This is a genomic window from Pantoea sp. CFCC18179, from assembly GCF_059412405.1.
Map to the genome: position 1 here is coordinate 689,040 of NZ_JBNBPM010000001.1, position 57,671 is coordinate 746,710.

Below are 57,671 nucleotides of genomic sequence, written 5' to 3' on the forward strand. Positions count from 1 at the left end.
AATCGATCGGATTCTCGGTGGTCAGCTTGCTGTAGACGCGCTCATCGGTATGACCAAATTTCACCGCATTGTAGCCGCCGTTATTCTCCGCCATCTTCTGCTTGACGATATCCGCACCAATAGTCGCCGCCAGATGGTTGGCCTGGCCGGTTAAATCGGCGCTGGCATGGTAATCCACGCCATCTTTTTTGAAGTCGTTATTACGCAGATACGCCCACAGCACCGTCACCATACCAAGTTCATGCGCACGCTCAAACGCAGCGGAAATCTCTTCAATCTGACGACGTGATTGCTCAGAGCCGAAATAGATGGTCGCGCCCACCGCTACCGCACCCATGTTGAACGCCTGCTCGACGCTGGCGTACAGCGTTTGGTCATATTGGGTTGGATAGCTCAGCGTTTCGTTATGATTCAGTTTGACCATAAACGGAATGCGGTGCGCATAGCGACGCGCTACCGATGCCAGCACGCCATAAGTGGATGCTACGCAGTTACAACCGGCTTCAATCGCCAGTTCAACAATGTTTTTGGGATCAAAATAGGCCGGATTGGCAGCAAACGACGCGCCCGCCGAGTGTTCAACGCCCTGATCGACCGGCAGAATTGACAAATAACCGGTGCCCGCTAAGCGGCCGGTGTTGTACAGCGTTTGCATGTTGCGTAATACGGTAGGAGAACGATTGTTGTCGATCATCACGCGATCAACATAATCCGAGCCTGGTAAATAAAGGCTATCCGCTGGAATGGTCATGCAGCGATGTTGAAGAAGAGTGTCCGCTTCTTTGCCCAATAACTGTACGATGTCCGTCATGTTCGCTCCTGAAAAGTGGCTGGATTGGAACCGGCACCTGCCGATTCGCCCCCAACAGCCTGGACCGAAATGCGCCACGCTGGCAAATTGCTGACTCCATTTTTCAGACGGATTCGCAGTATAAAAGCGGCAATCTGGCGTTACGCCCTACCACCATTGATGGAAATGGTGCACCGGCCCAATGCCCTTACCAACCTCCAGCGAATCAGCATGCAGCAGCGCCTGTTGCAGCCACGCTTTGGCTGCCGCCACCGTTTCTGCCCAATCGTTATGGCGTGGACGCAGCGCCGCCAACGCCGCCGATAGCGAACAACCGGTGCCGTGGGTATGACGCGTGTTAACGCGCGGCGCGGTAAAGCGCAGACGGCTGACGCGGGTGATCAACCAATCCGGGCTCTCGGCATCGCTAAGATGGCCGCCCTTCATCAGCACCGCTTCACAGCCCAAATCGAGCAGCGCATCGCCCTGCTGCAACATGGTTTTCTCATCTTCTGCCATGGCGCGGCCTAGCAAGGCCGCGGCTTCCGGCAGATTGGGGGTGATCAGCGAAACCTGCGGCAGCAGTATTTCCCGCACGCTGGCCACCGCATCTGGCGACAGCAATGCATCGCCGCTTTTGGCAATCATCACCGTATCCAGCACCACAAATGGCAAGCTGGCGCGTTTCAGCCGTTCAGCCACCAGCTCGACAATTGCGGTTTCCGACAGCATGCCAATTTTGGCGGCATCAATGCGCACATCATCCAGCACCGAATCAAGCTGCGCGCCAACGAAATCAGGTTCGATGCGATAAACCGACTGCACGCCACAGGTATTTTGCGCCACTAGCGCGGTGATCACGCTGGTGCCATACGCGCCGAGCGCGGAGAAAGCTTTGAGGTCAGCTTGAATACCTGCACCACCGCTGGGATCGGTGCCGGCAATGGTCAGCGCATTGATGCGTTTTGCAGAAGGTGCGCGTGGCGCGGTGGAGAGAAAGTGCGAATTCATATAGCTCCCAACCGGCGATCAAGAAGGCGAATGCGGTCAGGCATCTGACTTCCCTACGCTGGCATTATCCAGATCAGGTCAGCGGGTGTATCTCAGCCCTGTGTTAGAGGGGCACCCCGAGTCAAAACAACGTTGGGAGCATAGGCAAGACAGTATTCGAAAGCAAGCAGCTACGATTCAGTCGTGGAGATGTCTCACAAATTTACATGTTACTCATTCGTGTAACTTATTGATTAAAGTCCTTAAAAGCGATCATTTTTGCGTACTGAGTCATAGTTTGTAATAAATCCCATTGATAATTCGCGTCGCGAAAAATAGCATCCCAACCAATTTGTTTCACGATGAAACAGTTTTGGAAAATTAATTATTAATGGAAGCATCACGGAGGATTTATTATGCGCAGGATCCCACGCGCGCCGCTGTCCACTGCGGTTATCACCGCGTTGATTGCCGGCTCATTTATTCCCAACCACTCCGCTCAAGCCACTGGATTTGTTGACGATTCTTCACTCTCTGGCAATCTGTTTTATTGGCAACGTCAGCGCGATCGCAAAGAGATGGATCCGCAAAAAGGCAGTTACGGCCAATACGATGCCAATCTGCACCACGCCTCTGCCAATGCCAATCTTGATTTCTCATCCGGTTACGCTGCTGATGTAATTGGCTTTGATCTGGCAGCCTATGGTGCGCTGGAACTCAGTGACAGCGGTCCGGCTGCACCGAATGAAATCGGCTTCAGTAACGCCCGCACCCGTTGGGATGAGGACTGGAGCGGAGATAAGGGTGGTTTAAGTATTTATAAAGCGGCACTCAAAGCCAAATGGCAGGATAGCTGGTTGCGTGCGGGCTATTTACAACCAAGCGGACAAACGATTTTAGCCTCGCACTGGAGCTTCTTACCGGGCACCTATCGCGGCGTGGAAGCTGGTTCCGCTTTTGATTTTGCCGATGCGGGCGCCCTGTCGTTCTCATGGATGTGGGCCGATGAATACAAAGCGCCGTGGTATCGCGACATGTATAACTTCCGCAAAGCCGATGGCCTCACCGATATTCCGTGGCTGCAATCCTTTGGTGCCAAATACGATTTCAAAAACACGCTGGTGATCGAAGGTGCGTACGGTCAGGCGGCGAATTATATGGATCAATATTTCGCCAAAGCCGCCTATCAGCTGCCGCTGGCGGGTTCACCACTGCGTACCAGTTACCAGTTCTACGGCGCTAAAGATCGTGACAACAGCGGCGTCGGCCAAGTGAACGACGTTTATGACGGCCTCGCCTGGTTACAAGCACTGACATTCGGCTACACCGCGGGCGCGTTTGATTTTCGCCTTGAGGGCACGTGGGTTAAAGCGGAAGGCAATCAAGGCTTCTTCCTGCAACGCATGACGCCTTCTTATGCCGGTTCGAACGGGCGCATGGATGTGTGGTGGGATTCGCGCTCTGACTGGAACGCCAACGGCGAGAAAGCCGTGTTTGCGGGTGTGATGGTCGATCTTGGGCATTGGCAACTGCCGGGCTGGCAAGTGGGTACTTCCTACGCTTACGGCTGGGATGCCAAGCCCTCCACCAACCCGATTTATGACCAAAGCCAACGCCTGAAAGAATCAGCGTGGAACTTAGACCTGGTTTATACGATCCAGGATGGTCGCGCTAAAAACACCCAATTCAAACTGCATTACACCCGCTACAACAATCATAGCGATCTGCCCAGCTACAGCGGCGGCTACGGCAATATTTTCCAGGACGAGAAAGACATCAAATTTATGGTCATCGCGCCATTCACCCTTTTCTGACCCTTATCTGGCAGGAGCCAGAGAATTTCATCCGTGGACAAGGATAACATCATGAAAAAATTGAAATTAAGTTTACTGGCACTTAGCGTAACGGCCCTTGTTGCCTGCCATTCCGGCGTGAAAACCAATCAACAGGTTGTGGACCAGATCAGCCAGTTTGGCGTGCAATATCAGGTTACGGATAATCAGGCTGCCGATCACGGCATCAACTGCGCGGCGCTGGGGGCGGATTGGGCCTCCTGTAATGGCGCGACCATCACCTTGACCAATAACGGTCCGGCGCTGACCAGTAAAAACTGGGCGATCTACATGAGCAACGTGCACGAAACGCTGCGTGTTGATAACGATCAGTTCAAAATGACGCATATCGTCGGCGACTTAACCCGGCTAGAACCGACCGAAAAATTCAAAGGTTTTGATGCGGGTGAATCGGTAGTGATTCCGATCGTCAACGAGTACTGGCAGTTGTTTATTACTGATGTGATGCCGCGTTGGTACGTTACTGCCGACAACGCTTTGCCAAAAATCATCGCCAGCACCGATACCGAAAATCTCAACCAATTCGTCAAGCCGTTCGGCAACCAATGGAAGCGCATCGCCGACGATAAAAACGTACTGATGCAGCCGCAAAGCCGCTTTGCGAAGAATGCCGATGTGCATCAGTTGCCAAAAAGCGCATTGCGCGGCCAAATCACGCCAACGCCACAAACAGTGAAAATCCACGCTGCTGATGTTGATTTGAGTCGCGGTGTGGCATTGCATCTTGATGCGCTATCCGCCGATCAAGCCGATGCCGTCAAACAACGTTTCTCACTGCTCAACATCACGCAACAATCTGCCGGTTATAGTGTCAAAACCCACCTTTCGACCGCACAATTCCATGGCGAAAATGCCGTCTCCGGCGCCTATGAATTGCGTATTACTCCGCGCGGAGCCGAGATCATTGGTTACGATCAGGCTGGCGTCTATTACGGTTTGATGTCGCTACTTTCATTGGTGCCTGCTGAAGGCAAACCGATTATCGCCACGCTGGAAGCCAAAGATGCACCGCGCTTTGCCTATCGCGGCGCATTCCTCGACGTGGCGCGTAATTTCCATACCAAACCCGCGGTATTGCGCATGCTTGATCAAATGGCGGCGTGGAAGATGAATAAGTTCCACTTCCATTTAACGGATGACGAAGCCTGGCGTATCGAAATTCCCGGCTTGCCGGAACTGACCGATGTGGGCAGCAAGCGTTGTCACGACCTCACCGAACAGCAATGTTTACTGCCGCAATTAGGTTCGGGTCCGTTCAGTGATAATAATGGCAGCGGCCACTTCAGCCGTGCTGACTATATTGAAATCGTTAAGTACGCCAAAGCACGCAATATCGAAGTGATTCCGGAGATCGACATGCCCGCTCATGCGCGAGCTGCGGTGATTTCAATGGAAGCGCGTTATCAAAAGCTGATGAAAGCGGGACAGAGCCAACAGGCCAGCGAATTCCGTTTAGTTGATCCCACCGATACCTCCAACACCCGTTCAGTGCAGCTGTATGACCGCACCAGCTACCTCAATCCGTGCCTCGATTCCTCGAAACGTTTTGTCGACAAGGTGATTGGCGAAGTGCAAGCCATGCACCGTGAAGCGGGTCAACCGTTAACCACCTGGCACTTTGGCGGTGATGAAGCGAAAAACATCCGCCTTGGTCCGGGCTACACCGATATCAAAAAGCCTGAGGCTGGAAAAGGCATTTTGGACCAAAGCAAAGAAGATAAGCCTTGGGCAAAATCCCAGGTCTGTCAGGCAGTGGTGAAATCCGGCAAAGTTGAAGATCTTGAGCATCTGCCAAGCCATTTCGCCTTAGAAGTCAGCAAGATGGTTAAAGCACACGGCATTCCTGTGATGCAAGCCTGGCAAGATGGATTGAAAGATGCCGCCAACGCTCACGCCTTCGCCACCTCGCGCGTGCGGGTTAACTTCTGGGACACGCTGTATTGGGGCGGCTTTGACACCGCCAGCGACTGGACGCAAAAAGATTACCAGGTGGTGATCTCGAATCCTGATTACGTCTACATGGATTTCCCGTATGAAGTGAATCCGCAGGAACGCGGTTATTACTGGGGCACGCGTTTCAGTGATGAGCGCAAGATGTTTGGTTTCGCGCCAGATAACTTGCCACAGAATGCTGAAACCTCGGTGGATCGTGATGGTATGACCTTTGAGGCTACTTCAAACAAACCGTGGTCAGGCGCATATGGCATTTCTGTACAGTTATGGAGCGAAACCACCCGCACCGATCAGCAAATGGATTACATGGTGTTCCCACGTCTGCTTTCAGTGGCCGAGCGCGGCTGGCATCGCGCGGATTGGGAGCTGGATTATCAACAGGGCCGAACTTTCGAAGGTGGCAAAACCCACTTCGTGGACCAGCAGCAGCGTAATCAGGATTGGCAGCGTTTCGCCAACCTGTTAGGCCAACGTGAACTGGCGAAAATGGATAAAGCCGGCATCCAGTATCGCCTGCCATTACCGGGCGCGAAGGTGCAAAACGGTACGCTGGAGATGAACATCGCGCTACCAGGCTTACCACTGCAATACAGTCTGGATAAGGGTAAAAACTGGCAAAATTATGATGCTCAGACCCAACCACGCGTGACTGCCAGCGATGAAGTGATGGTGCGCAGCGTAAGCCCAGACGGCAAACGTACCAGTCGCGCAGAAGCGCTGTAAAACTCAATCCCGCGCGGGAATGCGCGGATCTTTCTGACAAGGATGTCGATGAAAATCGCGGTATTTTCGTTTTATATAGTGGCGCTGGGTGCCGGATTGAGCGGCGCCTTGTTCACTCCCACACTCAGCCTGTTTCTTGCCAGCGAGCTCAATGTCGCCGCATGGAAAATCGGCGCGTTTTATAGCGTTAACGCGCTTAGCAGTATTGGGGTTAGCGTGGCGATCGCGCGCTATTCCGATCGTCTGCCTCAACGTCGTCCACTGCTGTTGTGCTGCTTAGCTGCGCTGGCTCTCAACGCGCTGCTGTTTATCTTCTGCCGCGACTATCTGCTGCTGATTACCCTGGGATCACTGCTCAGCGCCTGCGGCAGCGCCGCCGTGCCGCAACTGTTTGCCTTGGCCCGCCAAGCGCGCAGTGACAATGGATTCAGCGCTATCTTGCGCGCACAATTTTCTCTGGCGTGGATTTTTGGTCCGCCGCTGGCATTCTGGTTAATCCACTCGTTCGGCTTCGCCTGGCTTTATAGCGGGATGCTGATGCTATTAGTTGGCGTCACTTTGCTGGCGCTGCGCTTACCGAACGGTGAAAAGCTGATTAGCACGGCTGCTAGCCTTCCAGCCGAACCACAGCCGCCAGGCCGCAACCTAATCTTTTTGATGCTCGCTACTTTGCTGGTTTGGAGTTGCAGTTCACTCTATTTAATTGGATTTCCGTTGCATTTAGAGCAGCAATCCTCGCTTTCCAGTGATTGGACCGGAGTACTTTACGGCCTCGCCGCCGCGCTGGAGATCCCCATCATGCTGCTCAGCGCTAAAATGCTGACGCGCTGGGGCAAGCGCACGCAGATCCAATTCGCCATGCTGTGCGGCATCATTTTTTATGCGGGAATATTTTTCAGCCAGAATTTTATCACGCTGATGTTGCTACAAATTTTCAATGCCACTTTTATCGCCATCATCGCCACCGTTGGATTGTTCTGGTTTCAAGACTTACTGCAAAAGCAGCAGGGAATGGCGGCAACGCTATATACCAATGCAGTATCCATCGGCGTGCTGATCGCTGGCGTATTACAGGGAATTCTCACCGCAGTATCACCGCTGGCGATTTGGCCCGCGGCCTGTGGGCTGTTGGTGATCTCATTACTACTGATAACAAAGGTCGACAATGTCTAAAAAACCTCATTCGTCGCGCATCGCTGCGCGCATCAAAACACATGGAGTGTACGTAAATGAACGTCTTAATCACTGGCGGCGCCGGTTATATTGGTTCGCACATTGCCCTTAGCCTGCTACAACAAAATCATCATGTAATAGTGCTGGATAATTTGTGCAACAGTTCGCCGCTCGCGTTACAGCGCGTGGAAGCATTAAGCGGCAGAAGCTGGCTTTTCATCAAGGTGACATCCGTCGCCGCGCCGACCTCAATCGCGTATTCAATAGCGAATCTATTGATGCCGTGATCCATATGGCTGGATTTAAATCAGTCAACGAATCACTGCTAAAACCGGTGAAGTATTATCAAAATAATATTGCTGGCACGCTAACGCTGCTGGAAACCATGAAGCAGCATCAGGTCAATAAGCTGATCTTCAGTTCGTCCGCCACGGTATACGGCATTCCGGTGAAAATACCGCTGTGCGAAGAGTGCGATGCGGGTAACACCACTAATCCGTACGGTGCATCGAAATATATGGTGGAGAAGATCCTGCGAGAAGTGGTGGATGCGCAACCAGAATTAGCCATCACCGCCTTACGCTATTTCAATCCGGCTGGCGCACATGCTTCTGGTCAAATAGGCGAACATCCAGCCGGCATTCCCAACAACTTATTGCCCTACCTTTTTCAGGTGGCTAACGGCTTGCGTAAGGCATTACCCGTGTTTGGCAATGACTATGAGACGCCAGACGGCACCGGCGTGCGCGACTATATTCACGTGATGGATCTCGCCGCAGGTCATATTCAAGCGCTCAATCATCTGCAAGCCGGTTACCATCATTACAATCTCGGCACCGGCCAAGGCTACTCGGTGCTGGAAATCGTGCACATGTTTGAACAGGTGAGCGGCAAACGCGTGCCGCTAGATATGCGTCCACGCCGTCCCGGCAATGTCGCTATTTGTCTATCTGATCCCGGCTCAGCCAGAAAGGAGCTGAACTGGCAAGCCACTCATGGACTCAAAGAGATGCTGCGCGATGCGTGGCGCTGGCACGTGCAAAATCCTCAGGGTTATGAAACGCAGAAAGCAGGGAGTGAAGTGTAATGAAACTGAACCGTGAACGCTTTTTGCTCCAGTTCGAACAGCAACTTGCTGCGTTAAAACAGCGATTTACCACTCCTACCACGGCGCGCTGGAAGCATGAACTTCGCCAATTCAAATTGTGGTGCCAGCAATTTCAGCCTGATGAAATCAACGTTGCCGATTTCTCATCCATGTTTGCGGTGCCGACCAGTCGCTTAAGCGGCAAAGAATGCACGCTGCATCGCGTATGGCTTGGCGGTCCACCGCCAGCGAACGTGGTACAAACCATCGCCCAATGGCAGCGCGCTATCGAAGCCAGCCAAAGTGAATTTCAGCAAACATTGTGGGTGTGGGATGCGCAGCAACTGGCGGGCGATGTGCGCTTTGTCGCTCAGCAAGCCGATGATGAACAGCAACTTGGTATCCTGTTTCTAACGGATGCGTTGGTTAACGTGAACAGTTTGCGCGCGTTAATGCAAGAGTTCGATCCTGCTTTAACGCAGATGTTGCAGCAACTGCATGACAAACGTTATTACGCCACGCTTTCCGACTTTTTCCGCCTGGCAATATTAACCCAACTTGGCGGCGTCTATATGGATGCGGATACTCTTCCCGCGCAGCCCGCAACGCTGTTTCTATGTCAGCCAGAGCTGCCGAATTATCGCGGCGCACAACAGCAAATCAACTGGCTGAATTTGTTTACCGATGAAACTGGCATGATCATCTGCCACCAGCAAAATCCCGCATTGCTAAAGATGCAGCAGCAACTCAGCGATATTTATCGTCACTGGCCGCAACCGCTAATCGATAAAACGCCCGAAAGCGAACGGGCGATTTTCGAGCCGTTTTATCAGCTATGGTGCGAACAATTAAGTGTTAGCCAACTGAGTCACCAGGATTTCAGTCGTGAGTACGCAATCTGCGGTTTTGACGTACCACAACAGCGCATCAGCGGCATTAAAGGCATGCGCTTGCAGGAAGATATTTTAAGCGGTGAACAGCGCGCACTAAGTGATGAAGAACGTTTGCATTATCAGCACACGGTAACGCAACTTAATCAGCGTGGCTGGCAATTAGCAAATCCATTATCACTTGCCGACTTTGCGCCACTCTTTATTGAATACGATATTTTACAGATAGCTTACGCGCCGCAATTGCGCGCTGAGATTCCTTATTATCACTATTACGGCGTGCTATCTCAGGATAAACAACTCGATAAAGTTAACGCGTTATTTAGTGATTTCCTCATTGCTAATAACCAACAGACGCTTGATGCGGGTCATTTTTGGCAGCCAATTTTCGCTACGATTGAAAAAACATTGTGGTTTAAACCGGGAACCTTAGCCAATTGTGCCGAACTACGCTGTATGGCGCAATTGATTCTCCGCACCAGTTATCTGGAATATTGCTCGGTTAATAACCTTCACTCGCTGGATATTATAAGCTTACAGCAGCAACAAAATATTCAACCATTTCTGACCCAAATATCCATGCTGTATAACACAACGGGAAAAATGGTTGGTTTCATCAATGCTGCACCGATGAAAGATTACGATTCAATTAAGGTCGGCTATAGCTATCGATCAGAAGTAAAACCGCTGGATGATGCTTACGACAGCTTTGTTGCATATCACAGCCGGCCAGACGATTACTTTATTTGCAGTGTAGCGCTGCATGCCGAAGAACAAGGTAAAGGCTATTTCAATCAAGTTTTGTCGCGGATGACTCAACAAGCCAAACAGCAAAAAATGCGTCGCATCACGCTTTGCGTCTGGCAATCCAGCCCGGCTGTTTTGATCTATAGCAAGAAAGGCTTTGAGGTTATCGCCACAATGGAACAGGAAGTAAGCTGTTTCAATGATAAATTGCTATTTATGGCATTAATGCTTTAACCGGTTTATGTCAAACAAAAGGCGCGCTAAGCGTTAATAGCGCGCCGATATTCTTAGAGTTGAAATAATTGAACACCGCTAATACCGATTCATAGGTAAACTATGGCTTCCTGTTGATTAAAATCAAATTATGACAGTAATAAAATCGGCCTAATAAGCCTCCGGCTCCACAGCGTAACGCTTTAAGTTGTCACTTACCTGTTTTAGAACCGGGAATCACAATGAAATTATTCAGCTTTACTCCTCATATGCACCGCTGGAAAAACATTACCATTACACGATGCGGCGCAATTTCACCCTCTGGCCGCAACTATTATTCCACGCATGTCAGCGCCCAATGTAAAAGCTGCGATATTCAGATCAATAAAGTGTATTACCGCGATATTAGTGATGCGGAAGCCCGCCGCTGGCTGGGATAACATCCTCGCAGCATGATTATTTAAACATCATTTATATCTAAGCGAAAGATATCGCTATCGCGATGTAATCCGAGCTTACGCATCGCCGCTCTTTTTTGCGAACTAATGGTTTTAACGCTGCGTGATAATCGCAATGCCGTTTTCGATACGCTGAGTCCTGCATGCAAATATTCCATCACTATTTTTTCTTTAGCAGATAATCGGGTGCCAATTTTGTCTTTTTCCCCATCAGCTGAAATGCCTTTTTCATCATAGCGATGATTGAGCCAAATGTGGCGTAAGCCAGTAATGACATTTTCAGGAGACAGCGACTTGCAAAAGTAAGATTTTACCAACGGTTGCAGTGCATCGCTTTGCATTTGATGATGACGACAATCCCCCATCGTCACAATTGCCATTTTAGGATAATGTCGATGGAGTTTATCAATCACTGCTTTAACATCTAAGTCCCCATTGGGAAGTGAACAGTCAATTATAGCAATGTTTGCAGGCGCTAAACTGAGAGACAAGAATAACTCACTGCTATTTTTACAACAATCGGTCACTCTAAAATCGGATTCATCATTAATAATTCTTTTGAGGCCAATCAAATACAGCGGATGATCATCGAGGATGACAATATTATTCTCGCTCATTTTATTTTCGTCCATTCAAAATAATAACCTGCTAGCAACAAGAGGAATTCTTTATAAACCCATGATTCCACCAAGTCATTATGCGATTATTAATTAAAATCAAACACCAGAGCACTCTCAATCCATAATCACTTAAGTAAAAAAAACCACACTAAAGAGTGTGGCGAGAGATAAAAGACACTTCTCTCAGTAAGGACGACAGCCCCCTGTCGACATCAGATATTTGACACTTTTATTATAACTAATGAATCCTATTTAAAATTAAAAAAATTCATAACGCATTAAATACTTACGGGAACAAATTAATGAGCTTTCAACAAACTTATTTTCATGATGATAGTGGCATCTCAAGGGATTAAACCCGCCACGCTTTTTTCAGCGAAAGCTAATCCTGGCGGCAGAACCACTTCCATTTCGCAGCCTACTGGTAGCGTTTTAATCACAGCAGCTAGTGATGGTAGCAACGTTTCAATGCTACCTTTTGAACCTTATTTTCTTTGCCACTTTGGTCGAATAAAGTGCCATTGGGTAATGAACCCGTCATCAGTATCTCTAGTGTGCTCTCATCATGGATTGCTGGACAAATCAGCCGGGCCGGTCTAGCGACTAAACCAGTGCTTTTCCCCGCAATTAGGGCATCGGCACCCAGTGAGTGCTCCGTACTAACACTATTTTCTAATTAATCTCATCTACCGTTACGCGGATAAATACCGTGCTGGTACGATTACTATTGATGCGCTTTGCCAATGTTATTTTATCGCTATCAATATACTCCTGCATTGCACCCACATTTATGGCGGGTGCAGCCATGAGCGTGGGTGCATAACATCTCAACAGTGAAGTTAGCAATTTCTTTTTTCTTTTAACGCTTTCAATCATCTTTTAATGGGACATTTCTACTACTTAATTCACCCTCCTTAGACCGGAACAATTCATTCATTATGCATAATGAATGAATTGTTCTAAATCCTAAATGCCATCAGCACCAAAATCTTATTATTTATTAGTCATCAAAGCATATTAAATAATAGAAAAGCCATCTAAAATGTAATCGAGAGTACTCTTAAAAATATTTAGATGCGTTATTTTTTTATCTTCACCTCGAACCACAGAGTTGCCGATGGGGGAATGAGATTTTCAACACCTTCATCACCAAATGCTTTTTCTGGCGGTATGATGACTTCAACCTGACTTCCTTTTTTCAACTGACTGAGTACATCCGCTAACGCCGGCAAAATGTTATCGAGCTGAACTTGCTGGGTAACATTATCCAACCCACTTGAATCAAAGACAGAACCGTCCGCTAACTTACCGGTAATAAGAATGTCAACGGTGCTCTTGTTATCAATTTTTTCGCCTTTACCCTGCTTTGTCACAACGTAATAAATGCCGTCTAACGATTGGACGCCTTTACGCTGTTTTGTTTTGGCAATCAGTTGTTCACCAAGTTTTTTCTGCTTTTGCTGTACATCATTATTTTGCTGCTGTTGTACTTGCAACTTATCGTTGAGCGTCACGCCCAGCTCATCAACAAGTTTTCGGATATCTTGAGGATCTAATGAAATACGTTGTTCAAAAGCATCTTTGATCCCCGCCAATACCATAGGACGATCAGGTTTGACTCCCAGGTTTTGCTGTTTCTGCAAGCTCTGCACAATATTATTGGCGAACGCCACGCCATTAGCATAAGAAAGCTTCTGTTCGTGATTTTCGGGTACCACTCGCTGCTGCTGTTGCTTCTTATGATCATCAAACTGCTTTTGCAGTTCTGACTTTTGCTGCTCGGCGGCACTCAAGGTCGTTTGCAGTTGAGTGATATTTTCTTGATGTTGTTTTAACTCGGCCAATCGTTGCACGTCGGTTTGTTGATATTGATCTTGCAACAATTGCTTTTCTGTGCGAGCAGCCTCTAACTGGTTACTCTGCGCAATCACCACTTCTTCAGCTTCTTTTAGCTTCTTGGCAAGGGAGGATTGATTCAGCTCGTGGGTATCCAGCATCAACTGATGTGCTGCCAATTGAGTACGCAAGTCACTTAGTTCTTCTTGCGCACCATTCTGCTGATTTTCTCGGTGCGTCAATTCCTGCTGCAAACTGGCGACCTTAAGACGCAATGTTTCAACTACCTCTTGGTCAGTCGCTAATGCTTGCAGTTGTTGCCGTAATGTTTCCTTCTCAATTTCATGTCCTGCCAGCACTTCTTTGTTAATTCGCTGCTGTTCAGTGAGTGAATGCTGTAACTGCTGCAGTTGTTGCATTTGCTTCCCGTCGTTAGCCGTGGCAGGTTTCAACGTTTTTTTTGAGGTGCTATAAGGTTTGATCCAGGGCTTTGGCTCATCAGTTTCATCAAATAACGCATAGGGAATCGTTTGATCTGAATCGTACCCCGTCAACGCCGGTAACGCATAGCTGGCTGATGATAGTAAGGCTGCCGCAACGGCTACACCGAGCAGCGATTGAGCAAATAAAGGTTTCATGGCAGTACATCCTCATGGGGTTTGACATATTGCTGTGTGAACTGCTGCGCCAGCTGGCGCGCCTGCGCTGTCTGACCATTGCGCGTGGCTGCGGCATACATGCGCAACTTCATCTGCTCAGCAATGTCAGTCAGATGCGGATCGCGGCTGTTTTGTACCGCCGCGTTGTACCAGGCGTAAGCGTGCAGCGGTTGTTTTTTAATGCCTTCACCGGCTTGATAAGCGCCGGCCAAATTGAACTGCGCCAGCGCATTGCCTTGTTCGGCCGCTTTGCGATACCAGCCTGCGGCCATCGCGGTATCTCTCTTCACGCCAATACCCCGACTGTAGGCCGCGCCAACATCGTTTTGTGCTTGTGCATCGCCCTGCTGCGCAGCATGCAACAACCAATTAAATGCTTGCTGGGGATTCTGTATCAGCGGATTACCGCTGCGATGGTAACGAGCAAGCTGCTGGGCTGCGGCGCTGTTACCTTGCTCAGCCGCGCGTTGCAGCCACTGCTTGCCCTCACGTGGCTGACTCTGCAGCAGCAACATGCCGAGCTGATATTGCGCCTGCACTTGGCCACTTTCGGCCGCTGCTGTCAGCAACGGTTGCGCGTTATCACGCTGACCAGCAGAAGCTAACCAGCCACCATATTGTTGCTGAGCACTACGCGCGCCGGCAGCGGCTTGTTGACGCATGCTATCCATTTGCTGGCTGAAGTCGCGCAGTAAAAGAGGTTCAGCGAATTGCGGGGCGATTGGCTGGTTCGATTGCGAATGTGGTAAATGGTGTGCAACACAACCGTTCAACAGCACGCTAACAGCTAATAATGGGAACACGATTTTCATGTTTACATCACTCCCCATCAGCCTGCGCCAGCATGGCGCTGAACAATACGCTGTGAATGTTTTGGCAGCGTTTGGCTAACTCGGCCTGATATACGCTGTCGAGCGTGGCTTGCATATCCGTGTTGAGTTGCGCGCGTGTTAAGAGATATTTGGCGCTGCGATCCAGCAAAACATTAAGCGCACTATTTTGTGTTTGATAACGCGCCAGATCGTAATGCGCCAACGCCGATAATTCAGACTGACAGCGGTTAAGACTTGGCAGCGACGCATTTTGTAACGCAGTGGTGTGGTGAGAAGCCATGGCTTCATGCCGAGAAATGCAGCCAGTTATCATCGCAATACTGCCGATAACCAAGCTGAGTTTTAAATATCCGGACAATTGCATAACAATAAGAGTTCCAGTCGATTGGGGGCTAATTAGGCCTCTCGCGTAATTCTGCTGATGCTTTTATTTTTTGCATGGCTTCATAACAACTCATCGCCATTATTCGCGTAGACATTACTATTTCAAGCCTCATGAAAACGAAGGCAATAGCATGCCATCCAAGTGTTTAAAGGCGTGGCGATTTTTCATTAACAATCAAAGAACAAGAATATTATTTTACGGGAGAGGCGTAATGTTCGAGCTCAAGAGTAAAGCTTCCCATTAAAAAGTGAAACGAGAGCACTCTCAAATCAATAAATTAATTTTTTATAAATTCATTTTTCAACCGATATAGACTCTATGTGATTCATCATTGCGGCGTTAATTTCATCTGATTAGATTTTTTTTGGTGAGAAGCGTCAATTAGATAGCAAAAAAAGATGACATCACCCGACAAGCGCGGTAATTTTCGGCCGCGGCAACATGGATGTAATGCGCTTAATAAGCGTCAGTCATGCCATACAGTTGCCAAAAGTACAGTACACTGATTCTAACCCCCTATTGATAAATAAGAGTGTTTGTGGATGAAAACATTCCGTCGTAAAAACGTCTCTATTGCTTTGTTAGATGATCATTTTTTGGTATTACGCGGGCTAAGTGATGTACTGAAAGAAAACCCTGACTTTGAAGTGGTGGGAACCTTTACCAGCAGCAAGGAATTGCTTGATTGTATTAAAAAAACGTCGGTCGATGTGGTTATAGCTGATTATGAACTCGCCCCTACAGATGTTGATGGCCTTAATTTAATTAAAACAATATCTCGACTGCATCCCAATATTGCGATACTGGTCGTTTCGGCCCATTACAATCCTGCCACCGTTGCCTTGGCATTCCGTGGAGGTGCTAAAGGTTTTATTGGTAAAAATCGACCGTTTGAAGAGATTCGCAATGCAGCATTGGAAGTGAGCCGTGGTCGTACCTTTATCGAACCACAAATGGCACAAGAATTGGCTAATCAACAGCGGCATGGTGAAGCGCTGATGAATGGAAATTTTAGTGAAGAAAACGTGCGCCAGGCCGTGAGTTTGTCAGCGCTTTCCCCCAAAGAGCAGGAGGTGATTCGCTGTTTCCTCACCGGCATGACGGTAACGGATATTGCCGAGAAATTTAACCGTAGTTTGAAAACCATCAGCGGCCAAAAGCAAAGCGCTATGCGAAAACTCGGGCTAAAAGCAGATCACGAGCTGTTCATCATCAAGGAAGAATTGCTTAAATCACTGCATTTTTAAGCGTGTCGCTCCACTGATGAGCCAACTCTTCACTGACCGTAATTCCTGTGCGCAGTTGGCCTTCAATCGTGGCAGCCAACTGCGCCAGCTCATTCATTTGATAAATTTGCGCAGTACCGCGTAGACGATGAATATGATGCTGCATTAGCCGTATATCTACGTTCAGACTGGCGTTATTAAACCCGCGCACATCCGCTTCCAGCCATACTTGTAATTCCTGTTGATTCGATTCCAGCCTGATTTCACGCACCTCATTAGCCGATGCCAGGTGGCACCAACGGCGCAGACATTGGGCTAATGTATTAAGCAATATCGGCTTACTTAATACCACATCAAAGCCACTCTCTTCACATTGCTCATAATGCGCATCATCACTCATCGCTGAAATGGCCACCACTGGCGTCGCTTCATTACCGCGCTCACGTTCAAGTTCGCGCAGACGCCTGGCAATGTCGTAACCACTGATATCCGGTAAGTTGGCATCCAGTAAAATGACATCGTAGTAATTCTCTTCTTCCAGCAAAGTCAGCGCTTGTTGTCCATTTTCGGCTAATTCAACCTGACAGCCCAATTCTGCGAGTTGCGCCTGCAAGGTTCGCTGTGCGGCTGGATGATCTTCAACCAGCAGAATCATGGTTTCTGTGACAAAACGCGGTAATGCGGCTTCGACCACTTTTGCCTTCGCTGCACAGGGACGGAGCGGTAATTTCAGAATAAAGGTGCTGCCTTCTCCAGGCTGGCTATAACAACTCAGTGCGCCTCGCATCAACGTGACTAACTGCTGTGAAATCCATAAACCGAGTCCGCTGCCGCCATAACGTCGCTCTGCGCCATCATCGACTTGCGTCCAGGCATCAAACAGGGTGTTTTGTGCCTCTGCCGGAATGCCAATGCCAGTATCTGCCACTGCTAAAGAAATCATGCAAGTATTGTCGGCAAAATATTCTCCATCAAGCGTGATGGAGATGGCGCCATTTTCAGTGAACTTAATCGCATTAGACAGCAAGTTATTGATAATTTGCCTTAGACGATGCGGATCGCCGAGCATCCACTGTTTGTTGAGCGGCTCTTCAATAGAGATCACCAAATTCAACCCTTTCTCCGCCATGATGGGGCGATAACTATCGCAGATGGTATTGATCAGTTCGCTGAGGTCGAAGGGTTGACTATCAATGGTGATGCAATCCGCTGACAATTTGCTGTGATCAAGAATATCGTTGAGCAGATCCAATAAACTGCGTGCGGAAGAGGAAGCTAAGGCTAAATATTGCTCTTGCTGATGCGCATTATCAGTGCGTTTCATCAACTCCAAAGAGGCAATCATCGCATTCATCGGCGTGCGAATCTCATGGCTCATCATGGCAAGAAATTGGGTTTTACGCGCGTCACTGGCCATAGCGCGCCGACGATGTACCACTGCGCGTTGTAACAACCAACCGAGCAACAATACCAGCAGGCAAAAGGTGATGATTTCCCACTGGTACAGCGAAAAAATCACCCCCATTGATGGATAACCTAAGCGCAAATCACCGACCCAACGATCAAACATCGCATTGGCATCTTCAGCAGGCAGCGCGGCTAATGCTTTATTGATAATACTCAGTAATTCAGGATGTTGTGCGCTTACCGCCATCGTCATGCTGGCAAAAAGTTCTGGAATTTGTCCCGCCAGCGCCAGCTTGTGCGAGTAATAACGCCACAATAACGGCCGCATCACTAAACTGGAGCCTAATCCGACATCCGCGCGATTTTCGAATACCGCCTGAAAAACCTCGCGCATGTGATCAACTGGAATTAAAACAATATCGGGGCGGTTTTCTCGTAGCCAGCTTTCATAGAGCGTGCCACTGCGCACGGCAACGCGTTTCCCTTGCAGTTGATCGAGTGAATTAATCGTTGCGCCATCGTTATGAGTAATGACCGACGCGCTAGTGGAAAGCCAGCGCTCACTAAAAGACCAGTTGCGGAGATGCTTCGCAGAGAGAAATTCGGGCGCTACCGCCGAAACCAGCAGCGGTTGCTGCCCAGTTTGTTGTGCTTGCACGAAGTGCAACCCGGTGATTCGGCTGATTTTATCCAGATAATCGCGGCTCAGACCGATGTGTTCCCCTTGATCCAGGTAATCAAGCGGCCAACTGGCAATAAAATGATAAGGAACAGTAGAGTGCGTAGCGATCCAACGCTGTTCGTCCGGCGTTAAAAATATCTGAGCAGCAACTGAAGATGAAGGGAGCAGCAGGCTTGCCAGCAACAGCAAACCTGAGAGCAATGTGCGCATAACGTATTAACTCGGCTAGAGAAACCAAACGCCGCGCAAAATTTGTTCCGGCGCAGCAGATTAAGCCGGATATTTGATGCAAATTTCAGCACACTCTCTACGAGAGCACTCTCGAATTTGCGACGAGTCTTAAGGAATAAGCAGGGATAATTGTGATTGCCAGCTTGTCAGCATCGGTTTTTCGGGCAGCGCAGCGTGGCGTAAATGCGTTTCGATTTTACCAGCGCAAACTGCCAACTCATCAAGCTGGTACATCTGCGCGACACCGTAAATGCGATGGATAAAATGAATCATGTGTTTGGTATCACGTTGCTCGCAGGCACCTGCAAAATTATCCCGGTCCTGCTGCAACCAGAGTTTGACCTCATCATTGAGCAGCATTGGCGCTTGAGGTTCATTTATCGCATGGTATTGCCCCAACTTTTCCGCCAACTCAGCCAAACGTATCGGTTTTACCAACACATCATCCATGCCACTGCTGAGGCAACGCTGGCGATGCTCCAGACTGCTGATGGCCGAAATCGCCACTAACGGCGTGCGATCGCGTTGTTGCTCCATTTCAAACCGACGGATTTGTTCGGCCAGCCAGTAACCGTCTTTGCCCGGCAAGTTGCAATCCAGCAGCATGGCATCGTAGTAATTCTCTTCCTCCAGCAGTTGTAGCGCCTCTTCAGCCGTTGCCACCATTTCATAATGACAATTTAGCTGTGTGAGCTGCGCAGCCACGACTTGCTGGTTGGCAGGGTGATCCTCAACCACCAAAACAGACAGCCCGTTCGGTAGTGCATTAAGAGGCCGCTGTTCTTCAATTTGCAGGTCACTATGCGTTTGTTTTAGCGGCAGAATGCAAGTAAAGGTGCTGCCAATTCCTAATTCACTTCTAAGTGTTAAATCTCCTCCCATACGTTTGGTCAGCGTGCGGCATAAATAAAGTCCTAGTCCGCTGCCACTGCGAATGCGGCCACCACGGCTTTCAGCTTGCTGCCATGCCTGGAACATCCGTTGTTGGTCAGCAAGCGCAATACCAATGCCTGAATCTTCAACCGCGATCGTTAACGCATCAGGTAAACCTGGCTCGCTCTGCCAATCTGCTTTCAACGTGATGCTGCCGCTATCAGTGAATTTGACCGCATTTGACAGCAAATTATTGATAATTTGCCGCAAACGATGCGCATCAACTTCCACCCAAAGATGTTCCAGTTTTGGTTGTAGCACCAATATTAGCTGCACGTCTTTACGTTCGGCTGATGGACGTTGGCTATCACAGACTGCGGTTAACAGCGTGCTGATATCACAAGGCGCAATATTGAGGGGGATTTGCTGCTGGGTGAGTTTTGTATGATCGAGGACACTGTTCAGCAGTTCCAGTAAGTCCTGCGACGACGAAAGCGCCAGCGCCTGATATTCCTGATGTTTTTTGGCCGGTGCCGGTTGTTGCAGCAATTCCAGTGAAGCGATGATGGCATTCATTGGTGTGCGAATTTCATGGCTCATCACGGCGAGAAATTCAGATTTACTTTTTTCACTGGCCTGCGCTCGGCGACGCGCGACAACGGCGCTGCGCAATGCCAACAATAACAAGATGAGTAAGGTGGCAAAAATCAGTAACTGGTATCGATAATGTTCAATAATCACACCAATTGACGGTGTGCCTAAATCAACGATCCCCACCCAACGTTTGAAAATATTTTGCGCATCAACGCCATTTATGGTGGTAAATGCCGTGTTGATAATATCCCGTAACTCTGGATTGGCAGGATTAATGGCCATGCTGATGCCACTTGCCATTTCCGGCACTTGACCGGTAACGGCCAAATCCCCCGCATAAAACCGCTGCAAAATCGGCAGGATAATCAAACCAGAACCTATCACGACATCAATCTTGCCCTCTTCCACCGCACGCAATGCATCGCTAACGTTGGTGAAATCCTCCAAATCAATTGCAGGATAATGCTGACGAATCCACGGCTCATATTCTGACGACTGCGCGATACCCAGTCGCTTGCCGCTTAACCGATCGATACTTCGAATATCCACTGTTTCCTTACGTCCGACCAACATCGGCATGGTTTGCATCCAGGATCGCGTAAACAACCATCGCTGTTTTTCCTGCGTGGAGAGAAGATCTGCGCTTACCGCAGCATTGAGCATTGGTGGATTAAGTAGCGCTTCTTCGGGAGGGACATATTTGAAATGCAGGCCAGTCCGTTGGCTAATTTCATCAAGAATGGTGCGGCTTAGCCCAATAGGCTGACCATTTTCACGGTAGTCCTGCGGCCAGCGATCGGCAACCGTATAAGTAATATCCGGATGCGCCTTTATCCATGCTTGTTGTGCTGGTGTTAAGGCAATAGGTTCAGCCTTCGCCACTTGCAGTACGACCAGCAATATCAATATCAGCCACTTCATTCGCTTTCCTTTTGCGCACCGCTTGTAATATTGGCAGTTTAGCCGCAATGAGAAAAAATCGGCAGCGGGATTAATCAGCTGAATTCAGGCGAAAAAAAGCCCCGCAACATCTGTTGCAGGGCTTTCGTGAAGCGAGTGCTGAAAATTATTCAGTCGGCTGCGTACGAATCAAATAATCAAACGCGCTCAGTGAGGCTTTGGCGCCTTCACCGCTGGCGATGATGATCTGCTTGTACGGCACGGTGGTGCAATCGCCCGCGGCGAATACGCCTTTCAGGCTGGTTTCGCACTTGGCGTCGATAATGATTTCGCCCATTTTAGTGCGTTCAACTGCGCCTTCCAGCCAAGTGGTACTTGGCAGCAAACCGATTTGCACGAAGATACCGCTCAGTGCGATGTCGTGGCTGGTTTGCGTGTTGCGATCGATGTAAGACAAACCGGTGACTTTGCTGCCGTCGCCTTTGACTTCAGTCGTCTGCGCGTTAAGGATTACATCGACGTTTTTCAGGCTGCGCAGTTTATCCTGTAACACTTTATCGGCGCGCATTTCACCGGCGAATTCCAGCAGCGTCACGTGCTCAACCAAGCCAGCCAAGTCAATAGCCGCTTCCACGCCAGAGTTACCGCCGCCAATTACCGCAGTCCGTTTGCCTTTAAACAACGGACCATCGCAGTGTGGGCAATAAGTCACGCCTTTGGTGCGATACTGTTCTTCGCCCGGCACGCCCATGTTGCGCCAGCGTGCGCCGGTAGCAATGATGATGCTGCGTGATTTCAACACCGCGCCAGAAGCGGTTTCAATCGCGTGCAGACCGCCCTCTTTCGCCGCGGGGATTAGCTTGATGGCGCTTTGCGTGTCGATAACATCGACATCGTAATCATCAACGTGCGCACGCAATGAACCGGCCAACTTCGCACCTTCGGTTTTTGGTACTGAGATGTAGTTTTCGATATCCACGGTATCCAGTACCTGTCCACCAAAACGTTCGCCCATCAAACCGGTGCGAATGCCTTTACGTGCCGAATAGATAGCTGCAGCTGCGCCCGCTGGGCCGCTGCCGACGATCAGCACTTCATAGGCATCACGTTTGTTTAGCTCTTCTGCCGCACGCTTATCAGCGTTGGTGTCCACTTTACCGACGATTTCCGCCAGGCTCAGACGGCCTTGACCGAACTCTTTGCCGTTGAGGAATACCGCCGGTACGCCCATCACGTTGCGATCGGTGATTTCGTTCTGGAACATGCCGCCGTCAATCGCGGTGTGGCTAATACTCGGATTGAGGATCGCCATCAGGTTCAGCGCCTGCACCACATCAGGACAGTTGTGGCACGACAGCGAGTAATAGGTTTCGAAATGGAAATCACCTTCCAGCGCCGCCACTTGATCCAGCAGGCTTTGCGCTTCTTTCGAAGGGTGTCCACCGGTTTGCAGCAAGGCTAAAACCAGCGAGGTAAATTCGTGACCCATTGGCGAACCGGCAAAACGCGGGCCGCTGTTGCTGCCTGGGTTAGTAATCAAGAAAGAAGGTTTACGCACCGGACGATCGTTCTCTTCACGGAAGCTGACTTTTTCAGACAGGCTCGCGATATCGGCCAACAGAGAGCGAATCTCCGCAGATTTGGCGCCATCATCCAATGTGGCAATCAACTCAACCGGTTTAGTTAGTTTCTCAAGATAGGCCTTGAGTTGGGTTTTTAAATTGGTGTCGAGCATAGTGAGTTCCTGTCATGAAAATCGGGTGCCGTAGCACCCGATTGAGAAAGATCGAATGGCGTGGTGTTGACTTAGATTTTGCCAACCAGGTCCAGTGATGGAGCCAGAGTTGCTTCGCCTTCTTTCCATTTAGCCGGGCAAACTTCACCTGGGTGAGAAGCCACGTACTGGGCTGCTTTCACTTTACGGATCAGGTCAGATGCGTCACGGCCAATGCCTTCAGCAGTGATTTCGATAGCCTGGATGATGCCTTCTGGATCAACGATGAAGGTACCACGGTCTGCCAGGCCTTCGTCTTCACGCATGATTTCGAAGTTACGGGTCAGTGCGCCAGTTGGGTCACCGATCATCGCGTATTTGATTTTCGCGATGGTGTCAGAAGAACCGTGCCAGGCTTTGTGGGTAAAGTGCGTGTCAGTAGAAACGGAGTAGATGTCTACGCCCAGTTTCTGGAATTCTTCGTGGTGATCGGCCACGTCGCCCAGTTCGGTTGGGCATACGAAGGTGAAGTCAGCCGGGTAGAAGAAGAAAACACTCCATTTACCTTCAACGTCTTTCTCGGTGACTTCGATGAATTCGCCGTTTTTGAACGCTGCATTTTTAAATGGTTTGATTTTGGTATTAATGATGGACATGGTGACCTCCGTTAAAAGATGTGATGCAGGCTACAGAATTTTCGGGCCAACTTCTAATACGCAGACGTTATCAATCAGATAACTAAAAGCTATCAAAGCGCCGACACCTGATTTCATGCGGCTCGCGCGGGCATTCTACACAGAACAAGCGCTGATTTAACAGGCTTTATCTTTTCGTCCCGCTGCTGCTATTTTTTAGGAATGCGGACGGTCACCATAAATGGCGACCCTACAGAGAGCTGAGCCGTTTTCGTAGGGTCGCCATTTATGGTGACCTGGCAAAGCGTCAATCAATCCTGTGAATGGAGTGCCTGAGTGGATATACGTTTATTTGAGGAAACCGATCGCCCGTTTTTGCGCACGCTATATCTGGCGGCGCGGCGCAATAACTGGACGTGGCTGGATGGCGAACATTGGCAATTGGAAGATTTTGATGCGGTGATTTTGGGTGAAACGGTTTTCGTCGCCGAAAGTGACGGTCATCGCATGGGATTTGCCGCCGTGCTGGATAATGACAACTTTCTGCACAGTTTGTATGTCGATCCTGCGGCGCAGGGGCAAGGCGTGGGCAGCGCGTTACTCGCGCATGTGCAATCACGCTTCAGTTCGACCGGCGCGTTGAAATGCCTGCAAGAAAATCAGGCGGCGCAGGATTTTTATCTTAAACACGGTTGGCGACGGGAAGCGACTGGCGAGAGCGAACAGGGAAAATACGTGTTGATGCATTTTCCGCTGGCCAGACGCGCCAGCGGAAATCGCTAAAATTAAACCGCGCGGAAAGCGATATCAGCAGGAATAACGTCGCCCTGCCAATACAACTGCGCCGCCACGCGTCCAGCTAACTGGCGGTACAGCGCGGTAAATTCATTGTCAGGACGACGCACCACCGTCGGCTCGCCATCATCCAGATCTTCACGCAGCATAATGTGCAGCGGCAACTGCGCCAGCAAGCGGGTGTGGTAATCCTCCACCAGTTTCTGTGCGCCACCGGTGCCGAAAATCGGTTCGTGATGGCCGCATTCGCTACAGATGTGCATGCTCATGTTTTCGATTACGCCCAGCACCGGTACGCTCACTTTCTCAAACATCACCATGCCTTTACGCGCATCAATCAGCGCAATATCCTGCGGCGTGGTCACCACCAATGCGCCAGTCACTGGTACGTTTTGTGCCAGCGTCAATTGAATGTCACCGGTGCCCGGCGGCATATCCAGAATCAAATAATCGAGATCCGGCCACATGGTTTCGTTCAGCAACTGCATCAAGGCCTTGCTGGCCATCGGGCCGCGCCACACCATGGCGTTGTCATCGGTCACCAGATAACCAATCGAGTTGGTTGCCAGACCGTGCGCCATAATCGGCGCCATGTGCGTGCCGTCCGGCGAAGTCGGGCGCTGGCTTTCTGTGCCGAGCATGTTGGGAATCGACGGGCCGTAAATATCAGCATCGAGAATGCCAACGCGTGCGCCTTCAGCGATCAGCGCCAGCGCCATATTCACTGCGGTGCTGGATTTGCCCACGCCGCCTTTACCGGAACTCACCGCGATAATGTTTTTCACGCCGTTGGCACCGGGATGATTTTTCACCCGCTTCAAGGTGGCAATGTCGTGACGCAACCGCCAATCAATCGCGCTGGCTTGGGTTAAACGCAGCAGCTCGGCGCTGGTTTGCGCTTTCAACTCTTCAAACGCGCTGGCCCACGCAAACGGCATCACCAATTCAATGTGCAGCTTGTCATCCAGCAGCGCGACATGGCGCAAGGCTTTCAGGGTGGTCAGATTATGTTGTAGCGTCGGATGTTCAAATTCACTGAGCACGCCGATAACCACGGCACGCAGCGCTTCAGGTGAATGATGTTGCTGGGATTGAGAAGTCATCCCTACTCCTTGTTATTTTCATCACGCCAGATTGCGGCGATATCTGTTCAATAATATCAGATAGGCGTTAAAAGTGACGTGTCGCCGCAGTTGTGTTTACGCCAGAGGGTGCTTCGGTTACCATCTAGCTCGCATTTTTTCATCAATGGAACGCTACGCAATCATGACTAAAGTCGCTAAAAAAATTCTGGTAACGTGCGCTTTGCCGTACGCAAACGGTTCAATCCATCTCGGTCACATGCTTGAACACATTCAGGCTGACATTTGGGTCCGTTACCAGCGAATGCGTGGCAACCAGGTTCACTTCATCTGTGCAGATGATGCGCACGGCACGCCAATCATGCTGAAAGCGCAGCAGTTGGGCATCGCGCCAGAGCAGATGATCGCTGAGATGAAGCAGGAACACGAAACCGATTTTGCTGGCTTCGACATCAGCTACGACAACTATCACTCGACACACAGCGAAGAGAATCGCCAGATGTCTGAGCTGATCTATGGTCGTCTGAAAGAGAACGGTTTCATTAAGAATCGCACCATTTCGCAGTTGTACGATCCTGAGAAAGGCATGTTCCTGCCGGATCGTTTTGTCAAAGGCACCTGCCCGAAATGTAAGTCGCCGGATCAATATGGCGATAACTGCGAAGTGTGCAGCGCCACTTACAGCCCAACCGAGCTGATCGATCCTAAATCAGTGGTGTCTGGCGCGACGCCAGTGCTGCGTGATTCTGAACATTTCTTCTTTGATCTGCCGTCGTTCAGCGCGATGTTACAGGCGTGGACGCGCTCAGGCGCGCTGCAAGAGCAAGTTGCTAACAAGATGCAAGAGTGGTTCGAATCTGGCCTGCAACAGTGGGATATCTCCCGTGATGCGCCGTACTTCGGCTTCGAAATTCCAGGTGCGCCAGGTAAATACTTCTACGTGTGGCTGGACGCGCCAATTGGTTACATGGGTTCATTCAAAAACCTGTGCGACAAACGTGGCGATCTCGATTTCGATGAGTTCTGGAAAAAAGACTCAACCACCGAGCTTTACCACTTCATCGGTAAAGACATCGTCTATTTCCACAGCCTGTTCTGGCCAGCCATGCTGGAAGGCAGCAACTTCCGTAAGCCGACCAACTTGTTCGTGCATGGTTATGTGACGGTGAACGGCGCGAAGATGTCAAAATCGCGCGGCACCTTTATTAAAGCCAGCACCTGGTTGCAGCATCTGGATGCCGATAGCCTGCGTTATTACTACGCGGCTAAACTCTCTTCACGCATCGACGATATCGACCTGAATCTGGAAGATTTCGTGCAGCGCGTGAATGCCGATGTGGTCAACAAAGTGGTGAACCTGGCTTCGCGTAACGCTGGCTTCCTGACCAAACGCTTTGGCGGCAAACTGGCGAGCGAACTGGCCGATCCGGCGCTGTATCAGACCTTTGTGGATGCGTCTGAGAAGATTGGTGAAGCTTGGGCAAGCCGCGAATATAACCGTGCGATCCGCGAAATCATGGCGCTGGCTGATTTGGCCAACCGCTACGTTGACGAGCAGGCACCTTGGGTGGTGGCGAAGCAAGAAGGCCGCGATGCCGACCTGCAAGCGATCTGCTCAATGGGCATCAACCTGTTCCGCGTGTTGATGACCTGGCTGAAGCCGGTGTTGCCTTCATTGAGCGCGCGTGCCGAAGCCTTCCTGCAAAGCGAACTGAGCTGGGATGCGATTGCACAACCGCTGCTGGATCACGACGTGGCACCGTTTAAAGCATTGTATGGCCGCATTGAAATGACCAAAGTTGAGGCGCTGATTGAGGCTTCAAAAGAGGACGCCGCAGCCGCTAACAAACCAGCGGCAACCGGTCCGCTGGCCGATGCGCCGATTGGCGACACCATCACCATCGATGATTTTGCCAAAGTCGATATGCGCGTAGCGCTGATCGAGAAAGCCGAACTGGTTGACGGTTCCGACAAACTGCTGCGCCTCGAGCTGGATCTGGGTGGCGAGAAGCGTCAGATCTTCTCTGGCATTCGCGCGGCGTATCCGGATCCGTCGGTGCTGGTTGGCAAGATGACGATTATCGTCGCTAACCTCGCGCCGCGTAAAATGCGCTTCGGTATTTCTGAAGGCATGGTGCTTTCTGCGGGTCCAGGCGGTAAGGATCTGTTTGTGCTGTCGGTTGATAGCGGTGCAGTGCCGGGTATGCCGGTTAAGTAAGCTAACAAGCCGCCTCAGGGCGGCTTTTTTGTACCTGTTGATCCTACAAAGGATTGGCGCGTTTTTCGTAGGGTCGCCATTTATGGCGACCAGCTCAGACAGTACTGTGATCGCTAGCACGCTAATCGCTTAATGCGTATGATAAAGCGCTACGAAAACAGGAGCCTGACATGCCTGCCGTTCTCTCTGCTTGCTGGCGCTATGTGCGCGCCTTCGTGATAATTTATGCGGCGCTGTACGCCGGAATGGGCATTTCCGCCCTGCTTCCGATTACCATTCCTGGCAGCATCATTGGCATGTTGCTGCTGTTCCTGTTGCTGGCGCTGCAAATTATGCCGGTTGAGTGGGTAAAACCCGGTTGCCATCTGTTGATTCGCTATATGGCGCTGCTATTTGTGCCCATCAGCGTCGGCGTAATGAGCTATACCGACATCCTCACCGCGCAGTTTGGACCGATTGTCGTCTCCTGCATTGTCAGTACTTTTATGGTGTTATTGATTGTCGGCCTCAGCGCCGAACGCTTGCAGCGCCCGCAGGAGAAGCCACATGACTGATGCATGGTGGTCACTGCCGCTGACAATTATCGCCTACTTCGCGGCACGCAAGCTGGCAGCGAAAATCAACATCTCCATCGTTAATCCGTTATTGGTGGCGATGGCAATTGTCATTCCACTTTTGTTGCTTACCCATATGCCCTACGCGCGCTATTTCGCTGGCAGCAGTTTTTTAAATCAGCTACTGCAACCCGCAGTAGTGGCACTGGCGCTGCCGCTGTATGAACAGATGCATCAGATCCGCGCCCGCTGGAAAACCATCATCAGCGTGTGTTTCATTGGCAGCATCACCGCGATGGTTTCGGGCACCGCCATTGCGCTGTGGATGGGCGCGACGCCTGAAATTGCCGCGACCATCATGCCAAAGTCGGTGACGACACCGATTGCCATGGCGGTTTCCGGATCGCTGCACGGTATTCCCGCCATCAGCGCCATTTGCGTGCTCATCGCGGGCGTATTGGGTGCGGTGTTCGGCCATATGTTGCTAAATCTGTTTAAAGTGAAAAACAAATCATCGCGCGGATTGGCGATTGGCAATGCTTCGCATGCGCTAGGCACCGCGCGTGCTGCTGAAATTGATTATCAGGAAGGCGCATTTAGCTCTCTGGCGCTGGTGATTTGCGGCATCATCACTTCGCTGCTGGCTCCGTTTCTTTTCCCGCTGCTAATGCATTGGCTGGGCTAAAACTTGCGAGAGATCTCGCAAAGTTGAAACAAGCCAATCAGCTTGCATTGTCATAGCGACTTGGATCACATATAAACCGTGAGGCGGCGCATTGCCGCTAACGTGCAACTGAGGCCATCACATCATGCATCCACGATTTACACCCGCCTTCTCCGCCCTGCCCGCTGCGTTGCAATCGGCCATTCAGCCATTGCTGGATGCGGATGATTTTCATGGCGTGCTGCGTCCGCAAGATGTGGAGCAATTAAAACAACTCACTGCGTTGGATGATGATGCGCTGGCGCTGGCCTTGTTGCCGCTGGCAGCCAGTTGTGCGGTGGCGACCGTTTCGAATTTCAACGTTGGCGCGATTTCTCGCGGTGTCAGCGGACATTGGTATTTCGGTGCCAATATGGAATTTTTGCACGCGCCGCTGCAACAAACCGTCCATGCAGAGCAAAGCGCGATTACCCATGCCTGGTTGCGAGGTGAAAAGAAACTGGCGGCGATAACGGTCAACTACACGCCGTGCGGGCATTGTCGCCAGTTTATGAACGAACTGAACAGCGGCACCGCTATTCGCATCAGCCTGCCGGGACGCGCAGTGAGCACGCTGGGTGATTATCTGCCCGATGCGTTTGGCCCGGCGGATTTGAATATCACCGAGCGTTTACTGACGCCGGTTGATCACGGTTTTGTCTTGCAAGGCGACGCATTGCAGCAAGCAGCCATTGAGGCAGCGAATCACAGCCACGCGCCTTACAGCAAAAGTTACAGCGGCGTGTCATTGCTTACGGCGAGCGGCAAGACGTTTACCGGACGTTACGCGGAAAATGCCGCCTTTAACCCAAGTTTGCCACCGTTACAGGCGGCGCTGATTTTGATGAATATGAGCAACGAAGCGCTAGATACTATTCAGCAAGCGGTTTTGGCTGAGTGTCAGGACAGTACGCTAAGTCAGCTGGATGCCACACGCGCCACGCTTGCCGCATTAGGATGTGAAGATTTTTCACTTACTTTAGTTTCGAAAACATCAGTTTAGTGATCCTTTTACCGCTTTTGTGACCTTCTATTAACAAAAGCTGTACATCTGCAGGAATTTTCATAGGATCGGGCGCCAGAACCTCTTCACTTCAAGATAGACTGGCGTTACCTTTTCCCGGCGATACGTCAGAAAACACTGCAACCGGAGCAAGCACTGCATGGAACTCGACTACGAAAGTAAACGCCCGCTGTATATTCCTTATGCGGGTCCGATCCTGCTGGAATTTCCGCTGTTGAATAAAGGCAGCGCCTTCACCCTCGAAGAACGTAACGAATTTAACCTCAACGGTTTGCTACCCGAAGCGGTAGAAACCATTGATGAGCAGGTCGAACGCGCCTGGCGTCAGTTCCTGGATTTCAAAAACAATAACGACAAGCACGTCTATCTGCGTAACATCCAGGACACCAACGAAACGCTGTTCTACCGCCTGCTGGACAATCATCTGGAAGAGATGATGCCGATTATTTATACCCCAACGGTCGGCGCGGCTTGTGAACACTTCTCCGAAATTTACCGTCGCGCGCGCGGCGTGTTCATCTCTTATAACAACCGCGACCGCATCGAAGACATGCTGCAAAACGCTACCAAGCAGAATGTAAAAGTGATCGTGGTAACCGATGGCGAGCGTATTCTCGGCCTCGGCGACCTCGGCATCGGCGGCATGGGGATTCCGATTGGTAAGCTGTCGCTGTACACCGCATGTGGTGGCATCAGCCCGGCTTACACCTTGCCGGTGGTACTGGATGTCGGTACCAATAACCAGCAGTTGCTTAACGATCCGCTGTACATGGGCTGGCGCCATCCGCGTATCACCGGTGAAGAGTACGAATCGTTTGTTAACGAATTCATTCAGGCAGTGAAACGTCGCTGGCCAAACGTGCTGTTGCAGTTCGAAGATTTCGCGCAGAAAAACGCTATGCCGCTGCTTGAGCGCTATCGTGATGAGATTTGCTGCTTCAATGACGACATTCAAGGCACCGCCGCCGTCACCGTTGGCACCTTGATCGCCGCCAGCCGTGCTGCCGGTAGCCGTCTGTGCGAACAGAAAGTGGTGTTCCTTGGTGCGGGTTCCGCCGGTTGTGGTATCGCCGAGCAGATCATTGCGCAGATGAAATCGGAAGGTTTAAGCGATGATGAAGCACGCGGCCGCGTGATGATGGTCGATCGTTTTGGCCTGCTGACGGACAAACTGCCCAATCTGCTCAACTTCCAGAGCAAGCTGGTGCAGAAAAGCGAAAATCTGAAGGATTGGGACACAGACAGCGATTCCATTTCGCTGCTGGACGTGGTGCGTAACGCGAAGCCCGATATCCTCATCGGCGTGTCGGGCCAGCCGGGCCTGTTCACCGAAGAGATCATTCGTGAGATGCACAAGCACACCAAACGTCCAATCGTGATGCCGCTGTCGAACCCGACTTCACGTGTCGAAGCGACGCCAGCCGACATCATTGCCTGGACCGACGGCGCGGCGCTGGTTGCCACCGGCAGCCCGTTCTCGCCTGTTACATGGAAGGGAAAAACCTATCCTATCGCCCAGTGCAACAACTCCTATATCTTCCCAGGCATTGGTTTGGGCGTGATTGCAGCGGGTGCAACGCGCGTCACTGATTCGATGCTGATGACCGCCAGCCGCGCGTTGGCTGACTGTTCACCGCTGGTGAATGATGGTGAAGGCCCAGTGCTGCCAGAAATCAAAGACATCCAGGGCGTATCTAAACTGATCGCCATTGAAGTGGGCAAAGCGGCGCAGTTGGCGGGAGTTGCAGTGGTCACTTCGGAAGATGTGCTGTCGAAAGCGGTTAGCAATAACTTCTGGCTGCCGCAGTATCGTCATTACCGTCGTACTTCAATTTAGTTTTACCCTAAATAATTCGAACTGCAGGAAGGCGGCAAGTGGGCGAATCCCCAGGAGCTTACAAAAGTAAGTGACTGGGGTGAACACACGCAGCCAACGCACCTGCAGTTTGAATTATGACGGGTAAGCTTTCAGGTCCGGCAATGCTTAAAAAAACATCAGCCAACCGGCGTTAGCTTGCTTCCCCGACCTGCCTCAAGTAGCCTTTATCCATTCTGAATTCTGCCAACCGAGTGCTTACGCGCATGATTAAACGCGTTTTGTTTGGTCTGTTTTTCATCATCTTACTGATGGTGGCGACCGCGCTCGGCCTGGATCGCTGGATTAGCTGGAAAACCGCACCGTTTATTTACGAAGATGTGACGTCATTGCCACATCGTCAGGTCGGCGTGGTCTTGGGCACCGCCAAATATTATCGCACTGGCGTGATCAACCAGTATTACCTGTATCGCATTCAGGGCGCGTTGAATGCTTACAACAGCGGCAAGGTCAATTATCTGCTGCTGAGCGGGGATAACGCCCAGCAAAGCTACAACGAACCGATGACGATGCGCCGCGATTTGATTAAAGCCGGTGTAGCACCCGCCGACATCGTGCTGGATTACGCCGGTTTCCGTACGCTGGATTCGATTGTGCGTACCCGCAAAGTATTCGATACCAACGATTTCATCATCATAACGCAACGTTTCCATTGTGAACGCGCGCTGTATATTGCCCAGCATTTAGGCATTCAGGCGCAATGTTATGCCGTGCCATCGCCGAAAAACATGCTGTCGGTGCGCTTACGTGAAGTGGGTGCGCGCTTGGGTGCATTGGCGGATTTGTATTTAATGAAGCGCGAGCCACGTTTTCTTGGACCGTTGATTCCAATTCCAGCGGTACATGAAGTGCCGGAAGATGCGCAGAGTTATCCAGCAGTAACGCCAGAGCAGTTGTTAGAGTTGGAAGAGAAATTGCAGAAATGAGTTGGTCACCATAAATCCTACAACCAGCATTCGTAGGGTCGCCATTTATGGTGACCGCCAACTAAAAAGGGCCGCTCTGTGCGGCCCTTTGTTTGCTGTGTGATGTGTCTTATTTTTTACGTGCGTACTTCAGTGAATCCAGCGCTACCGCGAAGATAATGATGCCGCCCTTAATGATGTACTGCCAGTAAGGGTTCACGCCGATATAGGTCAAACCGTAGTTGATGACGGTGAAGATGATTACACCAGTGACCACGCCAGCAACCGAACCGACGCCACCAGCAAACGACACGCCTCCGACCACGCACGCCGCAATCGCATCCAGCTCATACATAAAGCCGAGGTTGTTGGTGGCGCTGCCGATACGGCCCGCTTCCAGCAAACCGCCGAAGGCATAGAACACACCTGACAAGGCGTACACCAGAATCAGGTTCAAGGGTACGTTTACGCCAGAAACTTTGGCTGCTTCTGGGTTGCCACCAATCGCAAAGATGTTGCGGCCAAAACGCGTTTTGTTCCACAGCACCCACACGAAGATGATCGCAATGATCGCGTAGAAGGTGATGAAGGAGAGTTTGAAATCACCGAAGCGCAAGAAGCCTTGGGCAAACTTCGAGAAACCGGCATCGAAACCGGCAATCGGCGAAGCACCGACGTAGTCGTAATAGAGTGAGTTGATGCCGTAAACGATGATCATGGTGCCCAAAGTGGTGATAAATGGCGTCACTTTGAGGTAAGCGATGATCACACCGTTCAGTAAACCAATCACGCCACCGATGATGCATACGGTCAGGATCACCAATGGGATTGGCACCGTATCGAGGTGTGGGAACACCTTGTTGGCGTTATCCATTGCCTGTAACAGCGTGGCGGCCACCACCGCAGCTAAGCCCACCTGGCGTCCGGCGGAAAGGTCAGTACCCTGCGTCACAATCAAACCTGCCACACCCAGCGCGATAATAATACGCACTGAAGATTGGGTCAGAATGTTACTCAGGTTCATTAAACTTAAGAACGTTGGATCCTGGAAAATAATAATTGCCAGCAGTACAAACAGGACAACGTAAATGCCGCCCTCTTTTAACCAGGTTAGCGCATTCTTTTTAGTAGTCGCTTTCATGTTAAAGCCCTTGCTTCATTAAAGGTGTAATGACGCTAAACGCAGGATTTCATTCTGCGAGGTCGTTTTGGTATCAACAATGCCCGCTACCTGGCCATTACTCATCACTAAAATACGATCGGTAATTCCCAACAGCTCTGGCATTTCAGAAGAGATAATAATGATGCCCTTCTCTTTCTTGGCTAATTCGGCAATCAATTGGTAGATTTCGAATTTAGCCCCGACATCAATCCCGCGCGTCGGTTCATCTAGCATCAATATTTCCGGCTGGGTTAACAGCCAGCGACCAATAATCACTTTCTGTTGGTTACCACCGGAAAGCGAACCAATTTGGGTATGATGACCTGGCGTTTTAACGCGCATCGAATCAATTACCCATTGGGTATCGCTTTTCATGCGCTTATTATCCAGCAGTCCCATGCTGGACTTATACTTTTTAATATTGGAGATAAGCGAGTTAAAACCAATATCCAGATAAGCATAAATCCCGGTAGAACGACGCTCTTCCGTCACCAGCGCAAAGCCATGGTTAATTGCTTCATTCGCGCTGTGATTATTAATGCTCTTGCCGTGCAATTTAATCGTGCCGCCCGACTTCTCGCGAATACCAAACAGGGTTTCGACGATGTCAGTACGTTTAGCTCCCACCAAGCCAGCAATGCCGAGAATTTCGCCTTTGTGCAGATCGAAAGAGATATCTCGAATCGACGGCTGGCGCAGCGAGGTTAAATGACGCACCTCAAGAATCACTTCACCCGGCACGTTGGTCTTGTCCGGGAAGCGTTGGTTCAATGAACGTCCGACCATCATCGAGATGATCTTGTCCATATCCAGCCCTTCCAGCGGCTGAGTGGCAATCCATTGTCCATCACGCAAAATGGTGATCTCATCGCACAACTGGAAAATCTCTTCCATCTTATGCGAGATATAAACAATGCCGCAGCCGCGATCTTTCAGCTTACGGATAATAGTAAACAGGTGGTTAACTTCTTTTTCTGTTAGCGATGACGTTGGCTCATCCATAATGACAATTTTGGCGTCATAGGAGAAAGCCTTGGCAATTTCAATCATCTGCATCTGCGATACCGATAGATTCGCCACTTTGTCGCGCGGATCGATATCAATATCTAATTCATCAAAGATCGCTTTGGTATCACGATACATTTTATCCTGATCAACAAACACGCCTTTACGTGGATAACGACCCAGCCACATGTTATCCATTACGTTGCGTTGCAGAACCAGGTTTAATTCCTGATGCACCATTGAGACGCCATTTTCCAGCGCTTCTTTGGAGCTCTTATAATCAATCTCTTCACCCTGAAACAGGATGCTCCCCGTATCCTTTTTATAAATCCCAAACAGGCACTTTAATAATGTCGATTTACCGGCGCCGTTTTCTCCCATTAATGCATGAACGGAGTGCGGACGCACTTTTAAATTCACATTATCTAAGGCTTTAACCCCTGGAAATGATTTCGAGACATTCGTCATCTCCAGCAGATATTCACGCTGTGTGGTCGGATTCTCACTGGCCATAATTTACCTGGCTAAATAAAAGCGTTGGTCAGATGCAATAAGGCGCGGCGAAGTGCCGCGCCCAGGATGAATTACTTCACGAACTGAGACAGGTTTTCTTTATCTACTGGTACGTAAGGAACACGTACGATTTTGTTTTCCATCTTGAAGTTAGTACCGGCAGTTGGCTCTTTGCCATTGGCCAGATTGTTGGCGATATCCAGTGTGGCTTTAGCCTGGTTTTCCGCATCGTTCAGCACGGTACCGGCCATCGCACCGGATTTCACCAGCGCCAGCGCTTCTGGCAAGGCATCCACACCGAATACTGGAATGCTGGTTTTGTTGTGTGCTTTCAGCGCTTCAACCGCGCCCATTGCCATGGCATCGTTGTTGGCAATGATCACTTCTATTTTGTTGGCGTTCGGGCCAGACAGCCACGCATCCACTTTGTCTTTAGCCTGCGCGGTATCCCACATTGCGGTATCCATCGCCAGTTGCTGTGTTTTCATGCCATCCTTGTTTAGGGTGTCGATCACGTATTTGGTACGTGCTTCAGCATCTGGATGACCTGGTTCGCCTTTCAGCAGCACGAACTGAATGGTGCCATCTTTGTTCAGATCCCAGGCTGGTGTAGCTTTCCAGTGTTTCTCGATCAACTTTCCTTGAATAATGCCAGACTCTTTAGAGTCAGTACCGACATAGTAGGCTTTCGGATAGCTGGCCAGCACTTTGGCGTTTGGCTCTTTGTTAAAGAACACTACTGGAACATCGTTAGCTTTTGCTTTGTCGATCACCACTGCCGCAGCAGCTGGGTCAACCAGGTTGATTGCCAGCGCTTTCACGCCTTTCGCCATCAGCACGTCAATCTGATCGTTCTGCTTTGACTGGTCGTTCTGAGAGTCATTCAGCAGCAGATCGATGCCGCCCAAGGCTTTAGCTTCTTTCTCAATGTCCTTACGTACCATCGACATGAAGTTGTCGTCGTATTTATAAATGGTCACGCCAATGCGGGTATCGGCGGCGTGCGCAGTTGCACCAAACATCATGCTGGCAACCAGTGCTGTGAGCGTGAAAACCTTCTTATTCATGGTATCTCCGGTTTTTTATGTAGGGCATTTCATTGCGCCGTATTGCCTGCGGGCAACCAGCGCCGTCGGTTTAATTCAATAATGGGGCGGACGCGTAAACGCAAAGCCGGGCCACCATCGCAATCCTGACTTCCCTGTAGGTAAACGCTTCCTGAAGAGTGTTGTGAACTATTTCAATCGGCTACTGAAACCTGCTGGGAGAAGGATTACCCGGCGTTACATGATGTTTCAGTCCGGTAAGACGCTGCCATCATAGTGAGCAGCATGTTAATTAACTGTGAATACAATCACAGATTGGAAACGGTTACACAGGGCTATCGCCTGAATTAGTGACCGACTCCACAATTTGCCGCTGAGCCACCGAATGACGACGCACCAGTGTTGGCATAAAGCAGTGTGAAGCGTGCAGATCCAACTCACCTGCTGCGCCTTTTAATGCCAGTTCAGTTGCGAGTTTAGCCATAGAAACAATGGGATAGCGCACCGTGGTCAGCTGCGGATCGGTGTAACGTGAAATGGGAATATCATCAAAGCCGATGACAGAGAAATGCTGCGGAACCTGAATGCCATTGTCCTTCAACGCGGTCAATGCGCCCGCTGCCATGCCGTCATTGTAGGAAAACACCGCTGTTAAATGTAAGTTACGACCGAGCAGTTCCACCATCGCGGCTTCACCGCCTTGCATGTCCGGTTCGGCATGGGCAATCCATGACTCTTGCGGGCGAATCCCTTGCTCTGACAAGGCTTGCAGCCAACCTTCACGTCGTTGCGTGACATCTTCAATCGGGTGGCATGAACTGAGAAAACCAATGCGTTGATGGCCCTGTTGTAACAACATGCGCGTTGCCACCTGTGCACCCGTTACATTATCAAGGCAGACGCAGCGGTGCTCATAACCCGGAATTGTACGGTTAATCAATACCATACCGGGAACGTGATCCATAAATTGCGTCAACTCAGCGTCTGAAAGCGTTTTCGCGTGTACCACTAATGCGTTGCAACGTTGACGTATCAACACCTCAATGGCGTGACGTTCTTTCTCTTCTTGATGCCAGGAATTGCTGATTAAGACGTGTTTGTGCACGCGCTGCGCCACGGTATCCACCGCTTTTACCAGCGCGCCAAAGAAGGGATCGGAAACGTCCATGACCACCACGCCGATGGTGTCACTGACTTGCGTTGCCAATGCCTGCGCGTTGGCGTTGGGGCGATAACCCAGCGTATCAACCGCGGCCAGCACGGCTTCGCGGGTATCGGCGGTGACTGCACTGCTGTTATTGAGCACACGTGACACGGTGGCAACAGACACACCGGCCTGACGGGCAACATCACGAATCGTTATCATGCAGCGGTTCCACAGAGGCTAAAAATGCGCGACAGGCGCGTAACGGCGCTATTCTGTCAGGGCATGTGGACCCACTACGTGAATTACGTCACACGGATGAAAACGGTTACATACAAATCTGTAACCTTTGTGATGAACATCATTATCTGATGTGAGAGGAAGAGTTGGGTTGTCCAGCTGCTAAGCGCGTCAATTTACGCCATATCCACTCCATTGGGCCTTGTGGGAAGAAACGTAGCCACAGTACGGAAAACAGGATATTAACCAACCAGATAGCTGGAACAAACGCCAACAGATGCAGGCGATCAAACTTGAGGAACAGGTCGAAACGGTAGAACAAGGTGGTGCAGATCAGCGTCTGTAACAAGTAGTTGCTCAATGCCATGCGACCAACGCATTGAATGGCGTAACTGAAACGCGTTGCCGCAATTTGCGGCCAGAATCCCAAACACAATGCTGCATAACCGAGGCTGATAAACGGACTGGCGAGATCGCGCGGCAGTTGCAGGAAGAAGCCGGTCCAGCGGAATTCCCAGCCAATCATCCACTGCGCGACAATGCCGGGAATGGCGATACACCAACCAATGGTCAGTAACAGCGCGGCGGAACGGCGATAATGCTGCACGCTGAATTGCCCGCTCAGCCAGCCGCTGCGCATCAAGGCAGCACCAATCAGCATTAAACCGGCCAGCTGCCAGCCATATTGCGAAGCCAGAGCCATCAAACCGGATGACAAGTGATCAAGCCGATTCTGCACCGCTTCCCAGCCGCCGAGCAGTTTCCAGTAGCTTTCGTATTCCAAATCCGCCGCGCCTGGCAACCATGAACGACTGGGTTCGGCGTTAGAAATCATGCCGAACACCAGCAACACACCGCAGCCGACTAAATAGAGCAATGCGCCGGTTTGTAACAACGCACGGTCGGAAGGCACATCGCGCAGCATGCGCCAGATAATCAGCCCGATCAGGCCGTAATCCAGCAAGATGTCGCCTTCCCAGAAAAACAGCGTGTGGATGAAGCCAAAAAGCACTAATAACGTCAGGCGCGCCGACATCCAGCGACTGCCGCGCGGCGCTTGCATGTAAAGACCGGCACCAAACAACAAAGCAAATAGCGTGAGGAATTTGAGCTGCGCCAGGCCATCCATGATCGCCCACGTCCACGCATCAGAGAGTGAAGCCTGCCCTTGCCACGCCGGATTAAGATAGGCCGCCGACGGCAAGCCAAAGCCGACAATGTTCAGCAGCAAAATGCCGAGAATGGCGCAACCACGAATGAAATCCAGCGCGAGATAGCGTTGCATCGAGTGCCCTGACAAATGGGGGAAAATGGGCGACAAGCTGTCGCCCGAACAGATTAACTGTGACGAACCGCGCGCAGAAACTCCTGACGCGTATTCTGGCTGGATTTGAACAATCCCCCCAGCGAAGTAGTGGTGGTCGCGCTGGTAGCATCTTTCACGCCGCGCGCTTTCACGCAGTAATGCACCGCATCAATCGAGACCGCAACATTGTTGGTGCCGAGCAGCGTTTGCAGCGCCACCAGCACTTGCTGGGTCAAACGTTCTTGCACCTGCGGACGCTGGGCAAAGAACTGCACGATACGGTTGATTTTCGACAGGCCAATCACCTTCTCTTTCGGGATGTAAGCCACGGTGGCTTTGCCGTCGATAATCACAAAGTGGTGTTCGCAGGTGCTGGTCAGCGTGATATCGCGCACCGTGACCATCTCATCCACCTTCATCTTGTTTTCGATGACGGTGATTTTTGGGAAGTTGGCGTAATCAAGCCCTGAGAAAATCTCATCGACATACATTTTGGCAATGCGATGCGGCGTTTCCATCAGGCTGTCATCTTCCAGATCCAGATTCAGCAACTGCATAATTTGGGTCATATGACCGGCGATTTCGCGCTTGCGCGCGGCGTCATCCATTTCACGCACCGGGGCGCGTAGCGGCGTTTCCAGACCACGCGCTAACAGCGCTTCGTGAACCAGGGCGGCTTCCTGACTTAAGGTGCTCATCTTACTCTTCTCCGGCAGGTGATGCGCCCGCAGGTCGTGGCCTGCGGGGGAAATTCTGAGCGCGTATTGTGAAACACTCCGCGCCCTTAATCCAGTAATCAATCCGATAGAGCATGAAAGCTTTTCATGCGCTGCGGCGGCGTAAAACCAGCATACCAGCAAGGATTAAGCCCGCGCCTGCCACCCACAAGGCCGGTTCCAGTCGATGCCACAACAGGCTGGAAATCCACGACAGCAGCGGGCCGCCCAACTGACCCACTGCATAACCGGTCGTGAGTAAACCGGCTAAATAACGCGCATGATGCGGTGCCAGCTCCCGGCCATACTGCAACGCCAGTTGCACCACGCACAGGAAACCGCCGCCGATCAGCACGGCACCCATCATCAAACCATTTAGGCCTGGCATGACAATCGCCGCAATCACGCCCAATGCCTGCATCCACAACACAATCGCCAGCCGTAGATGGCTGCTGCCCCAACGCCGCGTCAGGATGCCGAGCACAATGCCAATCACCGAAGCGCCGCCAAATACCGGCCAGACAAATTGAGCAAAGGCGCTATCGGGAAAACGCGCCGCCGCCATTTGCGACATAAAGGTGGCGGGCAGGATATAGCCGAATCCCGCTAGCGTGTAACACAGCACCAAGCGTTTAAGATCGCCATTCAGCACCAACGGCGCAGGCGCTTGATCGGGACGATGCAATTGGCCGGTACGCGGCAGAAAGCGGGCAATTCCCGCCACCAGCAATAGCGCCAGCAAACCATAAGCCGCCCACGCAAACGCCGCACTGACGCCGCTGGCATGCAGCATCACCGCTAAAATACCGCTGAGGAAAATCCCGGTACCCGGACCGGCAAACACCGCTGCCGATAAGCCGGGACGACCGTAATGATGCAGTTGTTCGTTGCTCCACGCGGCGATAAGCACTAATCCCCAGCCGCTGGCACAACCAATCAGAAAACGAATCAAACCGTGCAGCCACGGGCCACTCACCACTGCCGACAGCAGCGTTAAGATCACCGCACCCCACACGCCTGCTTGTAAACGCCACTCCACCCGTTTGTGCGCGCGCATCGCATCAAAAGAACCGCACAGATAGCCGAGATAGTTGAGTGCCGCCACTAAACTGGCGCTGGTGAGCGTCAGTTGGTGGTCCTGAATCATTAAAGGAACCTGTGGCGTGAAAGCAAACCGCCCAATCCCCATCGCAACCACTAAACTTAAGAACGCGCTGAGCGCGACACGAAACGCCATTCTGACCTCAAGATGGATTAACACTTGTCACTAGCATGTATGACGTTTAGACTCACGAAAAGTGAATAATACTAACCAAGTTGTTTACGAGAAGAGAATATGGATCTAGTACAGCTCCGCATGTTTTGCTCCGTGGCCGAATCCGGTTCGTTGGCTCGTGCAGCCGAGCAACTCCATCGCGTACCGTCCAATCTCACCACGCGACTGCGCCAGTTAGAAGAAGAGATTGGCGTGGATTTGTTTATTCGTGAGAAGCAACGCATTCGTTTATCGCCGATGGGCCACAATTTTCTTAATTATGCGCAGCGTATTCTGGCGCTGAGCGACGAAGCATTGAATATGGCGCGCGCCGGTGAACCTGGTGGCAATTTCGCCTTGGGCTCGATGGAAAGCACCGCGGCGACGCGCTTGCCTGCCTTATTGGCCGCCTACCATCAACGTTTTCCCGCGGTCGAGCTTTCACTGATCACCAATACCTCCGGCGAGATCATCGACAAAGTCCGTGAAGGCACACTGGCCGCTGCATTGGTAGATGGTCCGGTAGCGCATGACGATCTCAATGGTTGCATCGCCTTTAACGAGCAAATGGTCCTGATCACCAGCCCGGAACATGCACCAATTGCCAGCGCACGTGATGTGCAAGCCGACACATTATTTGCCTTCCGTAACAGCTGTTCTTACCGCACCAAACTGGAAGCCTGGTATCGCGAAAGCCAAACCGCGCCGAGCAGCGTGATGGAGATTCAGTCGTATCACGCCATGGTGGCCTGCGTCGCTGGCGGTGCGGGCGTGGCGATGATTCCCGCCTCGGTGCTGGCACAAATGCCGGCGCGCGCCCGAGTGCAAGAACATGCGTTGCCACCGGCCTATCGCGATACCGCGACCTGGCTGATGTGGCGGCGCGATGCGTTTACCCCCAACGTGGAAGCGCTGAAGTATTTAATTATTGAATTGTTTGACGACCGCCCGGTTAACGATGAATTGCGGCATCCGCTGCACGTTGCCGAGTAAATTTCTTTTTATCGATATCACGACCATCGGGGCCATTGGCCCGCATCTACAGGAAGAGGGATTGCATGAACATGATTAAAACCCGCGCCGCCGTTGCCTGGGCAGCTGGCGAACCGCTGAAAATCGAAGAAGTGGATTTGATGCCACCGCAGAAAGGCGAAGTGTTGGTACGTATCGTCGCCACTGGCGTGTGCCACACCGATGCTTACACCTTGTCTGGGCAGGATCCGGAAGGCGTGTTCCCGGCAATCCTCGGTCATGAAGGCGGCGGCGTGGTGGAAGCGGTTGGCGAAGGCGTCACCAGCGTGGCGGTCGGCGATCACGTGATTCCACTCTACACGCCAGAGTGCGGTAAATGTAAATTCTGTTTGTCGGGCAAAACCAACTTGTGTCAGGCGATTCGCGCCACCCAAGGCAAAGGTTTGATGCCGGACGGCACTACCCGCTTCTTCAAAGACGGCAAGCCGATTTTCCACTATATGGGCACCTCGACCTTCTCTGAGTACACCGTGGTACCGGAAATTTCACTGGCGGTGATCAGCAAAGAAGCGCCACTGGAAGAAGTATGCCTGCTGGGCTGCGGCGTCACCACTGGCATGGGCGCGGTGATGAACACCGCCAAAGTGAAAGAAGGCGACACCGTGGCGATCTTCGGCCTCGGCGGCATTGGTTTGTCAGCGATTATTGGCGCGAAAATGGCGAAAGCCGGACGCATCATCGGTATCGATCTGAATACCAGTAAGTTCGATCTGGCGCGCAAATTGGGTGCTACCGATCTGATTAACCCGAAAGATCACGATAAGCCCATTCAGGACGTGATCGTTGAACTGACCGATGGCGGCGTCGATTTCTCCTTCGAATGTATCGGTAACGTCAACGTGATGCGTTCAGCGTTGGAGTGCTGCCACAAAGGTTGGGGCGAATCGGTGATTATCGGCGTTGCCGGTGCCGGTCAGGAAATCTCTACCCGTCCATTCCAGTTGGTTACCGGCCGCGTATGGCGTGGTTCCGCGTTTGGTGGCGTGAAAGGTCGCTCGCAGTTGCCGGGCATCGTGCAGGATTATCTCGACGGGAAATTCGCCCTGAACGATTTCATCACCCACAACCTGCCGCTGGAAGAGATTAATGACGCCTTTGATCTGATGCACGAAGGGAAATCGATTCGTACGGTGGTGCACTTTAACAAGTAATCAGGAGACGTTATGGCATCCACTTTGGAGCTGTTAGAAGAGCATCGTATTTTTGGTGGCTGGCAGCAGCGCTGGCGCCATCAATCGTCGGTGCTGAACTGTCCAATGACCTTTAGCATCTTTCTGCCGCCGCCGCAGAGCGATGCGCCGCCGCCGGTGGTGTGGTTTCTGGCGGGCTTAACCTGCAATGATGAGAACTTCACCACCAAAGCAGGCGCACAGCGCGTGGCCGCGGAGTTGGGTTTGGTGCTGATTATGCCGGATACCAGCCCGCGCGGTGATGAGGTGGCGAATGACAGCGGCTACGATCTCGGTCAGGGCGCAGGTTTTTACCTCAATGCCACACAACAACCTTGGGCGGCGAATTTCCGCATGTTCGATTACCTCAGCAGCGAGTTGCCGGCATTGGTAGCGGATAACTTTAAATTGAGCGATCGCCAATCGGTGATGGGCCATTCAATGGGCGGACACGGCGCGCTGGTATTGGCGCTGCGTCTTGGCGGGCGTTTTGCTTCGGCATCGGCGTTTGCACCAATCGTCAATCCAACAGAAGTGCCGTGGGGCCAGAAAGCCTTTGCCGCCTACTTGGGTGAAGATCGCCAGACATGGCGTGAATGGGACAGTTGCTTGTTGATGCAAGACGTGGAGCAGCGATTGCCGATTTTGATCGACCAAGGCGATAGCGATCAGTTCCTTGCCGATCAGCTGCGTCCCGAGCGATTGGAAACGGTAGCGCGTGAGCAAGGTTTCCCGCTGGAGTTACGTATTCAGCCGGGTTATGACCACAGCTACTACTTTATTGCCAGCTTCGTTGAGGATCATCTGCGTTTCCACGCGAAGCATTTGTTGGTGTGATGAGTTAAAGCATCATCACGCACAATCCGTAGCGGCGCGATAAATCGCGCCGCTACGGATATGTGCAAATTGTCTAAATCAGCGTTTCAGCCAGCCCATCGATCATCACTTGCGGCATGCCGCGTGAACAATGCTCGATACGGCCGCGCACGCCATACACCTGCGCCAGCGTTTCCGGGGTAATCACCTGCGAGGGTTCACCGTCTGCCAGCAAACTGCCGTCTTTTAACATCAACGCATGATCGGCATGACGCAGCGCGATGTTGATGTCGTGCACCACCACCACCGTCACAATGTTACGCAGGCGAGTTTCACGGCGCACCAAATCCATCACGTGGAATTGATAGTTGAGATCCAGCGCACTGAGCGGCTCATCGAGCAACAGCAGTTCTGGACGACGAATCAGCGACTGCGCCAACCCAACCAATTGTTTCTGTCCACCCGAAAGCTGATCGAGATAACGCATGGCAAGATGCGCAATACCGAGTTGCTCCAGCAGATGCATGATCTCCGCTTCGCTCGACGCGCTATGCAAGCCACCGGACGCACGCTGCGCCACAATGATCGATTCCAGCACATGCAGATGCACGCCCGCAGGCAAACTTTGTGGCAAATAGACCACGCGCTGGGCCCGACGAGCAAACGGCTGGCTCATTAACTCTTCGCCATTTAGCCACAGTTCGCCCTGCCCTTTGCTCAAGCCCGCCAGCGCACGTAATAGCGTTGATTTGCCGCAGCCGTTCGGCCCGAGCAGCACGGTGATTTTGCCGCGCGGCAGTTCCGGCACGTTGAGATCTTCAATGACTTTGCGCTTCGGATATCCAGCGTAGAAATGGCTAAGACGTAATCCCTTGTCCATCACACAGTCCCCCGATGACGCAGAATGATGCTGAGGAAGAACGGCACGCCAACCAGCGATGTCACGATGCCGACCGGAATGATCACGCCGGGAATCAGGTTTTTCGAGGCGACAGATGCCAACGACAGCACCAGCGCGCCGACCAGTGCACTGGCTGGCAAATAATAGCGGTGATCTTCACCAAACATCATGCGCGCGATATGCGGTGCGACCAGACCGATAAAGCCAATCGGGCCAACGAATGCCACCGCCAACGCCGAAAGAATACTGATGCGCAGCAGCGTGGCCAGACGCAAACGACGTACGTCGATGCCAAAACTCACCGCACGATCTTCGCCAAGGCGCAACGCGGTCAGTTTCCAACTGCTGAGCATCGAGAACGGAACCAGGATGGCAAACGCCGCGCTTAATACGCCGAGCTTTTCCCACGAAGCGCGCGCCAGGCTGCCCATGGTCCAGAACACCAGGCCTTGCAGCGTATCTTCGCTGGCGATGAACTGCATCATCGAGACCAGCGCGTTGAAGGTAAACACCAGCGCGATACCAAACAGCACCACGCCTGAAGTTGAGACTTTGGTCCAACGCGTGACGCCATCCAGCATTAATGCGGCAAACAGCGCAAACACAAAGGCATTGGCGGAGATAAACCACTGATCGGGTACGCCAGGAATGCCGATGCCAAGGATGATCGCCAATGCCGCGCCAAAGGCGGCCGCAGAGGAAACGCCCAGCGTGAACGGGCTGGCAAGCGGGTTATTCAGGATGGTTTGCATCTCTGCGCCGGCAAGCCCCAGCGAGAAGCCCACCACCACCGCCATCAATGCGTAAGGTAAACGGATATCCCAGACAATCACGCGCGTGCCCGCATCAACTGCATCGGGATGCGTCAGCGTTTGCCACAAAGTGTCGAGGGAGAGCCCAGCCGGGCCGAGAGTGAAATCCAGAATGACCGACGCTAAGATCGCCAGCACCAGCACGCCAATCAACATCAGTCGCTGACGCAGTACTTGACGATAACGTGTCATGGTCTCGGTTTCGAGGCCGTTTTCCGCCACCAGCGTGGCGTCCGTGATACGCATTGTTCTACCCATTGCTTGTCGAAATCATAACGGCAGCCACAATAGTGCAGGTGATAATAATTATCAATCCAATCTGTGTTACAGCCATTAAAAAAGGCGCACTGTTTTGTGCGCCTTATTCTTTTTGTAGGGTCACCATTTAGGGTGACCGCTAGCAATGGATTATTCCTTAAACTTGGGGAATTCCATCTCGCTGTATTTCACGAAGCGTGAGCCGCGCGCCAGCTTGTAACCCAACCAAATAATCAGGAACAGCGGAATACCAATATAGGTTGCCGCTACGCCATACCAATCAATGCGATCGGCAAGGAAGGCTTGGTAGTTCTGTCCCAGCGTGATGATCAGGCACAGCACAAAGGCGAAAATCGGTCCCAGCGGGAAGAAACCTGAACGGTAAGGCAAATCGGCAAGATCGTGGCCCTGCTTCATATAACCACGACGGAAACGATAATGGCTGATCGCGATGCCCAACCAGGCGATAAAGCCGGTCATACCCGAGGTATTCAGCAGCCACAAATAGACTTCCTGATTACCAAATTTCGAACTGAGGAAGCACAAACCCGCGACGACGGTGGTTGCTACCAGCGCATTGCGTGGTACGCCACCCTTCGACAATTTGCCGAAGATGCGCGGCGCTTTGCCTTCACGCGCCAGGTTGAACAGCATACGCGTGGAAGCGTACATGCCGGAGTTACCCGCTGACAGTACCGCCGTCAGGATAACTGCATTCATCACCGCCGCCGCCGACAGCAAACCGGCATTCTGGAACACCAGCGTGAACGGGCTGATGGCGATATCGGTTACATCGTTATGCAACAGCTTCGGATCGGTGTACGGCAGGATCAGGCTGATAATCAGAATCGCGAAGATATAGAACAGCAGGATGCGCCAGAAAACCTGACGCACTGCGCGCGGGATATTCTTGCCCGGATCCTGAGATTCACCAGCGGCGATACCGATCAGTTCGGTTCCCTGGAACGAGAAGCCGACGATCATCGCCACACCAATCATTGCCGCAAAACCACCGGCAAATGGCGCATCGCCGACCGTCCAGTTATGCCAGCCAGCGCTTTCCGCGCCGCGCATGATGCCGGTAATCATCAAGACGCCGACCACGATAAAGATGATCACCGTGGTGACTTTGATCAGTGAGAACCAGTATTCCGCTTCACCGAAACCTTTTACTGAGATGTAGTTCAGCAAGAACATCAGGCCAAGGAACAGCGCGCTCCAGATCCAGCCGGGCGTGTCCGGGAACCAGTAGTTCATCACTAATTGCGAGGCGACGAGGTCAACGGCGATAGTCACCGCCCAGTTGTACCAATAGTTCCAGCCCAGCGCGAAGCCGAAACCCTCTTCTACATATTTGGCGCCGTAAGTGGCGAAGGAGCCGGAGACCGGCATAAATGCGGCGAGTTCGCCCAGGCTGGTCATCAGGAAATAAACCATCAGGCCAATCAGCGCATAAGAGAGTAACGCGCCGCCGGGACCGGCTTGAGAAATGGTAGCACCCGAGGCGACAAACAGGCCGGTACCGATTGAACCGCCAATGGCGATCATGGTGAGATGACGCGCTTTTAATTCACGGCGCAATCCAGGTTGTTGTATTGTTTTTGAGTCATTATGCATGTGTAAACGCTATGCTGGATAAAAATGAGGCGAGATTGTAGCAGCTAACCCCCAGCTGTATAGCATTCACGTCGGGTTATTAGTTACCTTCATGATCGGCTCAGAATTATTAGCCACAGCGCAATCGCAACCCAGATTATTCGCGGCAATACGACAAGAAACGGCTCAACGCTTTGGATACATGTTTCTGACGATGATGGATGCGATACAGCGTGCGCGTCAGGCGTGGCAACGGAACCGCCACTTCGACCAGTGTCCCCGCCTCGAGTAAATCCTCAATTACCCGGCGCGACAAACAGCTGATGCCCATGCCGTGCCGCACCGCGTGTTTGATCGCTTCAGAGTTGCCCAACTCCATACCGAGCTGAAACTGCGGCAGATGCGACAGCAAGAGGTAATCGACAATTTCCCGCGTACCTGAACCGCGCTCGCGCAAGATCCACGGTGCGGCAGCCAGCGTTTCAAGGGTGATCGGCTGTTGCAGGATGGCCGCGTCCGGCGCCGCAAACACAACTAACTCATCTTCCAGCCATGGCTCACTGATAATGTCTAATTCGTGGCACGGGCCTTCAATCAAACCGATATCGACGCGAAAATCCGCCACCGCATTGATTGCATCCTGACTATTGCCGACGCTGAGCTCGAGCGGCAGCGTGGGAAAATCACGGCGATAGGCGGCAATCATTCCCGGCAATAAATAGTTGCCGATGGTGCTGCTGGCAAACAGACGAATCGCGCCGTTATCTTCACTAAACAACTGCTCAATTTCGCCCGCCTGCTCCAGCAAGCCCACCGCGCGTGGATACAACAAGCGACCGTGCTCATTCACAACTAAACGTTTACCTACGCGATCAAACAACTGCACGCCGAGTTGATTTTCCAAATCGGCTAACGCCGCACTTACCGCCGATTGCGACAACGCCAGCACCTGCGAAGCCTGGGTGGTTGAGCCACTTTTCAGCACTTCGGTAAACACTTCAATCTGTCGCAGCGTAATGTGCATGCGTTTTACCTATCGTTTATTCTGGTTGATTATAAATATATTATCTCTTTCACTTTTAAGCCAGTTGAGTGCGCGTTCATGTCGCTGCGGGCGGCTGAGCCTTTTATGGCGTAATCGCATCCGCTATAGTGAGCGCCTTGCACCAGCAATCGCCCAAACCAGGAGAGCGGCATGAAATATATCGGCGCACACGTCAGTGCATCAGGCGGCGTGGACCAGGCAGTGATCCGTGCCCACGAACTCGAAGCCACAGCCTTTGCGCTGTTCACCAAAAATCAGCGCCAGTGGAAAGCTGCACCGCTGTCTGGCGAGGTTATCGATGCCTTTAAAACCGCCTGCGATCGCTACAACTTCACTTCCGCGCAGATCCTGCCGCACGACAGCTATCTTATTAATTTGGGTCATCCGGTGATGGATGCGCTGGAAAAATCGCGCGAAGCCTTCCTGGATGAGATGCAGCGCGCCGAGCAGTTGGGTTTAACCTTGCTGAATTTCCATCCCGGCAGCCACCTCAAACAAATAGAAGAAGACGCGTGCCTGAAACGTATCGCCGAATCGATTAACATCGCGCTGGATAAAACCAGCAGCGTGGTGGCGGTGATTGAAAATACTGCCGGTCAAGGCAGCAACCTCGGTTTTCGCTTCGAACATCTCGCCACCATTATTGAGCACGTGGAAGATAAGTCGCGCGTCGGCGTGTGTATTGATACTTGCCACGCCTTTGCCGGCGGCTACGATTTGCGTACCGAAGAAGCCTGCGCGGAAACGTTCAGCGATTTTGAGCGTATCGTCGGTTTCCAGTATCTGCGTGGGATGCATTTGAATGATGCTAAAAGCACCCTGGGCAGCCGCGTCGATCGTCACCACAGTTTGGGTGAAGGCAACATCGGCAAAACCGCCTTTAGCTGGCTGATGAAGGATAAACGTTTTGACGGCATTCCGATGATTCTGGAAACCATTAACCCGGATATCTGGAAAGACGAGATTGCGTGGTTGAAGTCGGAACAGCAGGGTTAATCACCATCGAATAAAAAAAGGGAGCCGAGGCTCCCTTTTTCACGTCTGTAGAAGATTACGCCGCTTTCGCCAGCTCTTCTTCCGGACGTTTCAGAATCGCGTAGCCGAGGCCCGCAACCGCAGTACCAATCACAATCGCCATCAGATATCCCAGCACCGGCGTGATTGCGCCAGGAATCAGCAGTACAAACAGACCGCCGTGCGGTGCCATCAGTTTTGCGCCAATCGCCATGGAAATGGCGCCGGTTACCGCGCCGCCGATGATGCAGCATGGCAGTACACGCATTGGGTCACGTGCGGCAAACGGAATCGCACCTTCGGAGATGAAGCACAAGCCGAGAACCAGTGCTGCTTTGCCGCCTTCTTGCTGACCTTTGTTGAACTTACGACGCGCCACGATGGTTGCTAGTCCCATCGCCAGCGGTGGCACCATACCGGCCGCCATAATCGCCGCCATCGGCGCGTAGGTTTGCGAACTCAGCAAGCCAACACCGAATGCGTAGGCCACTTTGTTCACCGGGCCGCCCATGTCGGTACACATCATGCCGCCGAGGATCGCACCCAGCAGAACTGCATTCGCAGTACCCATGTTCGCCAGCCAATGCGTCAAGCCGCTCATGATGCCCGCAACAGGTTTACCGACCACGTAGATCATCAGCAAACCGGTAATCAAACTCGCAACTAGCGGAATGATCAGAATCGGCTTCAGCGCTTCCATACTCTGCGGCAGCTTCACTTTGCTGCTGAGGAATTTCGCGGCGTAACCGGCAATGAAACCGGCGATGATACCGCCAAGGAAACCGGCGTTAATGCTGGTAGCGATCATACCGCCAATCAAACCTGGCGTCAGACCCGGACGGTCAGCAATCGAGAAGGCAATGAAGCCAGCCAATACCGGAACCATCAAGGCAAAGGCGCTGCCGCCACCGATTTGCATCAGCGCAGCGGCTAAGGTGCCCTGCTCTTTAAATGCGGTAATACCAAAAGCGAATGACAATGCGATACTCAGACCGCCCGCCACCACCATCGGCAGCATGTACGACACGCCGGTCAACAAGTGACGGTAAGCACCGGCTTTCTCTTTGCTGTCGCTCTGCGCGTTGGCGGTTTGACTGCCGCTTGGCTGATAGGTTTTCGCTTCAACCTGCGCTTTATCCAATTCCTGCGCGGTTTTCTTCAGCGCCAGGCTGGTTGAGGTGCGATACATCGGCTTACCAGCAAACTTCGCCAGATCCACATCGATATCCGCCGCCACGATCACCAGATCGGCCGCAGCCACTTCTTCTGGCGTGATAGCGTTGCCCGCGCCGACAGAGCCGCGCGTTTCAACTTTCACCCACCAACCACGTTTAGTGGCTTCGGCCTGAATGGCTTCGGCGGCCATAAAGGTATGCGCTACACCGGTTGGGCACGCGGTGACCGCAACAATACGTTTCTGCGCAGAACTTGCCGCAGCGACTGGCGCAGCCGCCGTTGCAGCCGCAGCTTGCCAGGTTTTGGCGTTCGCTTTGGCGTGGTTAATCGCCGCCAGCGGATCGCGCAGCACTTGCTGCACATCGACCAGCGCGACAGATTTACCGGCTAGCTGCGCGTCATTCGGCACATGCTCGCCCGCCACCAGCACCAGTTCAGCGTCGGCAGCATTTTCAGTTAACGTCAGACCAGCTTGCGCTGCGGCTGCACGTAAGCGTTCCAGCGCCAGATGACCTGATGCCAGTCCCAGTGAAGAATCTTTTATCAGCAGCGTTTTCATTATCGCTCTCCTGCTGTTAGTTAACGGGTTGTAAGTCGACGCGCGCCATCATTGCGGCCAACTGGGTACGATCTTTAACGCCAACATTGCTTTGGCTGACGGCCATTGCCGCCACTGCCGTCGCCAGACGCAGCGTGTGTTCGCTGGATTCACGCATCAGCAAACCGTAAATCAAGCCACCGACCATCGAGTCGCCGGCACCGACGGTGCTGACCACTTCACAGGCTGGCGGTTTGGCGATCCATTCGCCAGAGGCATTCACCCACAGCGCACCTTCCGCGCCGAGAGAAATCACCACGTGGGCGATGCCCTGCTCGCGTAGTTCGTGCGCGGCACCAATCACGTCTTGCAGATCGGGCAGTTTGCGACCGGCCCAAATCTCCAGTTCGCGGCGATTGGGTTTGACCAACCACGGCGCGGCTTTCAAGCCCGCCACCAACGCTTCACGGCTGCTGTCGAAGATGATGCATGGGCAAAGGGCACGCAGATCGCTCATCCATTTGGTGAACGCTTCTGGTGCGACGCCTGCTGGCAAGCTGCCGCTGACGCACACCATGTCGAATTGGCCAAGCCAGGTCAGTGAATCCGCGGTAAAACGATCCCAATCCTGCCCAGTGACCTCAAAGCCGGAGAAATTCAGGTCAGTAACATCACCGTCTTTTTCTGTCAGCTTTACGTTGATACGCGTACGGCCCTGCACCACCTGGAAACGGTTGGCAATGCCCAGTTCGCTGAACAGTTGCTGGAAACCGTCCTGATTCTCCTTACCGAGGAAACCGCCGACAGTGACATCAATGCCGAGATCCTTCAGCACTTTAGCAACGTTGATGCCTTTACCCGCCGCGTGCAGGCCGGTGGTTTTCACCAGGTTCACTTCGCCACGCTCGATTTCTGGCGTGTAACCCACCAAATCGTAGGCAGGATTCAAGGTGATGGTTGCGACGCGACGACTCATGCTGCCCCCTCGCCTAAACCGGCATTGATGGCTTCTTCAATCGCATTCAGCGCTTGCTGTGCGTCATCACCGCTGGCGGTAAAGCGCAGGCGATGGCCTTTTTTCACACCGAGCGCCACCACTTTCATCAGGCTGCGACCATTCGCTGGCTTGCCGCTGCCATCCAGGTTGGTGACGGTGATATCGCTGTTGAATTGTTTGATTACGCTGACCAATGCGGTGCCCGGACGCGCATGCAAGCCGTGTTCGTTGCGAATGGTGAATTCGGCGGTCAACTGTTCAGCTGCTTCATCGACTTCGCTGGTCAGCAGCGCCAGAATACCGGCGGCATCCGCTTTCAGCAGACGTTCAGCTTTGTTGTTCAGCAGCAAGTTGCTTAGATAACCCAGCACTTCCAGCGGACGTTGATCGTTGGCCGCGACGGTCAGCAGCAGCGCAACATTTTCGCCTTGATGTACGAATGGCGTAGCCGCACGGCTTACCGCTACCGCGCTGCCGAGGTTGCCGCTGGTGCTGTCGCTCAACCAGATGCCCTGGCCGAGGCTCAATGGCGCGCGCGAAATCACATCCGCCACAAATGACGCATCCACCGCGCCAGCCGCTTGCAGACGTCCGGCGTTCAGTGCTTGTAAGGTGATTAAATCGCTGGCGGCGACATCAACCGTAATCAGCGAGGTGTCGAATTTGAATTCCGCCGCCTGATTTTCGCCCATCAGCAGCGCACGTAGCTCTTCTGCCGACGCGGTTTTTAGCTGTTCAGCAATGCTGTCGTCACTCAATACGTGGGTAAGTTGACGCAGCAGCGCGAGGTGTTCATCAGATTTAGCGGCAATACCGATTGCCACATACGCCGTTTGTCCGTCGCCCCAATCCACGCCCTGCGGGAACTGGTAAACCTGCACACCGGTTTTCAGCACCAGATCGCGGGTGTCGGTGGTGCCGTGTGGAATGGCAATACCGTTACCCAGGAAGGTGGTGGTTTGCTGTTCGCGTGCCAGCATGCCGTTAACGTAGCCTTCTGCCACATTGCCCGCAGCGGTTAACGCGGCAGCAACCTGACGAATGGCCTCTTCTTTATTCTGTGCATTTGCACCGGTATGAATGGCCTGAACTTCGAGCTGGAACATATCTCTCCTCGCTTGCTGTATTGAATCGTTTCAGCTAAAGGTCGAAAAAATAAGCGGTGCACCATGGGGTTAGCCGGAATGACAACGCTGAAACGTTTCAGGGAATATGGTACAGCCAGCTTCAGCAGGCAAGAAATTGCGCGATCGGAGTAGCAGATTTTTGACGTTCCGCACACTTCATGTTGGATTTAGGATTTTTACCGGCGGGAAGCTGATGCTTTTGCTGTAACGAAATGCGGCATTAAGCCAAATTTTTCAGCAACGCGTAAGCATTACGATTATGGCGCAGTATCTGCTTCGAGTTTTAGTAGAAAAGTCATGGCACTAGCGCGGCTGTCACCGCACATTTCCTTGCTTGGTTGTAATCCTGCGCATACTGCCGGACGCAGCGGAGAACCAAAAATTTTGCAGCGTTGCTGGTCGTCGAGTTGCACGCAGCGGGTGTTGGCCGGCTTGCCGTGCGGCATGCCAGGGATCGGGGACGAGATTGAGGGCGCGGTGCAGCAAGCTCCGCATTGGTCGCGACAAAACATCATGCGCTCCTGAGAGAATTCGCCGCGACAATAACAGCCTGAGGCAGCGAATACCATGCATCGGCGACAATTTTACCTCGCCTCACTTGCCTGTTTTTCACCGCGCGAGTAACGTGACGCGCATTATCCTTCTCTTAGCGAGTAACGCCACTATGCCAAAGGCAAATGAAATCAAAAAAGGAATGGCCGTCACCTGGAACGGAAAACTGTTGCTGGTAAAAGACATTGACGTGCAAAGCCCCAGCGCACGCGGTGCCGCCACGCTTTACAAGATGCGTTTTACCGACGTGCGCACCGGGTTGAAAGTGGAAGAGCGCTTCAAGGGTGACGATATTATTGATGCCATTTCCCTTAGCCGTCGCGCAGTCACTTTCTCTTATATAGATGGTGATGAATATGTGTTTATGGACGACGAAGATTACACGCCGTACAACTTCAAAAAAGATCAGATTGAAGAAGAACTGCTTTTTATTCCTGAAGGCGGCATTCCGGGCATTCAGGTACTGACTATGGATGGACAAGTGCTGGCGCTTGAGCTGCCACAAACTGTCGATATGGAAATTGTTGATACCTCGCCGGGCATCAAAGGCGCATCCGCCAGCGCACGCAGCAAACCTGCGGGCATGAGCACTGGGTTGTACATTCAGGTGCCAGAATATCTCAGCAATGGCGATCGCATCCGCATTCATATTGCTGAACGCCGCTACATGAGCCGCGCTGACTAACAACAGACTTCCGTCCGGGCGCTGGTGGTTGTTATAGTATAACAACGCCATGCGCGCCGGATGTCACCTCCCGCGCGTGATTTATCCTCTTTTCTGGGAGCCCTTTTGTGACGCGCGTAAACCTCATTACCGGATTTCTCGGCAGCGGAAAAACCACCACTCTGTTGCATCTCTTAGCCAACAAGCCCGCCGACGAAAATTGGGCGATTCTGGTCAATGAATTTGGCGAGATTGGCATCGACGGCGCATTACTGGCCGATCGCGGTGCCACGCTGAAAGAGATTCCCGGTGGCTGCATGTGCTGCGTTAACGGCTTGCCGCTGCAAGTGGGTCTCAACATGCTGCTGAAGCAGGCGAAACCCGATCGTCTGATCATCGAACCCGCCGGCCTTGGACATCCCAAACAACTGCTGAATATGCTGCGCGCTGCGGTGTACCAACCGTGGATCGTCGTTGATGCAACGTTAACCTTGCTCGATCCGCGCCAGTTGGCTGAACAACGCGTAGTAGAAAATGAAAACTTCCGCGATCAGTTAGTGGCGGCAGATATTGTGATTGCCAACAAAAGCGATCGCTGGAGTGATGAAGATCGTCAACGCCTGCAAGTGTGGCAGCAGCAGTTTTTGGGCGATCGCCAATTAGTCGAAGCGGCTTGGGGCAACATCGATCCCGAACTCCTCAAACAGCCGGCCTTGGCGGATCGTGCGGTTCCCGATGCGGCGCATCATCACCATTCATCACGTCCGCAAGGATTGGCGGCGCTCAAATTGGACGGCCAGGCGCGCTGGCGTCGTGCGCTAAATGAAGGTCAGGGACACGCCTCTTGTGGCTGGATTTTTGATGGCGAAACGGTATTCGACACCATCAAAGCGCTAGAGTGGGCAAGGCTTGCGCCGGTAGATCGGGTGAAAGGCGTGCTGAGAACTCCCGATGGTTTAGTTAACATTAACCGTCAGGGTGAAGACCTGTTTATCGAAACGCGCCCCACTACACCGCCGGATAGCCGCATCGAATTGATCCATTATCAGCCTGCAGACTGGAACCTTTTACAGGCCGCCTTGTTGAAGATTCGTTTAAATTAGATGCGTTAGGTTGCCACGTTGTTTTCACTTTGAGTCACTTTTTTATGCGCACCTGTCGAATCATCACCATCCTGCTGCTTAATGCGCTGGGAGTAATGCTATTTCTTTCCTGGTACCTGCCACCCGATCACGGCTTCTGGTTTGGTATCGATAAAACCATCTTCTATAGCTTCAACGATCAAATGGTTGATCATCACGCGTTCGCCATGTTGGTGGCGATCACCAACTTCCGTGGCTTTGATGCGATTTCGCTGCTGGCCATGGGCTTGCTGTATTTGTGGTTCTGGCGTCGCGAAACGCCACAAGGCCGCCGCCGCATGATCGCGATTGGTATCACCATGCTGTTAAGCGCGGTGGTGCTGAATCAGCTTGGCCATTTACTGCCGGTGCAACACTCCAGCCCGACGCTGTTCTTTGACAATGTGCATCGCGTCAGTGAATTAACCGGCATTCCGGCTAAAGATGCTTCCAAAGATAGTTTCCCTGGCGATCACGGCATGATGCTGATTATTTTCGCCTGCTTTATGTGGCGTTATTTCGGCTTTCGCGCGTTCCTTATGGGCGCATTAATTGCCGTGGTGTTTGCTCTGCCACGCGTAATGGCCGGCGCACATTGGTTTACTGATATTGCCGTCGGTTCAATGTCGGTGATTCTGGTGGGATTGAGTTGGTGCTTATTAACGCCATTCAGTGACAAACTGGTTAATTGGCTAAATTGCGCGTTGCCAGGCAAACATAAGCCGCGCCGGTAATTGTTAAGCGCGAGTGATCTGAATAGTTAAAGTTGATCGCTCGCGCTTATTGGAACCTCAAATAGATTATTAGCAGGCTAATGTTTTTCTGATAAAAGAAAACATTATGATGCAAAACGCGTAACAATAGCCTTTTTCCGAAGCTGTCCAGCCCGAACCCTCTTAAAATCGGCCTTAGCGCCAGAATTACCCCCTGATTGCACCGCTATTTGGCTATTAAATCGCTGCCAATTGTTGATAAACTAGCCATTGTGTTACAGATTGATTTCACATCGAAAAAACCTATAAAAATTTATATAAAAGCACTCGCCACGCGGTCTGTAATCGGTTAACCTCAAATCCGATTAGTAAGCAACAGCATAAAATGCGGTGCTTAATGCGACAAAAATGTGTTCATTAACACATTTTAGTAATTAAGGATTTGTCTTAACCGGCTGTACTTATTAATCTCAACCCGTTTTGTCATCTGGCTGACGACATTATGTCGTAAGGAACTCAAAGGAACACACGTACAATGGTCAAGTCTCAACCAATACTGAGATACCTCAGGCGGATCCTTCCCGCAGTAGCATTAGCAACACTCTTATCGGCATGTAGCAGTACCCATAACGGTCAGAACGCGAATAACGAGAATCATGAAGTTAACAACCAGAATGGTTTTTTACTTCAAGCGTCTCAGGACGAATTTGAACAAATGGTGCAGAACGTGGACGTTAAGTCCCGCATCATGGAACAGTACAGTGACTGGAAAGGTGTGCGTTATCGCTTAGGCGGCGACACCAAACGCGGCATTGATTGTTCTGCTTTTGTTCAGCGCACCTTTCGCGAGCAGTTCGGTTTAGATTTGCCACGTTCAACGTCAGAACAGCAAGACACAGGCAAAGAGATTTCACGCAACAAATTGCGCGCCGGTGACTTAGTGTTGTTCCGCGCCGGTTCTACCGGTCGACATGTTGGCATCTATCTCGGCAACGATAATTTTGTTCACGCGTCCACCAGCAGTGGCGTAATGATTTCCAATTTGAACGACAGTTATTGGAAAAATCGTTACCGCGAAGCGCGTCGGGTTTTAGCTAAAAACCCAAGCTAACGTATTGCTTTGA

47 protein-coding genes, 1 pseudogene and 1 riboswitch (1 of these 49 only partly in view) are annotated in these 57,671 nt (G+C 51.8%); of the genes and pseudogenes, 22 read left to right on the top strand and 26 right to left on the bottom strand.

What is annotated here, in order from left to right; translation table 11 throughout:
- Positions 1-811: the 5' portion of a class I fructose-bisphosphate aldolase gene (gene fbaB / locus ACPUC7_RS03285; RefSeq protein WP_343552826.1), read on the bottom strand. The gene continues 242 nt to the left of window position 1, outside the view; only the first 811 of its 1,053 coding nucleotides appear in the window; its start codon is at positions 809-811; its stop codon lies beyond the left edge, outside the window.
- Positions 812-958: 147 nt separating this feature from the next.
- Entirely contained in the window at positions 959-1,801 is an 843-nt protein-coding gene (gene thiD, locus ACPUC7_RS03290) for a bifunctional hydroxymethylpyrimidine kinase/phosphomethylpyrimidine kinase (RefSeq protein ID WP_494921755.1), read from the bottom strand.
- Positions 1,802-1,834: 33 nt separating this feature from the next.
- Positions 1,835-1,930, bottom strand: a riboswitch (TPP riboswitch).
- A gap of 266 nt (positions 1,931-2,196) precedes the next feature.
- Here thiD and chiP point away from each other — a divergent pair.
- The 6 genes and pseudogenes from chiP (at position 2,197) to ACPUC7_RS03320 (ending at position 10,859) form a co-directional block, all read left to right on the top strand.
- Positions 2,197-3,594 (top strand): chitoporin ChiP, encoded by a 1,398-nt coding sequence (gene chiP / locus ACPUC7_RS03295; RefSeq protein ID WP_494921756.1) that lies wholly within the window; start codon positions 2,197-2,199, stop codon positions 3,592-3,594.
- A 51-nt stretch (positions 3,595-3,645) separates the two neighbouring features.
- Complete coding sequence (locus tag ACPUC7_RS03300) at positions 3,646-6,309, top strand: beta-N-acetylhexosaminidase (protein ID WP_494921757.1); 2,664 nt, start codon at positions 3,646-3,648, stop codon at positions 6,307-6,309.
- A gap of 48 nt (positions 6,310-6,357) precedes the next feature.
- Positions 6,358-7,482 (top strand): sugar efflux transporter, encoded by a 1,125-nt coding sequence (locus ACPUC7_RS03305; RefSeq protein WP_494921758.1) that lies wholly within the window; start codon positions 6,358-6,360, stop codon positions 7,480-7,482.
- Between the two features lie 56 nt (positions 7,483-7,538).
- Positions 7,539-8,569 (top strand): annotated as a pseudogene (galE, locus tag ACPUC7_RS03310) (UDP-glucose 4-epimerase GalE).
- The gene (locus ACPUC7_RS03315) at positions 8,569-10,440 is read left to right on the top strand and encodes a GNAT family N-acetyltransferase (protein WP_494921759.1); all 1,872 of its coding nucleotides are present in this window, start codon (positions 8,569-8,571) and stop codon (positions 10,438-10,440) included. The pseudogene galE and the gene ACPUC7_RS03315 overlap by 1 nt, the downstream one beginning before the upstream one ends.
- A 221-nt stretch (positions 10,441-10,661) precedes the next feature.
- Positions 10,662-10,859 (top strand): hypothetical protein, encoded by a 198-nt coding sequence (locus ACPUC7_RS03320; RefSeq protein ID WP_494921760.1) that lies wholly within the window; start codon positions 10,662-10,664, stop codon positions 10,857-10,859.
- 20 nt (positions 10,860-10,879) lie between these two features.
- On the opposite strand, the gene ACPUC7_RS03325 is transcribed toward ACPUC7_RS03320, so the two are convergent.
- From ACPUC7_RS03325 to ACPUC7_RS03340, 4 genes are all read right to left on the bottom strand, one after another.
- Positions 10,880-11,509 carry a response regulator gene (locus ACPUC7_RS03325; RefSeq protein WP_494921761.1) on the bottom strand — a complete coding sequence of 210 codons (630 nt, stop codon included), beginning with the start codon at positions 11,507-11,509 and terminating at the stop codon, positions 10,880-10,882.
- A gap of 1,067 nt (positions 11,510-12,576) precedes the next feature.
- Positions 12,577-13,971 carry an FKBP-type peptidyl-prolyl cis-trans isomerase gene (locus ACPUC7_RS03330; RefSeq protein WP_494921762.1) on the bottom strand — a complete coding sequence of 465 codons (1,395 nt, stop codon included), beginning with the start codon at positions 13,969-13,971 and terminating at the stop codon, positions 12,577-12,579.
- On the bottom strand, positions 13,968-14,804 hold the full coding sequence (locus ACPUC7_RS03335; protein WP_494921763.1) for a tetratricopeptide repeat protein: 837 nt from the start codon (positions 14,802-14,804) through the stop codon (positions 13,968-13,970). The genes ACPUC7_RS03330 and ACPUC7_RS03335 overlap by 4 nt, the downstream gene beginning before the upstream one ends.
- A 7-nt stretch (positions 14,805-14,811) precedes the next feature.
- The gene (locus ACPUC7_RS03340; RefSeq protein ID WP_494921764.1) at positions 14,812-15,105 is read right to left on the bottom strand and encodes a YuaE family lipoprotein; all 294 of its coding nucleotides are present in this window, start codon (positions 15,103-15,105) and stop codon (positions 14,812-14,814) included.
- 647 nt (positions 15,106-15,752) lie between these two features.
- Between ACPUC7_RS03340 and ACPUC7_RS03345 the strand changes: the two genes are divergently transcribed.
- A complete protein-coding gene (locus tag ACPUC7_RS03345; protein WP_494921765.1) occupies positions 15,753-16,457 on the top strand; it encodes a response regulator in 705 nt (234 codons plus the stop codon).
- Here ACPUC7_RS03345 and ACPUC7_RS03350 read toward each other — a convergent pair.
- The 4 genes from ACPUC7_RS03350 to ahpC form a co-directional block, all read right to left on the bottom strand.
- Positions 16,438-18,735, bottom strand: coding sequence for an ATP-binding protein (locus ACPUC7_RS03350; RefSeq protein WP_494921766.1), 2,298 nt, complete (start codon positions 18,733-18,735; stop codon positions 16,438-16,440). The genes ACPUC7_RS03345 and ACPUC7_RS03350 overlap by 20 nt on opposite strands.
- A gap of 129 nt (positions 18,736-18,864) precedes the next feature.
- A complete protein-coding gene (locus ACPUC7_RS03355) occupies positions 18,865-21,144 on the bottom strand; it encodes an ATP-binding protein (protein ID WP_494921767.1) in 2,280 nt (759 codons plus the stop codon).
- Positions 21,145-21,289: 145 nt separating this feature from the next.
- Positions 21,290-22,858: an alkyl hydroperoxide reductase subunit F gene (ahpF, locus tag ACPUC7_RS03360; protein ID WP_494921768.1), complete on the bottom strand. Its 1,569-nt coding sequence runs from the start codon at positions 22,856-22,858 to the stop codon at positions 21,290-21,292.
- 71 nt (positions 22,859-22,929) lie between these two features.
- Positions 22,930-23,493: an alkyl hydroperoxide reductase subunit C gene (ahpC, locus tag ACPUC7_RS03365; RefSeq protein ID WP_007889514.1), complete on the bottom strand. Its 564-nt coding sequence runs from the start codon at positions 23,491-23,493 to the stop codon at positions 22,930-22,932.
- Between the two features lie 315 nt (positions 23,494-23,808).
- On the opposite strand from ahpC, the gene ACPUC7_RS03370 reads away from it, so the two are divergent.
- Positions 23,809-24,255, top strand: a complete 447-nt coding sequence (locus ACPUC7_RS03370) for a GNAT family N-acetyltransferase (protein ID WP_494921769.1) — start codon at positions 23,809-23,811, stop codon at positions 24,253-24,255.
- 2 nt (positions 24,256-24,257) lie between these two features.
- On the opposite strand, the gene apbC is transcribed toward ACPUC7_RS03370, so the two are convergent.
- Complete coding sequence (gene apbC, locus ACPUC7_RS03375) at positions 24,258-25,370, bottom strand: iron-sulfur cluster carrier protein ApbC (protein WP_343552848.1); 1,113 nt, start codon at positions 25,368-25,370, stop codon at positions 24,258-24,260.
- 163 nt (positions 25,371-25,533) lie between these two features.
- On the opposite strand from apbC, the gene metG reads away from it, so the two are divergent.
- The 6 genes from metG to sanA all read left to right on the top strand — a co-directional run bounded on the left by metG (position 25,534) and on the right by sanA (position 32,650).
- Complete coding sequence (gene metG / locus ACPUC7_RS03380) at positions 25,534-27,567, top strand: methionine--tRNA ligase (RefSeq protein ID WP_494921770.1); 2,034 nt, start codon at positions 25,534-25,536, stop codon at positions 27,565-27,567.
- A 170-nt stretch (positions 27,568-27,737) separates the two neighbouring features.
- On the top strand, positions 27,738-28,121 hold the full coding sequence (locus tag ACPUC7_RS03385; protein WP_494921771.1) for a CidA/LrgA family protein: 384 nt from the start codon (positions 27,738-27,740) through the stop codon (positions 28,119-28,121).
- The gene (locus tag ACPUC7_RS03390) at positions 28,114-28,806 is read left to right on the top strand and encodes a CidB/LrgB family autolysis modulator (protein WP_494921772.1); all 693 of its coding nucleotides are present in this window, start codon (positions 28,114-28,116) and stop codon (positions 28,804-28,806) included. The genes ACPUC7_RS03385 and ACPUC7_RS03390 overlap by 8 nt, the downstream gene beginning before the upstream one ends.
- A gap of 124 nt (positions 28,807-28,930) precedes the next feature.
- The gene (gene cdd / locus ACPUC7_RS03395; protein ID WP_494921773.1) at positions 28,931-29,827 is read left to right on the top strand and encodes a cytidine deaminase; all 897 of its coding nucleotides are present in this window, start codon (positions 28,931-28,933) and stop codon (positions 29,825-29,827) included.
- Between the two features lie 160 nt (positions 29,828-29,987).
- Positions 29,988-31,685, top strand: coding sequence for an NAD-dependent malic enzyme (locus ACPUC7_RS03400; RefSeq protein ID WP_343552854.1), 1,698 nt, complete (start codon positions 29,988-29,990; stop codon positions 31,683-31,685).
- Positions 31,686-31,930: 245 nt separating this feature from the next.
- The gene (sanA, locus tag ACPUC7_RS03405; RefSeq protein WP_343552855.1) at positions 31,931-32,650 is read left to right on the top strand and encodes an outer membrane permeability protein SanA; all 720 of its coding nucleotides are present in this window, start codon (positions 31,931-31,933) and stop codon (positions 32,648-32,650) included.
- Positions 32,651-32,759: 109 nt separating this feature from the next.
- Here sanA and mglC read toward each other — a convergent pair whose 3' ends face one another.
- The 7 genes from mglC to ACPUC7_RS03440 all read right to left on the bottom strand — a co-directional run bounded on the left by mglC (position 32,760) and on the right by ACPUC7_RS03440 (position 40,998).
- On the bottom strand, positions 32,760-33,770 hold the full coding sequence (mglC, locus tag ACPUC7_RS03410) for a galactose/methyl galactoside ABC transporter permease MglC (protein WP_494921774.1): 1,011 nt from the start codon (positions 33,768-33,770) through the stop codon (positions 32,760-32,762).
- Positions 33,771-33,788: 18 nt separating this feature from the next.
- Positions 33,789-35,309 (bottom strand): galactose/methyl galactoside ABC transporter ATP-binding protein MglA, encoded by a 1,521-nt coding sequence (gene mglA, locus ACPUC7_RS03415; RefSeq protein WP_343552857.1) that lies wholly within the window; start codon positions 35,307-35,309, stop codon positions 33,789-33,791.
- Between the two features lie 71 nt (positions 35,310-35,380).
- Positions 35,381-36,376, bottom strand: a complete 996-nt coding sequence (mglB, locus tag ACPUC7_RS03420) for a galactose/glucose ABC transporter substrate-binding protein MglB (protein ID WP_494921775.1) — start codon at positions 36,374-36,376, stop codon at positions 35,381-35,383.
- A 304-nt stretch (positions 36,377-36,680) separates the two neighbouring features.
- Entirely contained in the window at positions 36,681-37,721 is a 1,041-nt protein-coding gene (galS, locus tag ACPUC7_RS03425) for an HTH-type transcriptional regulator GalS (protein WP_494921776.1), read from the bottom strand.
- A gap of 142 nt (positions 37,722-37,863) precedes the next feature.
- Positions 37,864-39,024 (bottom strand): DUF418 domain-containing protein YeiB, encoded by a 1,161-nt coding sequence (gene yeiB / locus ACPUC7_RS03430; RefSeq protein ID WP_494921777.1) that lies wholly within the window; start codon positions 39,022-39,024, stop codon positions 37,864-37,866.
- 53 nt (positions 39,025-39,077) lie between these two features.
- The gene (gene folE, locus ACPUC7_RS03435; RefSeq protein ID WP_049852430.1) at positions 39,078-39,743 is read right to left on the bottom strand and encodes a GTP cyclohydrolase I FolE; all 666 of its coding nucleotides are present in this window, start codon (positions 39,741-39,743) and stop codon (positions 39,078-39,080) included.
- A gap of 124 nt (positions 39,744-39,867) precedes the next feature.
- Entirely contained in the window at positions 39,868-40,998 is a 1,131-nt protein-coding gene (locus ACPUC7_RS03440; RefSeq protein ID WP_494921778.1) for a YbfB/YjiJ family MFS transporter, read from the bottom strand.
- A 99-nt stretch (positions 40,999-41,097) separates the two neighbouring features.
- Between ACPUC7_RS03440 and ptrR the strand changes: the two genes are divergently transcribed.
- From ptrR to fghA, 3 genes are all read left to right on the top strand, one after another.
- Positions 41,098-42,009, top strand: a complete 912-nt coding sequence (gene ptrR, locus ACPUC7_RS03445) for a putrescine utilization regulator PtrR (RefSeq protein WP_494921779.1) — start codon at positions 41,098-41,100, stop codon at positions 42,007-42,009.
- A 65-nt stretch (positions 42,010-42,074) separates the two neighbouring features.
- Positions 42,075-43,199, top strand: a complete 1,125-nt coding sequence (locus tag ACPUC7_RS03450; protein WP_343552863.1) for an S-(hydroxymethyl)glutathione dehydrogenase/class III alcohol dehydrogenase — start codon at positions 42,075-42,077, stop codon at positions 43,197-43,199.
- 12 nt (positions 43,200-43,211) lie between these two features.
- The gene (gene fghA, locus ACPUC7_RS03455; RefSeq protein ID WP_494921780.1) at positions 43,212-44,054 is read left to right on the top strand and encodes an S-formylglutathione hydrolase; all 843 of its coding nucleotides are present in this window, start codon (positions 43,212-43,214) and stop codon (positions 44,052-44,054) included.
- A gap of 73 nt (positions 44,055-44,127) precedes the next feature.
- Here the strand turns inward: fghA and ACPUC7_RS03460 are convergent, their stop codons facing one another.
- The 4 genes from ACPUC7_RS03460 to yieE all read right to left on the bottom strand — a co-directional run bounded on the left by ACPUC7_RS03460 (position 44,128) and on the right by yieE (position 48,624).
- The gene (locus ACPUC7_RS03460) at positions 44,128-44,913 is read right to left on the bottom strand and encodes an ABC transporter ATP-binding protein (RefSeq protein ID WP_494921781.1); all 786 of its coding nucleotides are present in this window, start codon (positions 44,911-44,913) and stop codon (positions 44,128-44,130) included.
- Positions 44,913-45,938, bottom strand: a complete 1,026-nt coding sequence (locus tag ACPUC7_RS03465) for a FecCD family ABC transporter permease (RefSeq protein WP_343552878.1) — start codon at positions 45,936-45,938, stop codon at positions 44,913-44,915. The genes ACPUC7_RS03460 and ACPUC7_RS03465 overlap by 1 nt, the downstream gene beginning before the upstream one ends.
- A gap of 216 nt (positions 45,939-46,154) precedes the next feature.
- The gene (locus ACPUC7_RS03470; RefSeq protein WP_343552866.1) at positions 46,155-47,621 is read right to left on the bottom strand and encodes an amino acid permease; all 1,467 of its coding nucleotides are present in this window, start codon (positions 47,619-47,621) and stop codon (positions 46,155-46,157) included.
- A 136-nt stretch (positions 47,622-47,757) separates the two neighbouring features.
- On the bottom strand, positions 47,758-48,624 hold the full coding sequence (gene yieE / locus ACPUC7_RS03475) for a DNA-binding transcriptional regulator YeiE (RefSeq protein WP_343552867.1): 867 nt from the start codon (positions 48,622-48,624) through the stop codon (positions 47,758-47,760).
- A 171-nt stretch (positions 48,625-48,795) separates the two neighbouring features.
- On the opposite strand from yieE, the gene nfo reads away from it, so the two are divergent.
- The gene (gene nfo / locus ACPUC7_RS03480; protein WP_343552868.1) at positions 48,796-49,641 is read left to right on the top strand and encodes a deoxyribonuclease IV; all 846 of its coding nucleotides are present in this window, start codon (positions 48,796-48,798) and stop codon (positions 49,639-49,641) included.
- 55 nt (positions 49,642-49,696) lie between these two features.
- On the opposite strand, the gene fruA is transcribed toward nfo, so the two are convergent.
- The 4 genes from fruA to ACPUC7_RS03500 all read right to left on the bottom strand — a co-directional run bounded on the left by fruA (position 49,697) and on the right by ACPUC7_RS03500 (position 54,009).
- Positions 49,697-51,394, bottom strand: a complete 1,698-nt coding sequence (gene fruA, locus ACPUC7_RS03485) for a PTS fructose transporter subunit IIBC (RefSeq protein ID WP_494921782.1) — start codon at positions 51,392-51,394, stop codon at positions 49,697-49,699.
- A 16-nt stretch (positions 51,395-51,410) separates the two neighbouring features.
- Positions 51,411-52,349, bottom strand: a complete 939-nt coding sequence (gene fruK / locus ACPUC7_RS03490; RefSeq protein WP_494921783.1) for a 1-phosphofructokinase — start codon at positions 52,347-52,349, stop codon at positions 51,411-51,413.
- Complete coding sequence (gene fruB, locus ACPUC7_RS03495; protein ID WP_494921784.1) at positions 52,346-53,476, bottom strand: fused PTS fructose transporter subunit IIA/HPr protein; 1,131 nt, start codon at positions 53,474-53,476, stop codon at positions 52,346-52,348. Before fruB ends, fruK begins: the two co-directional genes overlap by 4 nt.
- 278 nt (positions 53,477-53,754) lie before the next feature.
- Entirely contained in the window at positions 53,755-54,009 is a 255-nt protein-coding gene (locus tag ACPUC7_RS03500) for a YkgJ family cysteine cluster protein (protein ID WP_494921943.1), read from the bottom strand.
- Between the two features lie 152 nt (positions 54,010-54,161).
- On the opposite strand from ACPUC7_RS03500, the gene yeiP reads away from it, so the two are divergent.
- From yeiP to mepS, 4 genes are all read left to right on the top strand, one after another.
- Positions 54,162-54,734 carry an elongation factor P-like protein YeiP gene (yeiP, locus tag ACPUC7_RS03505; protein ID WP_343552873.1) on the top strand — a complete coding sequence of 191 codons (573 nt, stop codon included), beginning with the start codon at positions 54,162-54,164 and terminating at the stop codon, positions 54,732-54,734.
- A gap of 107 nt (positions 54,735-54,841) precedes the next feature.
- Positions 54,842-55,816, top strand: coding sequence for a CobW family GTP-binding protein (locus tag ACPUC7_RS03510; protein WP_494921785.1), 975 nt, complete (start codon positions 54,842-54,844; stop codon positions 55,814-55,816).
- 44 nt (positions 55,817-55,860) lie between these two features.
- Positions 55,861-56,568: a phosphatase PAP2 family protein gene (locus tag ACPUC7_RS03515; RefSeq protein WP_494921786.1), complete on the top strand. Its 708-nt coding sequence runs from the start codon at positions 55,861-55,863 to the stop codon at positions 56,566-56,568.
- 514 nt (positions 56,569-57,082) lie between these two features.
- A complete protein-coding gene (mepS, locus tag ACPUC7_RS03520; RefSeq protein WP_343552876.1) occupies positions 57,083-57,658 on the top strand; it encodes a bifunctional murein DD-endopeptidase/murein LD-carboxypeptidase in 576 nt (191 codons plus the stop codon).
- Positions 57,659-57,671: the final 13 nt, after the last annotated feature.

Bases quoted from the DNA above. Each gene is read 5' to 3' on its own strand.
- thiD (WP_494921755.1), bottom strand. From the start codon at position 1,801: ATGAATTCGCACTTTCTCTCCACCGCGCCACGCGCACCTTCTGCAAAA.
- chiP (WP_494921756.1), top strand. From the start codon at position 2,197: ATGCGCAGGATCCCACGCGCGCCGCTGTCCACTGCGGTTATCACCGCG.
- ACPUC7_RS03300 (WP_494921757.1), top strand. From the start codon at position 3,646: ATGAAAAAATTGAAATTAAGTTTACTGGCACTTAGCGTAACGGCCCTT.
- ACPUC7_RS03305 (WP_494921758.1), top strand. From the start codon at position 6,358: ATGAAAATCGCGGTATTTTCGTTTTATATAGTGGCGCTGGGTGCCGGA.
- ACPUC7_RS03315 (WP_494921759.1), top strand. From the start codon at position 8,569: ATGAAACTGAACCGTGAACGCTTTTTGCTCCAGTTCGAACAGCAACTT.
- ACPUC7_RS03320 (WP_494921760.1), top strand. From the start codon at position 10,662: ATGAAATTATTCAGCTTTACTCCTCATATGCACCGCTGGAAAAACATT.
- ACPUC7_RS03325 (WP_494921761.1), bottom strand. From the start codon at position 11,509: ATGGACGAAAATAAAATGAGCGAGAATAATATTGTCATCCTCGATGAT.
- ACPUC7_RS03330 (WP_494921762.1), bottom strand. From the start codon at position 13,971: ATGAAACCTTTATTTGCTCAATCGCTGCTCGGTGTAGCCGTTGCGGCA.
- ACPUC7_RS03335 (WP_494921763.1), bottom strand. From the start codon at position 14,804: ATGAAAATCGTGTTCCCATTATTAGCTGTTAGCGTGCTGTTGAACGGT.
- ACPUC7_RS03340 (WP_494921764.1), bottom strand. From the start codon at position 15,105: ATGGCTTCTCACCACACCACTGCGTTACAAAATGCGTCGCTGCCAAGT.
- ACPUC7_RS03345 (WP_494921765.1), top strand. From the start codon at position 15,753: ATGAAAACATTCCGTCGTAAAAACGTCTCTATTGCTTTGTTAGATGAT.
- ACPUC7_RS03350 (WP_494921766.1), bottom strand. From the start codon at position 18,735: ATGCGCACATTGCTCTCAGGTTTGCTGTTGCTGGCAAGCCTGCTGCTC.
- ACPUC7_RS03355 (WP_494921767.1), bottom strand. From the start codon at position 21,144: ATGAAGTGGCTGATATTGATATTGCTGGTCGTACTGCAAGTGGCGAAG.
- ahpF (WP_494921768.1), bottom strand. From the start codon at position 22,858: ATGCTCGACACCAATTTAAAAACCCAACTCAAGGCCTATCTTGAGAAA.
- ahpC (WP_007889514.1), bottom strand. From the start codon at position 23,493: ATGTCCATCATTAATACCAAAATCAAACCATTTAAAAATGCAGCGTTC.
- apbC (WP_343552848.1), bottom strand. From the start codon at position 25,370: ATGACTTCTCAATCCCAGCAACATCATTCACCTGAAGCGCTGCGTGCC.
- metG (WP_494921770.1), top strand. From the start codon at position 25,534: ATGACTAAAGTCGCTAAAAAAATTCTGGTAACGTGCGCTTTGCCGTAC.
- ACPUC7_RS03385 (WP_494921771.1), top strand. From the start codon at position 27,738: ATGCCTGCCGTTCTCTCTGCTTGCTGGCGCTATGTGCGCGCCTTCGTG.
- ACPUC7_RS03390 (WP_494921772.1), top strand. From the start codon at position 28,114: ATGACTGATGCATGGTGGTCACTGCCGCTGACAATTATCGCCTACTTC.
- cdd (WP_494921773.1), top strand. From the start codon at position 28,931: ATGCATCCACGATTTACACCCGCCTTCTCCGCCCTGCCCGCTGCGTTG.
- ACPUC7_RS03400 (WP_343552854.1), top strand. From the start codon at position 29,988: ATGGAACTCGACTACGAAAGTAAACGCCCGCTGTATATTCCTTATGCG.
- sanA (WP_343552855.1), top strand. From the start codon at position 31,931: ATGATTAAACGCGTTTTGTTTGGTCTGTTTTTCATCATCTTACTGATG.
- mglC (WP_494921774.1), bottom strand. From the start codon at position 33,770: ATGAAAGCGACTACTAAAAAGAATGCGCTAACCTGGTTAAAAGAGGGC.
- mglA (WP_343552857.1), bottom strand. From the start codon at position 35,309: ATGGCCAGTGAGAATCCGACCACACAGCGTGAATATCTGCTGGAGATG.
- mglB (WP_494921775.1), bottom strand. From the start codon at position 36,376: ATGAATAAGAAGGTTTTCACGCTCACAGCACTGGTTGCCAGCATGATG.
- galS (WP_494921776.1), bottom strand. From the start codon at position 37,721: ATGATAACGATTCGTGATGTTGCCCGTCAGGCCGGTGTGTCTGTTGCC.
- yeiB (WP_494921777.1), bottom strand. From the start codon at position 39,024: ATGCAACGCTATCTCGCGCTGGATTTCATTCGTGGTTGCGCCATTCTC.
- folE (WP_049852430.1), bottom strand. From the start codon at position 39,743: ATGAGCACCTTAAGTCAGGAAGCCGCCCTGGTTCACGAAGCGCTGTTA.
- ACPUC7_RS03440 (WP_494921778.1), bottom strand. From the start codon at position 40,998: ATGGCGTTTCGTGTCGCGCTCAGCGCGTTCTTAAGTTTAGTGGTTGCG.
- ptrR (WP_494921779.1), top strand. From the start codon at position 41,098: ATGGATCTAGTACAGCTCCGCATGTTTTGCTCCGTGGCCGAATCCGGT.
- ACPUC7_RS03450 (WP_343552863.1), top strand. From the start codon at position 42,075: ATGAACATGATTAAAACCCGCGCCGCCGTTGCCTGGGCAGCTGGCGAA.
- fghA (WP_494921780.1), top strand. From the start codon at position 43,212: ATGGCATCCACTTTGGAGCTGTTAGAAGAGCATCGTATTTTTGGTGGC.
- ACPUC7_RS03460 (WP_494921781.1), bottom strand. From the start codon at position 44,913: ATGGACAAGGGATTACGTCTTAGCCATTTCTACGCTGGATATCCGAAG.
- ACPUC7_RS03465 (WP_343552878.1), bottom strand. From the start codon at position 45,938: ATGACACGTTATCGTCAAGTACTGCGTCAGCGACTGATGTTGATTGGC.
- ACPUC7_RS03470 (WP_343552866.1), bottom strand. From the start codon at position 47,621: ATGCATAATGACTCAAAAACAATACAACAACCTGGATTGCGCCGTGAA.
- yieE (WP_343552867.1), bottom strand. From the start codon at position 48,624: ATGCACATTACGCTGCGACAGATTGAAGTGTTTACCGAAGTGCTGAAA.
- nfo (WP_343552868.1), top strand. From the start codon at position 48,796: ATGAAATATATCGGCGCACACGTCAGTGCATCAGGCGGCGTGGACCAG.
- fruA (WP_494921782.1), bottom strand. From the start codon at position 51,394: ATGAAAACGCTGCTGATAAAAGATTCTTCACTGGGACTGGCATCAGGT.
- fruK (WP_494921783.1), bottom strand. From the start codon at position 52,349: ATGAGTCGTCGCGTCGCAACCATCACCTTGAATCCTGCCTACGATTTG.
- fruB (WP_494921784.1), bottom strand. From the start codon at position 53,476: ATGTTCCAGCTCGAAGTTCAGGCCATTCATACCGGTGCAAATGCACAG.
- ACPUC7_RS03500 (WP_494921943.1), bottom strand. From the start codon at position 54,009: ATGTTTTGTCGCGACCAATGCGGAGCTTGCTGCACCGCGCCCTCAATC.
- yeiP (WP_343552873.1), top strand. From the start codon at position 54,162: ATGCCAAAGGCAAATGAAATCAAAAAAGGAATGGCCGTCACCTGGAAC.
- ACPUC7_RS03515 (WP_494921786.1), top strand. From the start codon at position 55,861: ATGCGCACCTGTCGAATCATCACCATCCTGCTGCTTAATGCGCTGGGA.
- mepS (WP_343552876.1), top strand. From the start codon at position 57,083: ATGGTCAAGTCTCAACCAATACTGAGATACCTCAGGCGGATCCTTCCC.